The 50,462-nt window shown below is 72.0% G+C and carries 45 protein-coding genes and 3 pseudogenes; 19 read left to right on the top strand and 29 right to left on the bottom strand.

The features are described 5' to 3' along the window. Positions 1 to 108: 108 nt before the first annotated feature. Complete coding sequence (locus tag AB0A94_RS34210; RefSeq protein WP_361750278.1) at positions 109 to 1,122, top strand: aldo/keto reductase; 1,014 nt, start codon at positions 109 to 111, stop codon at positions 1,120 to 1,122. A gap of 21 nt (positions 1,123 to 1,143) precedes the next feature. Here the strand turns inward: AB0A94_RS34210 and AB0A94_RS34205 are convergent, their stop codons facing one another. Genes AB0A94_RS34205 through AB0A94_RS34180 form a run of 6 tightly spaced genes read right to left on the bottom strand, consistent with a single transcriptional unit; the run spans position 1,144 to position 4,844 of the window. Next, positions 1,144 to 2,232, bottom strand: a complete 1,089-nt coding sequence (locus tag AB0A94_RS34205; protein WP_361750276.1) for a HoxN/HupN/NixA family nickel/cobalt transporter — start codon at positions 2,230 to 2,232, stop codon at positions 1,144 to 1,146. Then, positions 2,219 to 2,644 carry a hypothetical protein gene (locus AB0A94_RS34200; RefSeq protein ID WP_361750274.1) on the bottom strand — a complete coding sequence of 142 codons (426 nt, stop codon included), beginning with the start codon at positions 2,642 to 2,644 and terminating at the stop codon, positions 2,219 to 2,221. Before AB0A94_RS34200 ends, AB0A94_RS34205 begins: the two co-directional genes overlap by 14 nt. 4 nt (positions 2,645 to 2,648) lie before the next feature. Further along, complete coding sequence (locus AB0A94_RS34195; RefSeq protein WP_361750273.1) at positions 2,649 to 3,524, bottom strand: aquaporin; 876 nt, start codon at positions 3,522 to 3,524, stop codon at positions 2,649 to 2,651. Further along, positions 3,521 to 4,195 (bottom strand): nitrile hydratase subunit alpha, encoded by a 675-nt coding sequence (gene nthA, locus AB0A94_RS34190; RefSeq protein ID WP_361750271.1) that lies wholly within the window; start codon positions 4,193 to 4,195, stop codon positions 3,521 to 3,523. Before nthA ends, AB0A94_RS34195 begins: the two co-directional genes overlap by 4 nt. A gap of 5 nt (positions 4,196 to 4,200) precedes the next feature. Beyond that, complete coding sequence (locus AB0A94_RS34185) at positions 4,201 to 4,512, bottom strand: SH3-like domain-containing protein (protein WP_106411670.1); 312 nt, start codon at positions 4,510 to 4,512, stop codon at positions 4,201 to 4,203. Then, on the bottom strand, positions 4,509 to 4,844 hold the full coding sequence (locus tag AB0A94_RS34180) for a nitrile hydratase (RefSeq protein WP_361750269.1): 336 nt from the start codon (positions 4,842 to 4,844) through the stop codon (positions 4,509 to 4,511). Before AB0A94_RS34180 ends, AB0A94_RS34185 begins: the two co-directional genes overlap by 4 nt. A 290-nt stretch (positions 4,845 to 5,134) precedes the next feature. On the opposite strand from AB0A94_RS34180, the gene AB0A94_RS34175 reads away from it, so the two are divergent. Beyond that, on the top strand, positions 5,135 to 5,455 hold the full coding sequence (locus tag AB0A94_RS34175; RefSeq protein ID WP_361750267.1) for a hypothetical protein: 321 nt from the start codon (positions 5,135 to 5,137) through the stop codon (positions 5,453 to 5,455). Positions 5,456 to 5,504: 49 nt separating this feature from the next. Continuing rightward, complete coding sequence (locus AB0A94_RS34170) at positions 5,505 to 6,524, top strand: alcohol dehydrogenase catalytic domain-containing protein (RefSeq protein ID WP_361750265.1); 1,020 nt, start codon at positions 5,505 to 5,507, stop codon at positions 6,522 to 6,524. A gap of 79 nt (positions 6,525 to 6,603) precedes the next feature. Here the strand turns inward: AB0A94_RS34170 and AB0A94_RS34165 are convergent, their stop codons facing one another. The 4 genes from AB0A94_RS34165 to AB0A94_RS34150 all read right to left on the bottom strand — a co-directional run bounded on the left by AB0A94_RS34165 (position 6,604) and on the right by AB0A94_RS34150 (position 10,235). Then, positions 6,604 to 7,797 carry an L-dopachrome tautomerase-related protein gene (locus AB0A94_RS34165; protein ID WP_361750264.1) on the bottom strand — a complete coding sequence of 398 codons (1,194 nt, stop codon included), beginning with the start codon at positions 7,795 to 7,797 and terminating at the stop codon, positions 6,604 to 6,606. Positions 7,798 to 8,021: 224 nt separating this feature from the next. After that, positions 8,022 to 8,333, bottom strand: coding sequence for a putative quinol monooxygenase (locus AB0A94_RS34160; RefSeq protein WP_361750262.1), 312 nt, complete (start codon positions 8,331 to 8,333; stop codon positions 8,022 to 8,024). Positions 8,334 to 8,381: 48 nt separating this feature from the next. Continuing rightward, the gene (locus tag AB0A94_RS34155; RefSeq protein ID WP_361750260.1) at positions 8,382 to 9,131 is read right to left on the bottom strand and encodes an SDR family oxidoreductase; all 750 of its coding nucleotides are present in this window, start codon (positions 9,129 to 9,131) and stop codon (positions 8,382 to 8,384) included. 165 nt (positions 9,132 to 9,296) lie between these two features. Beyond that, a complete protein-coding gene (locus AB0A94_RS34150; RefSeq protein ID WP_361750258.1) occupies positions 9,297 to 10,235 on the bottom strand; it encodes an NAD(P)-dependent oxidoreductase in 939 nt (312 codons plus the stop codon). Positions 10,236 to 10,515: 280 nt separating this feature from the next. Between AB0A94_RS34150 and AB0A94_RS34145 the strand changes: the two genes are divergently transcribed. Continuing rightward, positions 10,516 to 11,352, top strand: a complete 837-nt coding sequence (locus tag AB0A94_RS34145) for an alpha/beta hydrolase (RefSeq protein ID WP_361750256.1) — start codon at positions 10,516 to 10,518, stop codon at positions 11,350 to 11,352. A gap of 109 nt (positions 11,353 to 11,461) precedes the next feature. Here AB0A94_RS34145 and AB0A94_RS34140 read toward each other — a convergent pair whose 3' ends face one another. Further along, positions 11,462 to 13,351 (bottom strand): Na+/H+ antiporter NhaA, encoded by a 1,890-nt coding sequence (locus AB0A94_RS34140; protein WP_361750254.1) that lies wholly within the window; start codon positions 13,349 to 13,351, stop codon positions 11,462 to 11,464. Between the two features lie 446 nt (positions 13,352 to 13,797). On the opposite strand from AB0A94_RS34140, the gene AB0A94_RS34135 reads away from it, so the two are divergent. Beyond that, the gene (locus AB0A94_RS34135; RefSeq protein ID WP_361750253.1) at positions 13,798 to 14,277 is read left to right on the top strand and encodes an SsgA family sporulation/cell division regulator; all 480 of its coding nucleotides are present in this window, start codon (positions 13,798 to 13,800) and stop codon (positions 14,275 to 14,277) included. Here AB0A94_RS34135 and AB0A94_RS34130 read toward each other — a convergent pair. After that, positions 14,274 to 14,645: a hypothetical protein gene (locus tag AB0A94_RS34130; RefSeq protein ID WP_361750251.1), complete on the bottom strand. Its 372-nt coding sequence runs from the start codon at positions 14,643 to 14,645 to the stop codon at positions 14,274 to 14,276. The genes AB0A94_RS34135 and AB0A94_RS34130 overlap by 4 nt on opposite strands. Before the next feature lie 268 nt (positions 14,646 to 14,913). On the opposite strand from AB0A94_RS34130, the gene AB0A94_RS34125 reads away from it, so the two are divergent. The 3 genes from AB0A94_RS34125 (at position 14,914) to AB0A94_RS34115 (ending at position 17,652) form a co-directional block, all read left to right on the top strand. Further along, positions 14,914 to 15,192, top strand: coding sequence for a hypothetical protein (locus AB0A94_RS34125; RefSeq protein ID WP_106411681.1), 279 nt, complete (start codon positions 14,914 to 14,916; stop codon positions 15,190 to 15,192). Between the two features lie 75 nt (positions 15,193 to 15,267). After that, on the top strand, positions 15,268 to 15,879 hold the full coding sequence (locus AB0A94_RS34120; RefSeq protein ID WP_361750249.1) for a cysteine hydrolase: 612 nt from the start codon (positions 15,268 to 15,270) through the stop codon (positions 15,877 to 15,879). Positions 15,880 to 15,966: 87 nt separating this feature from the next. Then, positions 15,967 to 17,652 carry an FAD-dependent oxidoreductase gene (locus AB0A94_RS34115; protein ID WP_361750247.1) on the top strand — a complete coding sequence of 562 codons (1,686 nt, stop codon included), beginning with the start codon at positions 15,967 to 15,969 and terminating at the stop codon, positions 17,650 to 17,652. A 4-nt stretch (positions 17,653 to 17,656) separates the two neighbouring features. On the opposite strand, the gene AB0A94_RS34110 is transcribed toward AB0A94_RS34115, so the two are convergent. Beyond that, positions 17,657 to 17,833: a hypothetical protein gene (locus AB0A94_RS34110; RefSeq protein WP_198602410.1), complete on the bottom strand. Its 177-nt coding sequence runs from the start codon at positions 17,831 to 17,833 to the stop codon at positions 17,657 to 17,659. A 211-nt stretch (positions 17,834 to 18,044) separates the two neighbouring features. On the opposite strand from AB0A94_RS34110, the gene AB0A94_RS34105 reads away from it, so the two are divergent. Together AB0A94_RS34105 and AB0A94_RS34100 are read left to right on the top strand one after the other, a co-directional pair. Next, a complete protein-coding gene (locus tag AB0A94_RS34105; RefSeq protein WP_361750245.1) occupies positions 18,045 to 18,809 on the top strand; it encodes an MBL fold metallo-hydrolase in 765 nt (254 codons plus the stop codon). Between the two features lie 165 nt (positions 18,810 to 18,974). After that, a complete protein-coding gene (locus AB0A94_RS34100; protein ID WP_361750243.1) occupies positions 18,975 to 19,811 on the top strand; it encodes an alpha/beta hydrolase in 837 nt (278 codons plus the stop codon). A gap of 33 nt (positions 19,812 to 19,844) precedes the next feature. Here AB0A94_RS34100 and AB0A94_RS34095 read toward each other — a convergent pair whose 3' ends face one another. Next, entirely contained in the window at positions 19,845 to 20,201 is a 357-nt protein-coding gene (locus AB0A94_RS34095; protein WP_361750241.1) for a helix-turn-helix domain-containing protein, read from the bottom strand. A 159-nt stretch (positions 20,202 to 20,360) separates the two neighbouring features. Between AB0A94_RS34095 and AB0A94_RS34090 the strand changes: the two genes are divergently transcribed. Both AB0A94_RS34090 and AB0A94_RS34085 read left to right on the top strand, forming a co-directional pair. Beyond that, positions 20,361 to 21,392 (top strand): zinc-binding alcohol dehydrogenase family protein, encoded by a 1,032-nt coding sequence (locus AB0A94_RS34090; RefSeq protein WP_361750239.1) that lies wholly within the window; start codon positions 20,361 to 20,363, stop codon positions 21,390 to 21,392. 214 nt (positions 21,393 to 21,606) lie between these two features. Continuing rightward, positions 21,607 to 22,458 carry an MBL fold metallo-hydrolase gene (locus tag AB0A94_RS34085; RefSeq protein WP_106411686.1) on the top strand — a complete coding sequence of 284 codons (852 nt, stop codon included), beginning with the start codon at positions 21,607 to 21,609 and terminating at the stop codon, positions 22,456 to 22,458. A gap of 15 nt (positions 22,459 to 22,473) precedes the next feature. Here the strand turns inward: AB0A94_RS34085 and AB0A94_RS34080 are convergent, their stop codons facing one another. Next, entirely contained in the window at positions 22,474 to 25,263 is a 2,790-nt protein-coding gene (locus AB0A94_RS34080; protein ID WP_361750237.1) for an AAA family ATPase, read from the bottom strand. Positions 25,264 to 25,705: 442 nt separating this feature from the next. Here AB0A94_RS34080 and AB0A94_RS34075 point away from each other — a divergent pair, with 442 nt between their 5' ends. Beyond that, a complete protein-coding gene (locus tag AB0A94_RS34075; protein ID WP_361750236.1) occupies positions 25,706 to 28,576 on the top strand; it encodes a BTAD domain-containing putative transcriptional regulator in 2,871 nt (956 codons plus the stop codon). 69 nt (positions 28,577 to 28,645) lie between these two features. Here the strand turns inward: AB0A94_RS34075 and AB0A94_RS34070 are convergent, their stop codons facing one another. Further along, the gene (locus AB0A94_RS34070; protein WP_361750234.1) at positions 28,646 to 30,061 is read right to left on the bottom strand and encodes a sugar porter family MFS transporter; all 1,416 of its coding nucleotides are present in this window, start codon (positions 30,059 to 30,061) and stop codon (positions 28,646 to 28,648) included. A 297-nt stretch (positions 30,062 to 30,358) separates the two neighbouring features. On the opposite strand from AB0A94_RS34070, the gene AB0A94_RS34065 reads away from it, so the two are divergent. After that, positions 30,359 to 30,823, top strand: coding sequence for an SsgA family sporulation/cell division regulator (locus tag AB0A94_RS34065; protein ID WP_361750232.1), 465 nt, complete (start codon positions 30,359 to 30,361; stop codon positions 30,821 to 30,823). Between the two features lie 190 nt (positions 30,824 to 31,013). After that, on the top strand, positions 31,014 to 32,345 hold the full coding sequence (locus AB0A94_RS34060; RefSeq protein WP_361750230.1) for a GNAT family N-acetyltransferase: 1,332 nt from the start codon (positions 31,014 to 31,016) through the stop codon (positions 32,343 to 32,345). An 18-nt stretch (positions 32,346 to 32,363) separates the two neighbouring features. Here AB0A94_RS34060 and AB0A94_RS34055 read toward each other — a convergent pair whose 3' ends face one another. Then, a complete protein-coding gene (locus tag AB0A94_RS34055; RefSeq protein WP_361750228.1) occupies positions 32,364 to 35,123 on the bottom strand; it encodes an AAA family ATPase in 2,760 nt (919 codons plus the stop codon). Between the two features lie 211 nt (positions 35,124 to 35,334). Further along, the gene (locus AB0A94_RS34050) at positions 35,335 to 35,910 is read right to left on the bottom strand and encodes a TetR/AcrR family transcriptional regulator (protein WP_361750226.1); all 576 of its coding nucleotides are present in this window, start codon (positions 35,908 to 35,910) and stop codon (positions 35,335 to 35,337) included. Positions 35,911 to 36,391: 481 nt separating this feature from the next. Between AB0A94_RS34050 and AB0A94_RS34045 the strand changes: the two genes are divergently transcribed. From AB0A94_RS34045 to AB0A94_RS34035, 3 genes are all read left to right on the top strand, one after another. Then, positions 36,392 to 37,033, top strand: a complete 642-nt coding sequence (locus tag AB0A94_RS34045) for a transporter (RefSeq protein WP_361750224.1) — start codon at positions 36,392 to 36,394, stop codon at positions 37,031 to 37,033. Positions 37,034 to 37,337: 304 nt separating this feature from the next. Then, the gene (locus AB0A94_RS34040) at positions 37,338 to 37,889 is read left to right on the top strand and encodes a hypothetical protein (protein WP_361750222.1); all 552 of its coding nucleotides are present in this window, start codon (positions 37,338 to 37,340) and stop codon (positions 37,887 to 37,889) included. 739 nt (positions 37,890 to 38,628) lie between these two features. Continuing rightward, complete coding sequence (locus tag AB0A94_RS34035) at positions 38,629 to 38,886, top strand: helix-turn-helix domain-containing protein (RefSeq protein ID WP_106411694.1); 258 nt, start codon at positions 38,629 to 38,631, stop codon at positions 38,884 to 38,886. Between the two features lie 77 nt (positions 38,887 to 38,963). Here AB0A94_RS34035 and AB0A94_RS34030 read toward each other — a convergent pair whose 3' ends face one another. From AB0A94_RS34030 to AB0A94_RS34010, 5 genes and pseudogenes are all read right to left on the bottom strand, one after another. Further along, entirely contained in the window at positions 38,964 to 40,061 is a 1,098-nt protein-coding gene (locus AB0A94_RS34030; protein WP_361750220.1) for an IS110 family transposase, read from the bottom strand. A 710-nt stretch (positions 40,062 to 40,771) separates the two neighbouring features. Continuing rightward, positions 40,772 to 41,414: pseudogene (locus tag AB0A94_RS34025) on the bottom strand (SDR family NAD(P)-dependent oxidoreductase). 123 nt (positions 41,415 to 41,537) lie between these two features. Beyond that, positions 41,538 to 41,861 (bottom strand): putative quinol monooxygenase, encoded by a 324-nt coding sequence (locus AB0A94_RS34020; RefSeq protein WP_043382939.1) that lies wholly within the window; start codon positions 41,859 to 41,861, stop codon positions 41,538 to 41,540. Positions 41,862 to 41,916: 55 nt separating this feature from the next. Further along, positions 41,917 to 42,741 carry an alpha/beta hydrolase gene (locus AB0A94_RS34015; protein ID WP_136319584.1) on the bottom strand — a complete coding sequence of 275 codons (825 nt, stop codon included), beginning with the start codon at positions 42,739 to 42,741 and terminating at the stop codon, positions 41,917 to 41,919. 160 nt (positions 42,742 to 42,901) lie between these two features. Further along, positions 42,902 to 45,652, bottom strand: a complete 2,751-nt coding sequence (locus AB0A94_RS34010) for an AAA family ATPase (RefSeq protein WP_361750218.1) — start codon at positions 45,650 to 45,652, stop codon at positions 42,902 to 42,904. Between the two features lie 116 nt (positions 45,653 to 45,768). Between AB0A94_RS34010 and AB0A94_RS34005 the strand changes: the two are divergent. Next, positions 45,769 to 46,096: pseudogene (locus AB0A94_RS34005) on the top strand (helicase); the annotation flags it as partial. 156 nt (positions 46,097 to 46,252) lie between these two features. Here the strand turns inward: AB0A94_RS34005 and AB0A94_RS34000 are convergent. The 6 genes and pseudogenes from AB0A94_RS34000 to AB0A94_RS33975 all read right to left on the bottom strand — a co-directional run. After that, the gene (locus AB0A94_RS34000) at positions 46,253 to 47,494 is read right to left on the bottom strand and encodes a low temperature requirement protein A (RefSeq protein WP_361750216.1); all 1,242 of its coding nucleotides are present in this window, start codon (positions 47,492 to 47,494) and stop codon (positions 46,253 to 46,255) included. Beyond that, positions 47,491 to 47,784: a hypothetical protein gene (locus AB0A94_RS33995; RefSeq protein WP_361750214.1), complete on the bottom strand. Its 294-nt coding sequence runs from the start codon at positions 47,782 to 47,784 to the stop codon at positions 47,491 to 47,493. Before AB0A94_RS33995 ends, AB0A94_RS34000 begins: the two co-directional genes overlap by 4 nt. Positions 47,785 to 47,846: 62 nt before the next feature. Further along, on the bottom strand, positions 47,847 to 48,185 hold the full coding sequence (locus tag AB0A94_RS33990) for a hypothetical protein (protein ID WP_361750213.1): 339 nt from the start codon (positions 48,183 to 48,185) through the stop codon (positions 47,847 to 47,849). Positions 48,186 to 48,254: 69 nt separating this feature from the next. Beyond that, positions 48,255 to 49,712, bottom strand: coding sequence for an aldehyde dehydrogenase family protein (locus AB0A94_RS33985; protein WP_361750211.1), 1,458 nt, complete (start codon positions 49,710 to 49,712; stop codon positions 48,255 to 48,257). Between the two features lie 122 nt (positions 49,713 to 49,834). After that, positions 49,835 to 50,287, bottom strand: coding sequence for a hypothetical protein (locus AB0A94_RS33980; RefSeq protein ID WP_361750209.1), 453 nt, complete (start codon positions 50,285 to 50,287; stop codon positions 49,835 to 49,837). Then, positions 50,284 to 50,462, bottom strand: a pseudogene (locus AB0A94_RS33975) (IS5/IS1182 family transposase); the annotation flags it as partial. The pseudogene AB0A94_RS33975 and the gene AB0A94_RS33980, both read right to left, overlap by 4 nt.

Below are 50,462 nucleotides of genomic sequence, written 5' to 3'. Positions count from 1 at the left end.
GCTTTATGTCGTGGGTGAATCCATCGAGGACCCCCGCACCAGCCCGGGCGCGATGCCCGTGCCCGATCGGGCACGCCCTGCTCCACAGCGGCAGACGGGAGCAACACCGTGCACACCTCACACGTCACCCTCGGCGCCGGCGGCCTGCGCGTCGGCCCTATCGGCCTCGGCTGCATGGGCATGTCCCAGTTCTACGGCCCCGCCGACCGCGCGGAATCGATCGCCACCGTGCGACTCGCCCTCGACCTGGGCGTGAACCTCCTCGACACCGCCGACGTCTACGGTGCCGTCGGGGCGGCGGCGGACACCAACGGGTTCGGTCACAACGAGACACTGCTCGGCGAGGCGGTCCGGGGCCGCCGGGACCGGGCCGTGATCGCCACCAAGTTCGGCGCCCGGCCCTCGGACGACGGCCGGGTGGTCTACGACGGCACCCCCGCCTACGTCCGGTCGGCCTGCGAGGCCAGCCTGCGCCGGCTCGGCACCGACCACATCGACCTGTACTACTGCCACCGGCTCGACCCGGCCGTCCCGGTCGAGGAGACCGTCGGCGCCATGGCCGAACTGGTCGCGGAGGGAAAGGTCACGGCGCTCGGGCTGAGCAACGCCGGCCCCGACGAGCTGCGCCGGGCGGCCCGTACCGCACCCATCTCCGCCCCGCAGAGCGAGTACTCCCTGTGGGAGAGGGGGGTGGAGGACGAGATCCTGCCGCTCTGCCGGAAACTGGGCATCGCACTGGTGCCGTACAGCCCGCTCGGCAGGGCCGCGCTGACCGGCCGGGTCGGTCCCGGCACCCGCCTGGACGGTGACGACTTCCGCAGCACCCTGCCGAAGTTCTCGCCCGGCAACCTGCCGCACAACCTGCGGCTGGTTGACGGACTGAAGCGGTTCGCCCGGGAGCGGGGGGTCACCCCCGGCCAGGTCGCCCTGGCCTGGCTGCTGGCCCAGCCGCACGCCGTCGTACCGGTCCCGGGCACGAAACGGGCGGAGTTCCTGCGGGAGAACGCCGCGGCGGCGGACCTCACCCTGGATGGTGACGAGGTCGCCGCGCTCGGCGCGCTGTTCGCGCCGGGGCGCGTGCGCGGCGGCCAGTACGGCGAACTGCCCGTGTCCGGGCGGTAGGTCCACTCGGCGGGCGCCGGCTCACGCCTCCGGGTCCGGCGACGGGGCCAGCGCCCGTCCACCGACGGCCTTCCAGTGCAGGAAGGAACTGAGCCAGGCCGTGAGGAAGAGGGCGCCGATCAGGTAGCCGACGGTGTTGAGGTCGATGCCGACCAGCCAGGGCAGGGCCCGGCCGAGGGCGGGGATGCCGTCGCCCAGCAGCGTCACCAGGTTCACGGCGGCGACCAGGAGGGCCGCGGCGGCTGAGAGGCCGGTGGTGGTGAGGTTGTAGTGGATGCGGCGCAGCGGGTGGACGAACGCCCACCGGTACGCGGCCGACATGAACGCGCCGTCGAGGGTGTCGAAGAGCGTCATCCCGCAGGTGAACAGGAGCGGGAGGAGCATCAGCGCCCACCAGGGGACGCCGGAGGCGGCACCCGCGCCGGACATGACCAGCAGGGACACTTCGGTGGCCGTGTCGAAGCCCAGGCCGAAGAGCAGGCCGAGCGGAAAGAGGTGCCAGGGACGCGTGGTCGACGCGGTCAGCCGGCGCAGCAGGCGCGAGAGCAGTCCCCGGTCGTCCAGTACCTCGTCCAGGCGCGCCTCGTCGTGCTCGCCCCGGCGCGTGGACCGGTACAGGGCCGCTATGCGGCGCAGGGCCAGCAGGTTGAGGACGCCCAGCAGCAACAGAAAGGCCGTGGACACGGACGTGCCGAGCACGCCCAGGACCTGGTGGGCGGCGGAGGAGTCGTCGGTCAGCCGGGAGGCCATGCGGGCCCCCAGGGCGGTCAGCAGGCTGAGCAGCACGACCACCGAGGAGTGGCCCAGGGCGAACCAGAAGCCGAGGTGGGCCGAGGGCCGCCCCTCGGCCAGGAACCGGCGGGTGGTGTTGTCGATGGCCGCGATGTGGTCGGCGTCGAAGGCGTGCCGGACGCCGAGCATGTACGCCGTCAGGCCGAGGCCGGTGCCGAAGACCTGGGTGCCGACGGAGAAGCGGTGCCCGGACACGGCGCCGGCCAGCGCGGCGAAGGCGGCGACGGTGACGGCGACGATCGCGGAGACCAGCAGGATTGTGCTCCGGTGGGTCGTGGGCGTCCGGGCGGACCGGGTGGCCGTCTCAGTCCGTGGCACGGGACCCCCAGGGCTGGACCTGGACCGAGTAGGAGGCGCCCAGCCGCCTGGCCCGGAAGCCCAGGGCCCGCATGATGTCCAGCAGCGCACACGTCATGAGGTCCTCGACGTGGGTGACGCGCGGGTCCAGCGGAGTGTACGCCGCCTCGTGCGGGGCCCAGCTGACGAGGAGTGACCCCGGCCCGTAGTGCTCGGGGCAGGAGCGGATCTCCACTCCTCCGGTCAGGGCGCCTCCGGCCGGGGTGTCGGCCTGGATGCCGAAGCCCGCGCGCAGCAGGGCGTGGACGAGGTCGGGTGCCAGTTCCACGTCGTGGAGGTCGAGGGTGGTGACGATGTGGCGCGCCTGCCGGCGCAGGGTTTCGTCGGTGTGGTCGGGGACGGCAGTCGCGGGGCCGTTAAGGGTGTGGGGCATGGGATCACCGGGAGGAAGTGGGAACGCGGTGCCGCGAGCGCGGCGGGCGCAGGTGGTAGCGGTGGATGTCGTGGGCGCAGCAAACCCGGTGGGTCCAGGCCCGGGGGGCGCCCAGGAGGGCCGGTACGAAGGCGGTCACTGCGGCTCCGGCCAGGGGCGCCAGCATGTAGGCCCAGAACAGGTGGTAGTCGCCCGAGACGACGTGCGGGCCGAAGTTGCGCACCGGGTTGAAGCTGGCCCCGGTCCGGGAGCCGGTGGACGTGATCAGCGCCGCGACGACGGCGCCGAGCACCCAGGGTGTGGAGCGCGGCCGGGGCCGGCTGGTCATGGCGGCCAGGACCCACAGCAGGACGGCGGTGCTGAGGAGTTCACCGAGGACCACCGCGACGGGGCCGTCCCAGCCGGTGCCGGGCTGGATCAGCCCGTAGTGCACCTCGGTGACCCGCTCTCCCCAGAGCGTCCGGGCGAGCAGCACCCCGAGGACGGAACCGGTCAGCTGGAAGACGCCGTAGGCGATCAGGTCGGCGACGCCGAGAGCGCCGCGCAGGGCCATGAAGAGGCTGGTCGCCGGGTTGAGGTGGGCGCCGGACTCCTTGCCGGGCGGGGTGAGGGCGAACACCGCCACCGCGCCGCCCACCGAGACACCGACGACGGCCAGGCGCGGCAGGAGCGGCCACGAGGAGAGGTAGGCGCCGTCGGCCCGCATGGTGAGGGAGACCGCGGTGAGCGCCGCCAGCACGAGCCAGGCCGAGCCCAGCGCCTCCGCGAGGTACGAGGACAGCGGCCGGCCCCGGACCACCCACCGCGCGGCGGGCGCGGCGGGCGGGCCGTGGGTGTCCGCCGCCGTGGGGCCGTCCGGCCGCCGGCGGAACCCGGTCACGGCAGCCTGGGCGTGGTGACGCCGATCATCGTGTCCCGGGTGACGAGGGCGGCGAGTTCCTCCTCGCTCAGGCCCTCGGTCCCGGCGGGGCGCATCGGCAGGACCAGGTAGCGCATGTTGGCGTTGCTGTCGTGGACGCGGATGGTCACGTCCTGGGGCACGTCCGTGCCGAACTCCCGCAGCAACGCACGCGGTTCGCGGACGGCGCGGGCCCGGTAGGGGCGGCTCTTGTACCAGTCCGGGGGCAGACCGAGCACGGGACGCGGGTAGCACGAGCAGAGGGTGCACACCACGAGGTTGTGCACCTCGGGTGTCTGCTCCAGCACGATCAGCTTGGTGCCGTCGTAGTTGTCGATGCCGAACTCCTCGATCGCGGACGTGCCGTCGGCGAGCAGGCGTTCCTTGAAGTCCGGGTCGGTCCAGGCGCGGGCGACCAGGGCGGAGCCGAGGGCGGGCCGGTGCGCGTCGAGCGTCTCGACCATGGCGCGTACCTCGTCCGCGGTGATCAGGCCCTTGTCGACGAGGAGTTCGCGGATGGCCTGGTGCAGGACGTCGAAGTAGTCGGGTTCCTCGGCGGCCGTCTCGATGGGGGCGTGCGGGTCCGGGGTGCCCGGGCCGCCGTGTGTGTGGTCACCGTGGTCGATGGTGCCGGTCTCGTGGGCGCTCGTCATCGACGTCATCGTCCTTCCGTGCCGGAGCGGTCGTCGACCTGCTCCAGCCAGTGCTCGTAGATCTCCAGTTCCAGGACGTCGTCCGCCGGCCCGTCGTAGTCGGGCCAGAGCGCCGACTGCTCGATGCGGACCCGGTACAGGCGGACCTCGCCGCCCTCGTTGACGCCGTACGCCTCCCGCTCGGGGTTGAGGAAGCGGGGCAGGACGCGCTCGATCCGGCCCTCCTTGCCGCGGACGTAGACCGGGGTGCGGACATGGCCCGGAGCGTTGCGGTCGGCGATGCGGACCCTCTGGTCCGGCACGAAGCGGGTGCTCATGCGGCGGCCTCCGTGAGCCGGTCCCGGATCTCGTTCATCTTGGCGCCCAGTTCCTCCGAGGTGATGACGCCCTTCTCGATCAGCACCTTGGACGCGGAGACGGCCCACCGCTCGTAGTAGGTGAGTTCGCCGATGATCTCGGCCCCGAGGTCCTCCACCCCCCGGCGCTTCTCCTCGGTGTTGACGAGCTTGTGCGCGGCGAGGACGTTGAGCAGCGCGTGGCAGCTCTTCTCGAAGGGCGTCATCTCGTGGTCGGACGGGACGACCGGTCCGGCCGGCAGCCCGCCCAGATCGTGCGCGGGGCGCACGATCATGTCGCGTTTGGTGGCCACTGCTCCTCCTTGACTGGGTGACTTCTGTCGTGTTTGCCGGGAATAGCTTGCGGGCGGCCGGTGTTGCCGGGCATCCGTCAAACGACTACCGGCCCGGGTGAGACATGTGTGAGTGGGAAAGGTGTGCCGTTGCACCGTCCCCGGAACGCCCGCCGCCGCCTGCCCGGTGGTGTCCGGCCGGGGGCGCGGACACCGGCCTTCGAGGCCGTACGTCGGATGACGGATGGTCCCGTCACCGGGCCGCGTGATTCTGGCGGGGACCCACACGGGTCCGTACGGAAAGGCATGTCATGACACAGGATCAGGTGGCCGACCGGCACATCTTCGTCGATCTGGGACGGCTCACCCTGGAGATGCGGTTCCAGGCCGGCGGGCGGATGACCTTCACCGTCGTCGAGGGCGGGGATCTGGTACCGAACGGCCACACGGAGACCGTGGGCATCACCTCCGCGGAGATCCGTCCCGAGGTGTTCCTGACCTCGTGGAAGGAGGAGTCCGGGGCCACCATCACACACCTGGAGGACTTCGAACGCGGCCGGGTCCACTCGCGCATCACCCTGCCGGACGGCACCCCGCTCGCCCTGACCGGGACCATCGAGGTCCTGGGCTGAAGGCCGTACCGCAGCTTCCCCCCTCAGCAACCAACAGGAGGTTCCTGTCTTGTCATCTGTCCGCTCGGTCCTGGTGGACCAGCCGGCCGGTGCCCTGCGCACCGGCCGGCGCGGCGTCCCCGACCCCGGCCCCTTCGACGTACGTGTCACCGTCGAGGCGTGCGGGGTGTGCCACACCGATTCGCTGATGGTCGAGGGGCTGGTGCCCGGCCTGGTCCACCCGGTGACCCCGGGACACGAGATCGCCGGCCGGATCGACGCCGTCGGCGCTCACGCGACCGGCTGGCAGGTCGGTGACCGGGTCGTCGTCGGCTGGTTCGGCGGCCACTGCGGCCACTGCGTGCCCTGCCGCCGGGGCGACTTCATCCACTGCACCGAACTCAAGGTCCCCGGCTGGTCCTACCCGGGTGGCTACGGCGAAGCCCTGAACGTCCCCGCCAACGCCCTGGCCCGGATCCCGGACGGGATCAGCGCGGTGGACGCGGCTCCCCTGGCCTGCGCGGGGGTGACCACCTTCAACGCCCTGCGCCGCTCGGGCGCGGGGCCGGGCGACCTGGTGGCGATCCTCGGACTGGGCGGACTGGGGCACCTGGGCGTCCAGTTCGCGGTCCGGATGGGGTTCGAGACGGTCGTCATCGCGCGGGGCGCGGAGAAGCGGGCGCTCGCCGAGGAGCTGGGCGCGCACCACTACATCGACTCCACGGCTCAGGAGATGGGTCCCGCCCTGCAGGCGCTCGGCGGAGCGCGCGCGGTGCTCGCCACGGCGGGCAACTCGGAGACGATGTCGGCGGCCGTCGACGGTCTGGGGCCGGACGGTGAACTGGTCGTCCTGGGCGTCGACCCGGAACCCATGCGGATCGGCCCGTTGCAGCTGATCGACCTGTCGAAGAGGATCTCCGGCCTGCCCAGCGGCACCGCGGCCGACATCGAGGACACCCTGCGGTTCGCCGCGCTGACCGGGGTCCGGCCCCATGTCGAGGAGATGCCGCTGGAACGGGCGGCCGAGGCGTACGCGCGCATGATGGACAACCGGGCCCGCTTCCGTATGGTGCTCACCACCGGCGCCTGAGTGCGGGACACACGCGACCGGTGGCCGTACCGGGCACCTGGAGGTGCCCGGTACGGCCACCGGTCGTCGTGCCGCCGGGTCAGCGGCGGGCGGGTCCGCTGCCGATGGGGAAGCGGTACAGCGCGTACGGCTTCACCCGCAGGTCGACGCCGCCGTTGTAGGCGGCCTGGCGGTTGAGCTGGTTGGCGACGACGTAGAGGTGCCGGTCATGGCCGACGGACAGGGTGTCGGGCCACACCAGGCGCTCGTCACGGATCAGGGTGCGGTAGGTGCCGTCGAGTTCACGGCGGACGATGGCGTTGTTCTCCAGGTCTCCGCCGTAGACGCGGCCGGCCCGGTCGGTCTCCAGGCCGTCGGACATGCCCTTGGCGCCCAGATCGCGGACCGGGACGGCGGACGCGCCGCTGTCCGACCGCGCGCGGATCAGGTCCCTGGTGCGCACCGCGTACAGGCGGCGGCTGGAGAGCGGGCAGTAGTACAGCCACTCACCGTCGGGGCTGAGCGCGATGCCGTCCGCGCCGATGTTGACGGGCGTGGCCGGTGTGGTGGCGTCCGGGCTGTTCGTCAACGGGCGGCCCTCGACCACGGGGACGAACCCGGGCGCCGGCCGGGTGGAAGGCGCGTCGTCCAGGCAGCGCCAGGAGGTGCCGCTCGCCAGGTGGACGACGATCAGGCCGTTCGGGCCGTCCGGGGTGGCGTCGGTGAGGTAGGCGTAGCCGCGGCTCAGATCGAAGCGGACGTCGTTGATGAAGCTGCGCGGCCCGGCGACGGAGCGGGGCAGCGGGATGGTGCGGACCACCCGGTCGGTGGCGAGGTCGATGGCGACCAGCTTCGGTCCACCGTAGGGTGCGTCGGCCCACTCGATGCGGCCGGTGTCCACGACCCACAGCCGTTCGGCGGCGTCGACGACCACGCTCTGCACGCCGAGGAAATGCTTCTCGGGGCGCGAGGTGTCCGGTCGGTTGACGGCCCGGTCGGGGTAGGCGACGGCCTTGCCGTCCCGGATCTCGGCCACGGAGAACGGGACGTCGTCGCCCCAGCGCGGGAAGTTGACGAAGATCCGGCCCGAGCGGGACACCGTGACCCCGGTGGGCATCGCGCCGTCGAAGGTCGCGACCGTCTCCAGCCGGGGCTGGTGGTGGCCGCCGCCCGTGCCGGGGCGGGCCGCGGCCGGCGCGGCGCCGGCCGCCAGTGCCCCTCCGACCACGAGGGACAGGCCGAGGACCGCCCTGCGGCCCGGGCCGGTGTGCGAGGTGGGGGAGGGTATGGACATGGGTGACTCCAGTGTTTCTCGTCGCCCTCGTGACCGCGGAGGTCGTGAGGTGCCGGTCGGTACCGGTCCAGTGGACCGCGGGCGGCCCCGGCACGCTTCCGTCGAATGACTGAGCGCCAGGGCCCGTTGACCGCCGGGAGCCCGCGGTCCCCGAACGGAACGGTCCAGGCCCTGTCGTCGAACTCCCGCCTGCCGGGCGGACGACGGGAGTTCGACGACAGGACCTAGAGCTCGATCTCGGCCAGCCGCTCGATCTCGATGCCGTTCACCGTCAGGGGCGCCGCCCGTTCGGCGAAGGCCCGCAGGTGGGCGCTGGCGGAATGGGCCCGCAGGTGCTCCTCGCTCTGCCACACCTCGTGCATGACGAGCAGACCGGGGTCGTCCAGCCCCTCGTGCGGCACGTAGGTGAGGCAGCCGTCCTCCTGGCGGGTGGCGGACACCAGGGCGGGCAGCGCGTCCCACAGCTCCTGTTCCTTGCCGGGGCGTGCCTTCATGCGGGCGACGAGGACGATGGGTCCGGTGTGACGGTCGGTCATGCGCTTCTCCTCAGTGGGGTGGTCCGTCGGAATGGGTCGGCCGGTGGGTCAGGCCAGGCGTCCGCCGCCGTCCACGTGCAGGACGGTGCCGGTGACATACGGGTTGTCGATGGCGAACAGCACCGCGGCGACGAGGTCGTCGGGGGTGCCGACCCGGCGGGCCGGGTTGCTCGCGGCCACCGACTCCAGGAACGCCCGCTTGTCCGCGCCGAGCTTGTCCCAGGCGCCGCTGTCGACGATACCCGGGGACACGGCGTTGACCCGGAGTGGCGCGATCTCCACGGCGAGGGCCTGGACCAGGAAGGCGAGGGCGCCGTTGGTGGTGGCCATCACGGTCCGCCCGGGGGCGGGGCGCCAGGCCGCCACGCCGGAGAAGAAGGTGAGGGAGCCGCCTTCCCGGGCCTGTCCGGCCAGGTGCTTGGCGAGGAACAGGGGGCCGATCACCTTGGCCGCGAAGGCCCGCTGGACGTCCTCGGGGACGAGTTCGGACAGCGGCCCGTTGGCCGGTACGGCCGCCGTGGACACGAAGTGGTCGAAGGCGCCGGCCTCCTCTGCCAGGTGCGCTATCGACGCCTCGTCGGTGATGTCGAAGCGAACGGTACGGGCCGTGCCCGGCAGTTCGGCGGCCGTCTTCTCCAGCTTGGCGAGGTCCGGGCCCGCGAGGACCAGGTCGGCTCCCTCGGCGGAGGCGGTCCGGGCGAGGCGGCGTCCGATGGCCGAGCCGGCTCCGACGACGACGAGACGCTGGCCGGCGCGCTTGAGGGGGGCGCCGACGGGGGTGGTGGACGTGCTGCTCACGGTTTCTCCTTCGACGGGACCGGCACCGGGCCGGTGTGCGGGGCGGTATCAACTCTCGCCGTGGTGCGGCGATGAGGCCAATGCTTGTTCTTGCAGATATCCATAAGGTGCGCACATGGCATGGATACGTGTGAGCCGGACGGCAGGTGCGGCCTGGTGCGGCGGTCAGCCGACGGCGACGGTGTTCAGCAGGGGCGCCCCGTCCGCGTAGCGCCGCAGCTGCCTCACCAGGAAGGCCGCGGAGTCTTCCGCGAAGGCGTCGGTGAACGCGCCGACGTGCGGGGTGATCAGCGCCTCCGGCTGCCGCCACAGCGGGTGCGCGCCGGGCAGTGGCTCGGGTGCCACCACGTCCAGCGCCGCCCGCAGCCGCCCGGAGGACACCTCACGGGTCAGGGCGTCGGTGTCGACCAGTTCGCCCCTGCCGACGTTCACCAGGATCGCGCCGTCCTTGAGCGAGGCCAGCCGGTGCGCGCCGAACATGCCGCGGGTCTCCTCGGTCAGCGGCGCGCACAGCACCACGGCGTCCGCCGCGGGCAGCAGGGACGGCAGTTCCCGTGCGGCGTGCACGGCGGGTGCGTCGCCGCCGGGCCGGGCGGAGCGGGCGACCCGGACGAGGTCGCAGCCGAAGGGTTCCAGCAGCCGCGCGACGGCGGTCCCGACGGCTCCGGCCCCCACGACGACCACGCGCTTGCCGCGCAGCGTCAAACGGCCGGCCGGGGCCCAGGCGCCCGTCCGTTGCCCGTGCACGAAGCGGGGAATCCGGCCCGCCGAGGCCAGCAGCAGGGTCACCGCCAGCTCCGCGGTCGCCTCGGCGTGCACACCGCGCCCGGTGCACAACAGGGCATCCGGCGGCAGCAAGCCCAGGTGCGGGGCCAGGTAGTCGTGGCCGGAGCTGAGGACCTGCAGCACCTCCAGACACCTGGCGCGGGAGACCATCGCGACCAGCGTCTCGTAGCCGCCCGCCCCGGGGAAACCGGTGAGGAATCGGACCTCCTCGGGCGGCGTGGGACAGGTGTCCGTGCCGTCCCAGTAATGGCAGTCGAGTCCGTCGGGCAGCGCCGGCAGGTCCTTCGGCTCGTACGGGATCCACACCACCGGCCTCATGGGAAGACTCCTCGACAGGTCGTCGCACCCGGCTCCTGGGCATCGGCTGCGTCGGGCTCCGTTCCCCGGAGCCCGAGATACATGTTCTACAGGGACCGCCAAAGTGAAACACATGTGTCCGACCGGGTGTGTACCTGGCTCCACCGGCCCTGACCCCTTGTGAGTCACGCCGCCCCGGCCCGTAAGTCGTTAGACGGATTCCCGCGCCGCCGAGCGCCGTGAAGCTGGACCCGTACTCGGCGCCGCGCCCGCGGCCCGACCACCGTGGAGGGAAAGAACCATGCCGTTCATCACCGTCGGCCAGGAGAACACCACCGACATCGAGCTGTACTACGAGGACCACGGCACCGGCCGTCCGGTCGTCCTGATCCACGGCTACCCGCTGGACGGACACTCCTGGGAGAAGCAGACCGCCGCGCTGCTGGACGCCGGTTACCGGGTCATCACCTACGACCGCCGCGGTTTCGGCCGCTCCTCGCAGCCCACCACCGGCTACGACTACGACACCTTCGCCGCCGACCTCAACACCGTCCTGGAGACCCTCGATCTCCAGGGCGTCACCCTCGTCGGCTTCTCGATGGGCACCGGCGAGGTCGGCCGCTACCTCGGCACCTACGGCTCCGCCCGCGTCGCCAAGGCGGCCTTCCTCGCCTCCCTGGAGCCCTTCCTGCTGAAGACCGACGACAACCCCGACGGCGCCGCCGGCCAGGCGTTCTTCCAGGACATCTCCGACACGGTCAAGAACGACCGCTACGCCTACTACACCGCCTTCTACCGGGACTTCTACAACCTGGACGACAACCTCGGCACCCGGATCGGCGAGGAGGCCGTCCGCAACAGCTGGAACACGGCCGCCGCCGGTGGCTCTTACGCCGCCTCCGCCGCGCCCCTGACCTGGCCGACCGACTTCCGTGCCGACATCCCCAAGATCGACGTGCCGGCCCTGATCCTGCACGGCACCGCCGACAACATCCTGCCCATCGACTCGACCGCCCGCCCCTTCCACAAGGCCCTCCCGCACGCCGACTACGTCGAGATCGACGGTGCCCCGCACGGCCTGCTGTGGACCCACGCCGCCGAGGTCAACGAGGCACTCCTCGCCTTCCTCGCCAAATGATCCGGCGCCGGCGGCCTTCCCCGGGAGGGGAACGCCGTCGGACGCGCGTCGCGAGAGCCCCCCGGGACACCTGCCCGGAGGGCTCTCGCGGTGTGCGCCCACGCCCGTGTCACACGGCGTCCAGGGCTGCACGGGCGCGGGCGGCGCGCACGGCGGCCGACAGCGCGGCGATGTCGTAGGCACCGTCGTGCCTGCGTCCGTCGACGAAGAAGGTGGGGGTGCCGGCCACGCCGCTCAGATCGGCGGAGTCCACGTCCTCAGCGACCCGCGCCGCACCCGTTCCCGCCCGTACGTCGGCCATGAACCGCTCCACGTCGAGCCCCGCCTCGACGGCGTATCCCCGCAGATCCCGCCCGCTCAACGCGCCCTGGTGCGCCATCAGCAGATCATGCATCTCCCAGTACCGGCCCTGCGCCGCCGCGGCCTCGGCCGCCTCCGCCGCCGCCTGCGCGTGGGGGTGGACGTCCGTGAGCGGCAGGTGCCGCCACACGTAGCGCACGTCGCCGGAGTCCCCCAGCAGCTCGCGCACGACGGGCTCGGCCAGCCCGCAGTAGGGGCACTCGTAGTCGCCGTACTCCACCACCGTCACGGGCGCGTCCCGCGGGCCCCGTACGTGGTCGCGGGTGTCGTCGACCGGTACCGCGAGGTCGACGATGGCCTCGGCGCGGCCGATGACACTGCGCAGCCGCAGGCCGTGCGGGAGTCTCGCCAGGACCGCGTTGACCACCCAGCTCAGGGCGACGGAGCACAGGACGGCGGTCAGGGTGCCGATCTTGGCCTGCTGGAGGGCCGCGCCGTCGAAGGCGAGGGTCGCGATCAGCAGGGAGACGGTGAAACCGACTCCGGCGACGGTACCGCCGACGGCGAGTGCGCCGACGCCGACGGGCAGCTTCACGCGGCCCCGCCCGATGGTGGTGACCAGCAGTGACGCCCCCATGATGCCGACGGGTTTGCCCACCACGTAGGCCAGCACGATGCCCAGGGTGACCGGTGAGGTGAAGGCGTCGGCGAGCTGGCCGGCGGTGATCGGGATGCCGGCGTTGGCCAGGGCGAAGAGCGGGACGATCACGTAGCTCGCCCAGGGGTGGAACATGCGCTGCAGACGGTCGTCGGGGGACAGCGCGGAGACCGGCCCGAGGCGGACGGAGCGTTCCAGTTCGGCGGTGGGCTGCTCACGGAAGAGCCGGAACAGTCCGCTGGCCCGCTCAAGTGCGGGACGCCCGGCGGGACGCGCGTACGTCAGCAGCCCCATGGCCAGGCCGAGGACCACGGGGTCCACTCCCGAGAAGAACAGGGCGGGCCAGGCGACGGCCGCCGGCAGCGCGTACGCGACCCCGCGCCGCACGCCGAGGGACCGCAGCAGCAGGACGACACCGAAGGCGCCGACGGCGACGGCCAGGGCGGGCAGGCCGACGTCGTCGCTGTAGGCGACCGCGATGACGACCAGGGCGACGAAGTCGTCCACCACGGTCACCGTCAGCACCAGGACCCGCAGCGCGGCCGGCATCCGGCGCCCCACCAGGGCCGGCGCACCGAGCGCGAAGGCGGTGTCGGTGGACATGGCGGCACCCCAGCCGCCCGCCGTCCCTTGGCCCGCGTTGACGGCCAGGTAAAGGAGTACGGGTACGAGCATGCCGGAGACACCCGCGGCCAGCGGCAACGTCAGCCGGCTGCGTTCGCGCAGTTCCCCCATGTCGAACTCACGGCGTGCCTCCAGCCCGACGAGGAAGAAGAAGACCGTCATCAGGCCGCTGTTCACCCACTCCCGCAGCGACAGGACGACGCCGTGGCCGCCGGCCGTCACGGACAGGTCCGTCCGCCAGAACGACTCGTACCCGCCCGGTGCCGCGTTCGCCCAGGCCAGAGCGGCGACCACCGCAACGGACAGGACGGCGGCGCTGCCGGTCTCGGTGCGCAGGAAGTCGCGGAGCGGGAACCGGGAGGAGTCGCTGCACTGCGTCCGCCCGGTGAGGGAGGACGGATCGATGGGCGTGCTCATACGGTTCTCCGGCGGCCGGACGCCTGCCTGCGGAGGCTATTCACGTGTTCCCCTGACATCGGGTTGCGCGCGCGAGGGGCACGGCTCGGGCTGGGCCCCTGTCGCGCCGGTGCGGATCGGATCTCGCCGTCCGGGTGCCGGCCCGCGGGCCGCCGCGGTGGGCGGGCCGGGGCCCGGGAGCCGGACCGGCAGTCGTCTCCGTAGCCGCCACGGCGGGCGGGGCGGGACGACGGGCCGGGGCGTCACGGACGCCGCCGATGGCCAAGGTTAGCCCCTTGCCCGCCGGCCCGGCCCGGCCCCCGCGTGCGTCATGAGACCGGTGTTCGCACCGATTCATCCGCAGTCGTTCTACCGATGCGCGGCCGGATGGGGATTGCCCAGGATGAGGGACGTGAACACGCGCACCTGACCGAAAAGCGCGCACCCGACGGGAGAGAGAGCACCCGATGAGCGACATAAGTGCCTTCGCCGGCCCCGGGACCCGGGACGGCCGTGTTCCCCCGGTCCTCGTCACGACGGTCCGGCGGCTGTTCGTCCCCACGGGTCCCGACACGTTGCGCTGCCGCCTGCGCTACACCCTGGACGATCCCTACGCCGTCGCCCTGGACCTCTTCGTGGACCCGGTGACCGACCTGCGCGTGACCTGGGTCGTGTCCCGGGAACTGCTGGACCGGGGAACGCGGGGCGCCAGCGGGGTCGGCGACTTCCGGGTCCGGCCGGTCGGCGACCGGTACGGGACGGCCGGTGCCCTCCGCCTCACCCTCCTGCGTCCCGAGGGCCGGGTGTGCCTGGAGACCGGGCTGAGCGGTGTACGGCGGTGGCTGGACGCCACGTACGCCCTGGTACCGGCCGGCCACGAGAGCCGGCTGCTCGACTGGGACGCCCTGGAAGTCGCCCTGCTGGGGCGCGGCGGACGGTCGGCCTAGTTGTTGTGGACTACTCGGTAACTGACCACGGGCAGCGGGAACTCCGCGCTGTGCAGGCTGCCGACGATGAAGTACGAGTCGCCGCTCTGTCCCGGCAAGCCGGTGCGGCAGCCCGGGTTGTAGTAGGCGTACAAGTCGGAGTCCGACACGTCCACGGCGGACAGGGCGGGCGCGGAGAGGTTGTGGCACGAGGTGTCGTCGAGGTCCACGACGGTCTGCGTGCCCGTCAGGCCGGAGCCCGTGTAGAGGGAGATGCCCCAAGGGAAGGCGGCCGCCGAGGCCGGCTGGCCGGTCGCGGTGAGACCGGCCAGGGTGGCCGCGCCGAGGACGGCTTTCGCGAGGACGTGGCGGGTACGGCTTCGCGTCATGGGGCCACCTTGCTGTCGGGCTGCCGGGGGAGAAGGAGGCCTGGGCGTTCCGTGGACGTGTGCCCAGGCCATGTCCATGGTCGCCAACTCACACGTGTGTGCATAGAGGGGATTGAGACATGTGCCCGTGCCGAGGGGCATAGGTCCGGTCCGGAACGCCGGTCGATCGACCGAAGCGCGGTGATTCGCCCCCGGGTTCACTCGGTCCCTGATCACCGACGCGTCCGCCCCTGGTACGGGGCGGTCGACAACCAGACGGGAGCCTTCCGTGCCCGCCCCCTCCGCCTTCTCCGCGCTGCCGCCCGACGGCCCCGGCCGCCGTGCCGTCCCGCGCCGCTTCTCCACCGCCCGTCAGCAGCTCGCCGCCATGGGCGGCATCACCCTGCTCACGGTCCTCGCGGCCACGGCCAACGCCACGGCCCCGGCCGCCTCGACTGCTCCCCCGGCACCGCACCGGGCCCGCTTCCAGGTGTCGCGTGGTGCGGAGACATACGGCGTGGGACCGGCCGGCAGTCAAACAACCGATGCCGCTCCCGCCGCCCGCTGACACGCTGGCGGCGGCAGGCCCCCAGGTCCGCCCGTCCGCACCGCCGCGGTGCGGCAGAACGAAAGGAACAGCCACATGACCAGTACATCCGCCCCGACCGGTCTCGTCCTGATCGACACCGTCAATGAGGTCTTCGCCGAAGGAGGCAAGGGCTACCCGGGCTTCAAGGCGGAGTTCGAGCGGATCGGCACCCTGGACAACCTCAGGCGGCTGCTGGCCGGCTTCCGGGACAAGGGCTACCCCGCCTTCTTCTCGCCGATGTCCTACACCGAAGAGGAGTACGACAACTGGAAGCACCGCTCCGGCATCCACCACATGATGTTCGACAACCGCATGTTCGAGGCGGGCAGCTGGGGCGCCGAGTTCCACCCCGACCTCCGGCCCGGCCCCGGTGACGTGACGATCGCCCCGCACAAGAACCTCGACGTCTTCGCCACCACCGACCTCGACATCCAGCTCAAGCGCCGCGGCATCGAGCACATCGCCGTGGCGGGCATGATCGGGACGATGTGTGTGGAGTCCACCGCCCGCAGTGCCATGGAGCGGGGCTACCGGGTGACCCTCGTCAAGGACGCCACCGCGCCCGACGGCGGCGCCGACTCCTACGAGCAGATGGTGAACCGTTACGCGCTCATCGCCCACGACGTGCTCACCACCGAGGAACTGCTGTCCCGCGCCGACTTCTGAGGCACGGACGCGTCCGTCCCCCTGACCGGCCCCACCTCCCCGACAGCACGAGCAAGACGCGCGACGCGCGTCGAAGGGATCACCTCCATGGCGACCTCCTTTCCCGAGATCGGCGACCGACCCGAGGACCTCGTCGGCCTGGCCTCGGTCCGGCTGACCGAGGAGCAGCTCGCCCGGGCGGTCCGGTACGCGGAGCCGGAGGAGGTCGCCGACGGACAGGTGCTGTTCGACGTCGGGGACGACTGCGGTGACCTCCTCCTGTGCGGCAGCGCCCGGCTGGAGGCGGTGCGGCCGTCCCCGGCGCCGGGCCGGGACGAGGTCCTGCTGCGGTACGGCCCCGGCCAGTTCGTCGGTGAGCTCGGGCTGCTCACCGGTCAGCGCCGACACCTTCGGGTACGGGTGCGCAGGCCGGGCACCGTGCACCGGGTGGCCGCCGGGTCGTTCCGGCTGCTGATGGCGCGGGAGACCGAGCTGTCGGACCTGTTTCTGCGCTCCTTCCTGGCCCGGCGGCGGCTGCTGCGTCAGGCGACCGCCCAGACGCTGCGGATGGTGGGCGACCCGGATTCGGCCGAGGGCCTGCGGCTGCGCACCTTCCTGGCCCGCCAAGGCGTCGCCCACTCCTGGGTGCCGGACGGCTCGGCGGAGGGGACGGCCCTGCTCGGGGCCGCCGGACTGACCGCGGCCGACCTGCCGGTCGCCTCGATCGGGGCCGAGGTGCTGACAGGCATCACCCCCGGCGCGCTCAGCGAGCGCCTGAACCTCTCCTTCCGCGACACCGGCGGCGGTACGGCCGACCTGACCGTGGTGGGCGCGGGACCCGCCGGGCTGGCGGCCGCCGTGCACGGGGCCTCCGAGGGGCTGGAGACGGTGCTGCTCGACGCGGTCGCCACCGGCGGCCAGGCCGCCACCAGCGCGCGCATCGAGAACTACCTCGGCTTCCCGTTCGGGCTGAGCGGCGCGGACCTCACCACGCGCGCCGCCGTGCAGGCCCTGAAGTTCGGCGCCAGGATCGCCAGTCCGTGCACGGTCGTCGCGCTGGAGCCGGGCACCCGGGAGCATGTGGTCACCCTTTCCGACGGGGCACTGATCCGGACCCGGGCCGTGGTCCTCGCCACCGGCGCCGCCTACCGCGCCCTGCCCGTCGACCGGTGGAGCGAGCTGACCGGGCGCGGCATCCACTACTCGGCCACGGACATGGAGGCGCAGACGGTGGCCGGAGCCCCGGTCGCCGTCGTCGGCGGGGCGAACTCGGCGGGACAGGCGGCGCTGCACCTCGCGCGCCACGCGCGGACGGTCACCCTGGTGGTGCGCGGTGCCGACCTGGGGTCCCGTATGTCCGCCTACCTGGTGGACCGCATCCTCGGAGACCCGCGCATCACGGTCCTGACAGGCACCGAGGTGTCGGCGCTGCACGGTGCCGAGCGGCTGGAGGCGGTGACGCTGGCCCGGCACGGCGGCCCGGTGCGCCGGATCTCCTGCGCCGGCCTGTTCTGCTTCATCGGCGCGGAGCCGGCCACCGACTGGCTGACGGGGGTGGCGCTGGACGACAACGGGTTCGTCCGCACCGACCTCGCGCTGTCGAACACGGACCTGGGGCCCCGCTGGCGGGACGCGGGGCGTGCGCCGCTGCCCTACGAGACGAGCGTGCCGGGTGTGTTCGCCGCGGGTGACGTGCGGACCACGTCGCTGAAGCGGGTGGCCGCCGCCGCCGGCGACGGTGCGAGCGCCGTCCGGTCGGTGCACCAGTACCTGGCCCTGTCCGCCCGGGTCTGACCGGTCACCGGCGCTCCGCCCCGGAGCGCCTGCGTGCCTCGCGCAGCAGGTTGTTGTGCGCGCGGCGCAGGAACTTCGCGGCCTGGCACTCCCGCGCGCCGGCCCGGCACTGACGGTAGTCGCGCAGATGCGACGCGTACGCGTCGGCCGCCTGGTCGAGGCGGTCCCCGGAGGAAGACATGGTGCTCCCGGTGAGAGTCGTACTGCCATGGGTGGGCAGCGAGATACGTGTTTCACTTTGGTCGTGTCACCGGAAGCACGGCAAGCTCCCAACCTTTGATACATGTGCTGATACATATGCGCCCTGCACACACGTGTCGGTTTTCCGGTCGGCGGGCCCGCCGACCGTGGTTGCGCGGTGTGCGTGCGGTGCGCCGACAGGAGGAGGGCACATGCCCGACGTCCCGCTCAGTGAGAGCATCGTCCGCGTCGACGACCGGGTGTTCCTGGTTTCGGGGAGCAACACCAACTGGGTGATCGTCAAGGAGGGCGACGCGGCCCTTCTCATCGACACCGGTTACCCCGGTGACCACGACCGGGTCGTCGCCTCGCTCGGCGCCGTGGGCGTCCGGCCGGGCGGTCTCACAGCGATCCTCGTCACCCACGCGCACAACGACCACATCGGCGCGGCCGAGCGGCTGCGCACCGCGCACGGCGTTCCCGTCCTCATGCACGAGCGTGAAGTGCCTCACGCGCGGCGCGAGTTCCTGCAGCAGGTGTCGGTCGGCGCGGTGCTCGCCAACGCCTGGCGCCCCGGCGTGGTGCCGTGGGCGGTGCACGCCATCCGCTCGGGGGGTACGGCACACGTGCCGGTGGCCGAACCCCGGGCGTTCGGCACGACGGGCGCCCTCGACCTGCCCGGCGCGCCGGTGCCCGTGCACGCACCGGGGCACACCGGCGGCCACTGCGCGTACCACCTCCCCTCGCTGGGCATCGTGGTCAGCGGGGACGCGCTGGTCACGGCCCATCCGACGTCCCGGAAGACCGGTCCGCAACCGCTGCCCGGCATGTTCCACGCCGATGTGCCCACCGCCCTCGACGCCCTGTCGGCGCTGGAGTCACTGGACGCCGGCGCCGTCCTGCCCGGCCACGGGCCCCTGCACCGCGGTTCCGTCCGCGACGCGGTCGCACGGGCCCGTGAACAGGCCGGGCGGTAGGGACGTCCCCTCCTCAAGGCGCCGCCCACTAAGTGTCCACAAGGCGGCTCCATGCTGGTGGTACGGCCGGCGGGAGGGCGTTCTCCGCCCCGGCCCGGCCGTCCGCCGGCGCACCTGACCGCCCGGCCCCACGGCCGGGCACCATCCGAACCGACAGGAGATTCCATGTCCGCCTACCTGGCCGATCAGGCCGAGACCCAGTACGTGACGGGGCCGCGCGGCGAACGCTTCGCCTACCGCCGCTTCGGACGGGCCGGCACCCGGCCGCTGGTCATGCACATGCGTCTGCGCGGGACGATCGACCACTGGGACCCGGCGCTGCTGGACCTGCTCGCGGCCGAGCGGGAGGTCGTCGTCTTCGACAACCGCGGCACCAACTTCTCCACCGGTGAGCCGCCGTCCACCGTGGAGGGCCTGGTCGACGGCTCCCTGGCCTTCATCGGCGCCCTGGGGCTGGAGGACATCGACGTCCTGGGCTGGTCGATGGGTGGCATCGTCGCCCAGGGCGTGGCCCTGACCGCGCCCGGTCTGGTGAACCGGCTCGTGGTGGCCGGCAGTTCGCCCGGCGGCGTGCCCGACCTGCCGACGCCGCCGGAGCGCGTCGCGCAGATCACCGGCAAGGGAGCCAACGACGACGAGGACTTCCTCTACCTGTTCTACCCGGACACGGAGAAGGCGCGGGCGGCCGGACTGGCCTCCCTGCGCCGCCTGGACCGGCGGCTGAGGGAGTCGAAGGCCGTGGTGGGTCCCGAGACGTTCCGCGGCCAGATCGCGGCCATCGGCGGTTTCCGCGGGTACTGGGACCGGCAGGCCGAGCTCACCCTCCCGGTGCTGGCCGCCAACGGCGCCCACGACGTGATGATCCACGCCTACGCCACGTACGCGATGTCCCACCGGCTGCCGGACGCCAAGGTCGTCCTCTACAGCGACGCCGGGCACGGATTCCTCTTCCAGCACCCGGAGGACTTCGCCCGCGAGGTCAACGAGTTCCTGGGCCGCTGACCGGCAGCCGGGTACCCGCGCCGCGGGCAGCCGTCAGGCGATCTCGTCCATATGCTCCTCCACCCAGCCGCGCAGCTGCCCCAGGGGCTGCGCCACGCTGCGCCCGAGCGCGGTCAGTTCGTACTCGACGTGCAGGGGCACCGCGGGGTAGACGGTCCGCTCCACGAAGCCCCGGTCCTCCAGGCGGCGCAGCGTGGCGGTGAGCACCTTGGGGCTCACCCCTTCGAGTCGCTTCTGCAGGGCGCCGAAGCGCTGCGGCCCCTCCTCCATGGCGCCGATGGCCAGCGCCGACCACTTGTTGGCCAGGAGATCGAGGACCTCTCGGCACGGGCACTGGGCGGCGTACACGTCGTGATGGTCGTGCCGCTGGGACTCGCAGAGTGTCACCATGGGGTCTCCCTTTCCTGAATTACCTCTCCCACCAGCTTACTTCCCCTGGGGAAGTAATATCCCTTGCAGGTTACTACCTCCTCAGAGCTACGTTACGGGCACAGCGGAAGTCCGCTGTGACATCACCAGTCCGCTGTGACATCACCAGGAGGAACAGTCATGAGCCAGCTCCCCGAGACCATGCCGGCCGTCGCCTACCGCAAGAGCCTGCCGGTGGACGACGCGGAGAGTCTCCTCGACACGACCCTGCCGGTGCCGCAGCCAGGGCCGCGCGACCTGCTCGTGCGGGTCGAGGCCGTCGCGGTCAACCCGGTCGACTACAAGATCCGGCAGAGCAACGACCCGGGCGGCGAGCCCAAGGTCCTCGGCTGGGACGCGGCGGGCACGGTCGTCGCCGTCGGCGCCGACGTCGAGTCCTTCCAGGTCGGCGACGAGGTGTTCTACGCGGGCGCCCTCGACCGGCCCGGTGCCAACTCCCTGTTCCACACGGTGGACGAGCGCATCGTCGGTCACAAGCCCGCCTCGCTCTCCTTCGCGGAGGCCGCCGCCCTGCCGCTGACCTCGCTGACCGCCTGGGAGGGCCTGTTCGAACACCTCGGGCTGTACGCCGACGCCCTGAAGCAGTCGGGCACCCTGCTGGTCACCGCCGCCGCGGGCGGTGTCGGCGCCATGGTCTCCCAGCTGGCCCGCGCCCTGACCAGCCTGACGGTGATCGGCACGGCGTCCCGTCCCGAGACCGTCGAGTTCGCCCGGCGGATGGGCGCCGCGCACATCGTCGACCACCGCCGGCCCCTCGCCCCGCAGGTGCGCGAAGTGGCCCCGAACGGCGTGGACTTCGTCTTCGGCACCACCGGTACGGAGCAGAACCTGGCCGCCTACGCCGACATCGTCAGGCCCTTCGGCCGGATCGTGGCCATCGACGACTTCGGCCCGGTCGAGATCGGCCTGCTGAAGTCGAAGAGCATCTCCTTCCACTGGGAGTTCATGTTCACCCGCTCGCTGCACCGGACCGCCGACCAGGCCGAGCAGGGCCGCATCCTGAACCAGATCGCCCGGCTGGTGGACGCCGGCATCCTCACCACCACGGCCACCACCGACCTCGGGAAGATCACGGCGGAGAACCTGCGGGAGGCGCACCGCGTCCTGGAGTCCGGCAAGGCCATCGGCAAGATCACGATGACCGGCTTCTGACCGTCCCCCGGCCGCCCTGGGCACCACAAAGGCGAGGACTCCACAGTCCTTCCACTTCCGGTGCCTAGGGTGGCCGAGGCTGCGCACCCGCGCCGTATCCCCTCGACCACCGCCCCGTGTGCGGCCGTCGGGGACGACCCGGTCACCGCACCGTCCGCCGTCGGCGGACCGGCACGCGCGGCCTCGCCGCCCGCCGACGAACGGAGCCAACACCATGCTGACGATCGACGTCTTCACCAGTGACTACAAGCCCATCGCCGCCACGGCACCGGGCTGGGACAGCGGCGTGGGCGCGACCTGGCCGGCCAGTACGGCGACGCTCGTCCACGGCCGACGGGAGGCCGTGCTCGTCGACGCGCTCATCACCGTCGCCGAGGCACACCGCCTCACCGACTTCGTCCGCGCCACCGGCAAGGTCCTCACGACCGTCTACGTCACCCACGGCCACGCCGACCACTTCCTCGGCCTGCCGGTCGTGCTGGACGCCTTCCCGGAGGCCGTCGCGGTGGCGCTGCCCGAGGTCGTGCCGCACGCCGAGGAGCAGCTCACCGGGCCGGTCCTGGCGTACTGGGAGTCGCTGTTCCCCGGGGCTCTGCCGGCCGGGCCCGTGGCGCCCCGGGCGCTGACGGGGGACGTCATCGAGCTGGAAGGGCACGAGCTGAGGCCGGTACGGGTCGGGCAGAGCGACACCGATCCGTCGACCGTGCTGCACGTCCCGGACCTCGACGCCGTGGTGGGCGGCGACGTCGCCTACAACGGCATCCACATGTGGCTGGCGCAGACCGACAGCCGGGCGCGCGAGCGCTGGCTCGGGGCCCTGGACACTCTGGAGGCGCTCCGGCCGGCCCGGCTGGTCGCCGGCCACCAGCCCCCCGGCGCCGACGACCGGGACGCCGCCGCCGTCATCGCCTCCTCCCGCCGCTACCTGACCGACTTCGAGGCGGCGGTGGAGGCCGGCGCCGGTGCCCGCGACGTGGTCCGGGCGATGAACCGGGCGCACGGGGACCGCGGCAACCCGTACACCCTGTACGTCTCCGCGGCCGCCCAGTTCCCGTCGCGGGACTGACCTCCCGCGGCGTCCTCAGGGCGTCCCCGTGTCACCGAGCGCGTCGCGCAGCTGCGCCCGGTTGGTGATGCCCAGTTTCGGATACGTCTGGTACAGGTGGAAGCCGATGGTGCGGGCGGAGAGCAGCAGCCGCTCCCCTATCTGCCGGTTGGTCAGGCCGGTGGCCGCCAGCCTGGCGATCTGCAACTGCTGGGGCGTGAGCCGATCGATCCCCCGCGAGGCACCGTCGCCCCCGCGGACGGTGACACCGCAGGCCCGCAGTTCGGCGGAGGCCCGCTCCTCCCACGGTCGCGCGTTCAGCTGTTCGAAGACGGTGAGTGCCCGGGACAGCTCCGTGCGGGCCTCTCCCGTACGCCGTCTGCGCCGCAGCCACTGCCCGTACTCCAGCTGGACGACCGCCCGCTCGAAGGGCCACTGCTCCGCGGCGGGGTCGCCGAGCGCGGCCTCGAACAGCTCCGCCGCCCGCTCGTCGTCGGCGAGGACGGCCTCGGCACGGCGGGTGAGCAGCAGCAGCCGCGGGGACATCCGGCCGTCCAGCCGCCGCCGCGCCGCGGCCAGCACCTCCGCCGCGTCCCGCCGCTTGCCGACCCGCACGGCCGCCGCGGCGAGATCGCCGAGCGCGTAGTAGGACGCGTGGTAGTGCACGGGGCTCGGTTCGGGTCCCACCGTGAACAGTCCGCGCAGCAGTTCGTACTCCAGTGGGTGGTTGCCCTCCGCGCCGGCCACGAGCGCGCGGACCCAGCGTGAGCGGACCCAGAGGGCGCGGCCCTGGGCCGGGTCCACCCCGGCCACGGCCCGGTCGATCATCTCCCTGGCCTCGTCGGCCCGGCCGCGCAGCGCCAGCAGGGCCGAGGTGACGTACATCGCGGCGCGGCCCGCCATGTCGAGGCCGTTCTCGGCGGCGACCCGCCGGGCGTCCTCGGCGCAGGACCAGGCAGCCTCCCAGGCGCCGGCCTCGAACTGGGCCAGTGCCAGCGCCTGCCCGAGGGTGGCGTTGGACCCGGCCGTGGTCACGGCGTTGAGCCGTTCCATCGCCTCGCCGAGCAGCCGGACCGCGACGGTGGTGTCGTCCAGGATCCACGCGCCGGCGCCCAGCACGGTCAGTTGCTCGGCGTCCCGCTCGGACCGCGCCAGACAGTCCCGGAGGAACGCGAGCAGCCCCTCGCGGTCCCCGTGGGGGTCGCAGCAGGCGCGGGTCCAGAGCTGGTCGTGGTCGTTGCCCACGTCGACGGGGATGCGCGCCAGGAGCCGGAGCATGCGCTGCCGGTAGGTCTCGTCGCCGGTGTTGTAGGCGATGATGGCGGCGTGCCCGAGGGCGACCAGCGCCGCGTCCGGCGCCCGGTCCACCGTCTCGTCCGCCAGTGGCAGCAGGTGGGACAGCGCGGCCTTCTGCCGGGTGGTGGCGGCGAGCGCCCAGCCAGTCCACAGGGTGGCCGCCCGGAGCATCGCCTGGTCGTCGGTGGCCGCCGCGACCCCGCCCGCCAGTTTCTCCACCCACAGGGGCTCACCCGCGTTCATCGCCAGGTCGCAGGCGTCCAGCAGCCGCCGGGCCCGTGCCTGACCGTCCGGGCTCAGTTCCGCGGCCCGCTCCAGGGCCGCGGCGGCCACCCGGTAACCGCCGCGTCGCCGTGCGCGCCCCGCCGTCCGCACCAGCGCCGCCGCGATGTCCTCGTCGGGGACCAGGGTGGCGGCGGCCCGGTGCCAGGCCTGCCGGTCGGGATCGTCGCTCAGCAGGTCGGCGAGTGCCAGGTGCGCCTGCCGGCGTTCCCCGAAGGAGGCCGAACCGTAGACGGCCGACCGCACCAGCGGGTGCCGGAAGACGACCCGACCGCTCTCCACCCGCACCAGGCCGGCCTGCTCCGCCACCGACCACGCGTCCGGCCCTCCGGAGGCGGAGGCGGCCAGGAGGGCGGCCGGCATGTCCGGGGCGTCCGCGGCGGCCGCGTACAGCAGGAACCGGCGGGTCTGCGGCGGCAGCCCTGCCAGCCGCTCGGCGAACACGCTCTCCAGGCGTTCGGTGAGCGGGAGGGCGCCGGCCGGTCCGCCGGGCCGGGGTGACGGGGACCCGGCGCCGGCGCGGGCCAGTTCCACCAGCGCCAGCGGATTGCCGTCGGCCTGCCGCAGGACGCGCTCGCGCAGCGGGCCGCGCGGGGCGTGGGGCTGGGCGTCGAGCACCCGCTCGGCCGCCCGGTCATCCAGTGGCCGTAGCGGCAGGCGCGCGAGGTCCGTCCCGAACTGCCGGGGCACGGTGTCGCCCCGTACGCCCATCAGCAGGGTCACCGGCTCACCGGTCACCCGGCGCGCGACGAAGGCCAGCGCGTCCAGGGAACAGGCATCGGTCCACTGCGCGTCGTCGGTGACGAGGAGTACCGGCCGCCGGGCGGCGGCATCGGACAGCAGGGTGAGCGCGGCGAGGTTGATCAGGAGTCGCTCGGGACGGTCGTCGGCCGCCGGCGGCGCGTTCTCGGCGCGTCCGAAGGCGCCCAGCAGCGCACGGCGCTGGGCGTCCGGCAGGCCGGCCGCCTCCGGCAGCAGGGGGGCCAGCATCTGGTGCAGCGCGGCGAAGGCGAGTTCCCGCTCGCCTTCGTGCCCGGTGCACCGCAGTACGCGTCTGCCGTGCGCCGCGGCCTCCTGGGCCGCCGCGTCGAGGAGGGTGCTCTTGCCGGTCCCGGCCTCCCCGAGGAGGACCAGGGACGGGGGCCCTTCCCGCCGGGGAGTGAGGACGAAGTCGCGCAGACGGGACAGTTCGGCGTCGCGGCCGAAGATCTCCGTCGTCGGCGGGGCCTGCTCGCCGCCGGTCACCATGGCTCCTCCCAGCCGCGTCCCGAAGGACTCGAAGATCGTTAAGGGCGCGACACTATCAACTGGTTTCCTGCGGTTCGCCATCGCTCGGCACCCTTCGACGCATACGCGAGGAACGCCCCCCCGCACCTCGGGCGGCCGGGAGCGCGGGGCCGGGACACGGCCGGAGAACCGGTGGGCCTCCCGGGCGGGCGGCAGACCAGTCAGGTTACTTATACGGCCGCTGTCCGACCGACCTATGTTCACACCTGAGGCCGGGGGAAGCCGTGCGCCCGCCGGGCGCGGACGACGGGATCCGCGGCAGTGGCGGACCATTTGACACGAATCAAACTGACCGGCCATATTCGCATCATCACGCTCGCGTTCACAGCACTGCCCGGCACGGCCGTCTCCGCCCGGTCGAACAGCGACTGTGCACCAGCCGACGTCCGAGGGGAGACCATCGTTGCCCAGGCCCCATCCCGTGACGGGCGATCCGCGTGTCCGCTTCTCGGTCCTCGGCCCGGTTCGGGTCTGGCGCGGCGACGACGAACTGCCGGTCCGCCCGAAGCAGCAACGGCTCGTCCTGGCGGCGCTGCTCGCGCGCGGGGGCCGGCCGGTCCCCCTGGCCGAGTTCATCGAGCTGCTGTGGGAGGGCCGGCCGCCGGCCAGTGCCGCGAACGCGGTGCACCGGTACATCGGTGCCCTGCGCCGGCTGCTGGAACCGGATCTCCCCGCCAGGTCGGCGGGGCGGTGGCTCACCCGGCAGGCCGGCGGCTACCGCCTCCGGGTCGACGCGGACAGCCTCGACCTGCTGCGGTTCAGGGACCTTGCCGACCGGGCCCGCAGGGCAGGCAGGGCCGGCGAACCGGCCGCGGCCGCGGACCTCTACGTCACCGCCCTCGGGCTGTGGCAGGACCGCTGCGCCGCGGGTCTCGAACCCGTCGGCCGGAGCCATCCCATGTTCGTGATGCTGGAGCACGAATACGTGTCCGTGGTCTGCGAGGCGGCCGAGACGGCCGTCCGCTGCGGGCGCGCGTCGGCCGTCCTGACCCCGCTGCGCCAAGCCGTGGAGCGCCATCCGCTGGACGAGGCCCTGGTCGCGCACCTGCTGCTCGCCCTCGCCGACGACGGAAAGCAGGCCGAGGCCGTCTCCCTCTACCAGGACGTCCGCCACCGCCTGGCGGAGGAGCTGGGGGTCGACCCCGGCCGCGAACTGTCTGCGGCGTACGAACACCTCCTGCGGGGGCGGGCGGCCACGGAGGCCGGGGCGGGCGGTCACGACGACGGCACGGGCCGGGACGACCGGCCGGCACAACGGCCCGCCGCCGCTCCCCTGACTCCCTCGCAGCTCCCGGCCGACCTGGCCTGCTTCACCGGCCGCCGGGAGGCGGTGCGGCAGGCGGTCGCGATGGCGGGGGAACGCGGCGGTGCCCTGCGCGTCATCGCCATCGATGGCATCCCCGGCGTCGGCAAGACCGCTCTGGCCGTGCACGTGGCGCACCGCGCCGTACCCGACTTCCCCGACGGACAGCTCTACGTCGACCTGCGGGGCTTCACCCCCAACGGTGATCCGGCCGACCCCCATGAGGTCCTCGCCGGGTTCCTGGGCGCCTTCGACGTCCCCCGGCAGCGGATGCCGGACACCCTGGACGCACGCGCCGCGCTGTACCGCAGCGTCCTGGCCGGTCGCCGGGTGCTGGTGGTCCTGGACAACGCCTGGAGCGCCGAGCAGATCGCACCACTGCTGCCCGGCACGCCGGAGTGCATGGTCATCGTGACCAGCCGGGCCCGGCTGACCGGGCTGGCCGCCTCGCACGGCGCCCGGCTGACGACGCTGGAGGCGCTCTCCGCCGACGAGGCCGCGGCGGCCTTCGTCGAGCGAGTCAAGGGGGTCAGGACGGACGTGGACGACGCCTCGGTGCGGCGGATCGTCGACCGCTGCGGCAGGCTTCCCCTGGCCGTGGCCATCGTCGCCGCCCGCGCCGCCTCGTACCCGGAGCACCCGCTGCCGCAGATCGCGGCGGACCTGGCGCGCGCGGGCCGGAGCCTGGAGGGCTTCAGCGACGACCACCTCGACAACGACGTGCGCGCCGTCTTCTCGTGGTCCTACCGCACGCTGTCCGAACCGGCCGCCCGCCTCTTCCGGTTCCTGCCGCTGCACCCGGGCGACGACGCGAGCGTGAGCGCCCTGGCGAGCCTCGCGGGCACCACTCTGCCGGACGCCGCCGCGGCCGTCGGCGAGCTGGTACGCGCTCGGCTGCTGACGGTGCTACGACGCGACCGGTACCGGTTCCACGACCTGATCCTCGCCTACGCGAGCGAGCTGGGCGGATCCGACGGCGCGGCGCGCACGGCCGCGCTGTCCCGGCTGCACGACCACTACCGGCAGACGGTGAGCGCGGCCAACCGGCTGCTGCGGTCCAGGGTGTACGAGCCCGAGCCGCCCCCGCCGCCGGACGGCGTCCAGGTCGAGTCCCTGTCCGACGAGGCCGCCGCCATGGCCTGGTTCGGCGCCGAGCGACCGGTCCTCAACACCCTCGTGCAGGAGATGGCGGCACGCGGTGACGCCCGTGCCGCGTGGGAGACGGCCGTGTCGATGCAGCTCTTCCAGCAGCGGCTCGGCCTGTGGCAGGAATGGGCGGCCGGCATGGGCGGCGCGCTGATGGCGTCCCGGCGGGCCGGGGACACCGAGGGGATCGCACGGACATGCCGGGGACTGGCGGGCGCCCTGCTCTTCCGGGGTGACACCGACGCCGCGCTGCCTCTCCTGCACGAGGCGGAACGCGAGTTCGCGAACCTCGGCATGACCCTGGAACTCGTGCACACCCTCCGCAACATCGGCTCCGTGTACATAGCCCGGGGCAGCTCCGCGGAGGCCCTGGCTCACCTGGACCGGGCCCTGCGCCTGCTGCGTGTCCATCGCCATCCGTACCTGGAGGCGACCACCCTGGTGTGGGCGGGTGAGGCACACCTGGAGCTGGGGAACGCGGCCCGGGCCCTGGAGCTGGCCGAGGAATCGCTCGGCATCTCCCGGCGCTTACGCCTGGTCGACGGCGAGGGACCCGCCCTGGGCGTGGTGAGCAAGGTGCACCGGCGGCGCGGGGACCTCGGGGCGGCGATCGCGGCCTGCCTGCGCGCCATCGCACTCGCCCGCCGCCAGGGCCATGTGAGCGGAGCGGCGGAGGACCTGCTGCTCCTCGGGGACCTGCACCTGGAAGCCGGCGCCCCGGATGCGGCACGCCGCGCGTGGCACGAGGTGCTGGAGCTGACGGACGATCCGGACTCGCCGGTCGCCGCCACGGCCCGGGCACGGCTGGCCCGGACACCCCGCTGACAGCGACCGGGACCCCACCGCGGGCCCGGTCCCCACGGGTGGGCGGAGCACGGACCGGCCGGGGCCGCCTCAGCCGCCGCCCAGCCTGGTGCCCTTGGTCTCGGTGACCGCGAAGGCCACGAAGAAGGCCGAGAGCAGGGCGAAGGCAGCGTAGATCACGTACCCGGCCGACAGGTTCCACTCGGAGAGCGCCGGGAACGACTCGCTCACCGCCCAGTTGGCGATCCAGTTGAAGGCCGTGGCCACCGAGATCGCCGCCGCGCGGATGCGCAGCGGGAACATCTCACCCACCATGACCCACAGCACCACGCCCCAGGACGCCGCGAAGAAGAACACGAAGGTGTGCGCGGCGACGAGCGCGACGCCCGCCTGGAGGTCCGGAAGGCCGATGTCGTCACCGCTGCCGGTGGTGCCGGAGAAGGCCCAGGCCGCGAGCGCCAGGGAGACGGCCATGCCCAGGGAGCCGGCCAGGGCCAGCGGCCGGCGGCCCACCCGGTCGATGAGCAGCATGGCGACGACCGTGCCCACGATGTTGATGATGGACGTGGACAGGCTGATCAGCAGCGACCCGGACTGGTCGATGCCGACGGACTGCCACAGCACGGACGAGTAGTAGAAGATCACGTTGATGCCGACCAGTTGCTGGAAGACCGCGAGGCCGATGCCGGCCCACACCACCGGCAGCAGCCCGGCGCGTCCGCCGAACAGGTCACGGACACGGGGCTTGTGGGTGTCGCGGAGCGAGCGGGCGATCTCGGCCAGCCGGGCGTCCGCGTCGGTGTCCGGGCCCTCGATGTCCCGCACCGCCCGTCCGGCCTCCGCGAGCCGGCCCCGGGCCACGAGGTGGTGCGGGGATTCGGGGATGCGGGTGGACAGTACGAAGTACAGGACCGCGGGGACGAAGGCCGCGAGCAGCATCCACTGCCAGGCGTCGAGGGGGCCGAGCGCGCCCTCGCTGCGCCCGCCGGCGCTCTGGGCGATGGCCCAGTTGACGAGCTGGGAGGCTGTGATGCCGAGGACGATGGCGGCCTGCTGGAAGGAGGCGAGCCGGCCCCGGTACTCCGGTGGCGCGACCTCCGCGATGTAGGTGGGCCCGATCAGGGAGGCCAGGCCGATGGCGATGCCTCCCACGAAGCGCCAGGCGCCCAGGTCCCAGGCGGAGAACGGCAGGGCGGAGCCGACGGCGGACACGGCGAAGAGGACGGCGGCCACCCGCATGACGCGGAGCCGTCCGACGCGCTCGGCCAGCCGGCCCGCGACGGCCGCGCCCAGTGCCGAGCCGAGGAGGGCCACGGCGACGATGGTGCCGGTCCGTCCCGCGCCCACGCCGAAGTGGTGCTGGATGCCGGTGACCGCGCCGTTGATGACGGCACTGTCGTAACCGAACAGGAAGCCGCCGAGGGCGGCCACGGCGGCGATGAACGTGACGCGGCCCAGTCGCGCGGCGGGCGGTGCCGCGACCGGCGGCGGAGGAGAGGAGACCATGGGTGACGAGCCTTTCGCTCAGGAGGTGGGGAGCCGGCGTCGGCGGTGGGACGCGGACGGCGTCCGGCCTCCCAGCCTGGGCGACCCGTGGTTCACCGTGATCCGTCACATGACTGCGAAGGGGCCACCGCGTCCCGCCGGGACACACACCCCGGTATGCACCGCCCCCCCGGGGGGGGGGGCGACGCTTCACACGTGTGCCGACAGCCCGGACGGGCAGTCTTTCAACCGATGCGCCCCCGGCCTGCGCACCGGAGGATGACGTCCGTCATCAGCACACCGAAGGGCGGAGACCGCATGGGCACGCAGGAGTCGGGGAACGAGCGCGGAAGGACCGCCGGCGGTTTCCGCCCCGTCCACCGCATTCGGGTACGCCGCCTGTTCACGGAGAGCGGGCCGGCCTGGCAGACCTGTTCCCTGCGCTACGACCCGGACGCCCCGTACTCCGTGCTGGTCGCCCTGCACCAGCTGTGGCGGGCCCCGGTCCGGTGGGAACTGTCCCGGGACCTGCTGGCGCAGGCCGCCCACGGTCCCAGAGGGGCGGGGACCTACCGGATCTGGCCGTCGCGGCGCTCCTTCGCGTCCTCGCGGCCCAGGCTGTACTTCAGTTTCCAGACGCCGGCGGAGCTCGTCACTTTCGAGGCGGACCGGGCCGAGGTCCTGAACTGGCTGGACGGAACGTTCGCACGGGTGCCCAGGGGCACGGAGTCGGACCGGCTGGACTGGGACACGCTGGAGGGGAAGCTGCTGGGCCGGCCGTGAGCGAGGCGGCCTTGCAGAATCACACGTGTGATCCTCTCGAGACATGCCACATATCATCGGGGTGTTAGTCGTATGACAGATGGCTAGTGCGCATCGGTCGCCTAAGGTGCGATCGTCCGGAGACACCACCGACACCGGTGCCCCCGGTCACGCGATCACTCGGCTATGTCAACAACGCGGTGATGGGCAGATGAACACGAACTTGGCGCACCCCTGGGGGCCGGCGCACTCACGACCTGGTGACGCGTCGCCGCTGACACTCGCCTCGACGGGCGATGACACCGACGCCGCGGAGGATGCCGCGGCGTTCCTCTCCACGGTGGAGGGCGTGCGGCTGGTGGCTTGGGCGGACCGGGACGACGCACGTGTCGCCGTCGTGTTCGCCGACGCGGCCGGAGACCGGGCCCTGCGCCTGGTCGGCGAGGCCGCCGGCGCCCCGGGCCGACCGGTCCTGCTGGTGGTGGGCTCCATCGACGAGGACACGCTCTGGCGAACGGTCTCCCTCGGCGTCACCGGAGTGCTGCTGCGGGACCGGCTCCACCCCGCCCAACTGGTGCAGGCCGTGTGGAGCGCGCTGCGCGGCGAGCCGCCGATGTCCCCCTCTCTCGTGTTCACGCTGCTGGATCGCATGCGGGCGGTCCAGGCACAGTGCGCGCGGGCCGCCGGGCTGTCCCCCCGTGAGGTGAGCGTGCTGCGCATGCTGGCGGAGGGCATGACCACGTCGGAGGTAGCCCAGCGGTTCAACTACTTGGAACGGACCATCAAAAGCGTGCTGCACGACGTCATCACGCGACTCGGCCTGCGCAACCGCACGCAGGCCGTGGCGTACGCGATCCGCAGCGGTGTGGTCTGGCATAGGGGGCCGCTCACCGGCGCGCACCGCCTTGCGCAGCGGCGGGGGGCTGGTCCCGTCCCCCGCCCCCGAGCAACTGGAGCACGACGTGTCCCCCTCCGCCCCCGTGACCTGTCAGGTACCGTCCGGCCGGGCCTTCACCTTCTCGCCCCCCGCGGTTCCGTCACCACCCGCCCGGCCGTGATCAGCGACCACGAGGCCGTCGGTGCCATGCACACGCGCTCCAGTCTGGAGTCCCGCTACAACCGTTACCAGAGCGCCCGTGGTGGCCCCAGCCGACGTGAGTGGTCCGCCCTCGTCCGCCCCGGCACCGGGGAGAGCTACGTCTCCCGGCCGGACACCGAGCCGCTGCGGGTCGTCTCCGTCTGCCACCTGCTGCACACGCCCACCGAGGGCGTCGGCGAACTCGGCATCCTCGTGGAGGACGCCTGGCAGGACCTCGGTCTGGGGACGGCCCTGGTACGACACGTGCTGGACCGGTCCCGGTGCCTGGGCCTGCACACGGTGCTGGTGATGACCGACTGGTCCAACCACCGCATGCGGGCCATCTGCCGCACACTCGGCTCCCGCACCCTGCGCGTCGACGGGAGCGTCCTCGAACTGGCCCTGCCGGCGGCCCCGTCGACGGCGGGGCCGTACACGCGCGGACGCGGTCGCCGGGCTCGGTGAGCCGCCGCGCCCACCGGGTCACCGGCTGCGCTGCGGTGTCCCCCACGGCGTGCCGCAGGACTCGTCGTAGGCGTCCAGAGCGTCCCGGAGCGCGGCGCGCGAGGTGACGCCGAGCTTGGGGAAGACCCGGTAGAGATGAGCGCCGGCGGTGCGGGGCGAGATGTTGAGCTGGCGGCCGATCTCCTTGTTCGACAGCCCGCTGGCGGCGAGTTCGGCGATACGGCGTTCCTGCGCGCTCATCGCGACGCCGTTCCCCGAGTCGGGCATCCCGACGCCCACACCGGCGGCCCGCAGTTCGTTGCGGGCCCGCTGGGCCCACAACGGTGCCTTCAGCCGCTGCTCGAACAGTTCCATGGCGGTGCTCAGGTGGACCCGGGCAGCCGTGTACTCCCGGCGACGGCGCAGCCATTCGCCGTACAGCAGGCGCAGACGGGCGTAGTCGTACGTCCACAGGTCGGCGTCCGGCAGTGCCAGCGCGGCCTCGTAGAGGGGGCCCGCCTCGTCGTCGGGGGCGGCGACGGCGGTGGCCAGGGCGAGGATGACCGCCAAGTGGGGGGAGACGGTGTCCAGCCGGGCCCGCTGTCCCGCCGCCACGTGTGCCCGGGCCTCGGCAGTGCGGCCGGTCCGCATCGCGGACTCGACGAGGTCCACGAACACCCGCTGGTAGTGGGGGAAGTGGGAGGGCAGTTCGCCCGGCGGGGTGACGGCGATCGCCTGCTGATACGCCTCCTCGAAGTCGCCCCGGCCGATCGCGGCGCGGGCCCGCGTCTCCGGTACGGCCGCCAGCAGGAGCTGCATGCGCCGGGGCTGTGCCCAGGCGATGATGGTGTCACAGTGCTTGCGCAGCGCCTGTTCGTCGCCGCGCCCGGAGGCGACCATGGCCAGGGCGTAGGTGAGGATGACGTGGATGAGCTGGTAGTCGTGTTCCGTGGCGTCCGCGATGCCCCGGGAGGCGATGGCCTCGGTCTTGTCCCATTCGCCCCGCATGAACGCTTCGTGGGTCCGTGCCACCGGCCCGAAGCGCAGGCTGTCGTACCGGGCGGGCCCGATGCGCTCCCGCCACTGGGCGTCGTAGAAGGTGAAGCAGTCGATGTACATCGCCGTGTAGATGAGCCAGTTGACGCGCCACAGGGAGGTGGTGGGCGACAGGGTGTCGGCCACTCGTTCCAGTCGTTCGCGGACGCCGTGCGCGGTGCGCGCGGGGTCGGCCACGGCGTCGAAGCACATGCGGGCGGCCTCGGACATCCTGTCGCGCACCTCGTACACCCCGGGCCACAACTCCGCGCGCCCGCCCCAGACAGCGGCGTTGAGCAGGACGTAGAAGGCGTCGTCCGACGCCTCCGGGTCCTCGGCGGACTCGCTCGTGGAGGCCGTCCGCATGAAGGGCAGCAGGATGCGGAAGACCGCGTCCACGTCACCCTCGCGGTGGAACTGCACGTACGCCGCGGCCGTGGCGGCCCGGAACGACTCCGTGCTGTGCGCGGTGGCCAGTTCGTGCGCCGTCTCCAGCAGGCCGCCGATGCCGGCCGCGAACGCGGCCTCGTCCACGCGGCGGGACCGTTCCGCGGGGTCCTGGCTCAGTTCGGCCGCCCGGCGGAAGGCCGCGGCGGCCTCCGCCGCACCGCCGCGGGCCAGGGCCCGCTGGGCGGCCCGGGTCAGCTCCACGGCGACGGCCTCGTCCGGTGCGTCGGCGGCGTGCGCCAGGTGCCACGCCCGGCGCTCCGGGTCGGTCTTGTGCACCTCGGCCAGGGCCCGGTGCGCCGCCCGGCGCCGTCCTCCCGGCGACATGTGGACGACGCAGGAACGCGCCAGGGGGTGCCGGAAGGTGATCTGCTCGGCGAGGTGGTCGAGGCGGACCAGCCCGGCACGCACGCAGGTCTCCAGCATGTCGTCGTCCCACTTCTCACCGGCCTGGGTCGACGCGGCGAAGATGTCCCGCAGGTTGCCCCGGCGCTCTCCCGCGAGGGCGGTCAAGAGCAGTGCGAAACGTGCCTGGGGGGTAAGCGCGCTGATACGGTCGGCGAAGACGCTCTCCAGCCTGCTGCTGAGCGGCAGGGTCACCGGGAGGGACTCCTCGCCGTGCCGCTGCGCCTCGGTGAGCTGGGTCGGCAGTTCCACCAGGGCCAGCGGGTTGCCTTCCGCCTCGTCCAGCAGGCGTCGGCGGGTCGACTCCGCGAGGCCGGGGTGGTTGCTGTCCAGCAGCGTCAGGGCGTCCGCCGCCGGCAGCGGGCCAACGGGCAGGACACGCAGGCCCGTCGCGTCGAAGGCTCCGCCCGATCCGCTGCGGCCGGCCATGACGAAGGCCGCCCGGCAGCCGGTGAGCCTGCGGGTGATGAACGTCAGGACCTCGGCGCTGGAGCGGTCGATCCAGTGCACGTCGTCGACCACCACCGACAGGGGCCGGCGCCGGGCGGCAACCTGGATCAGCGCCAGGGCGGCCGCCGAGATGGCGAAACGTCCCGGCGCCGCCCCCTCCCGGACGGAAAGCACCTGCTCCAGCACGCCGCTCTGGAAGTCCGACAGTTCTGTCACGTGCTCGAACAGGGGGTGGAGCAGTTGGTGCAGAGACGAGAACGCCAGTTCCTGCTCGCTCTCGACGCCGACCACGTGCAACAGGCGCAGCCCGCGCTCTTTCGCCCTGTCCGCCACGGCTTCCAGCAAGGCGCTCTTGCCGACTCCGGGGTCGCCCTGGAGCAGTAGGGCCGCCCCCTCGTTCTCCGTGTCCGCCAGCACCGCTTCCAGCGCGCTGAGTTCGGACGCACGGCCTACCAAAGACACCGTTCCTCCCGCGCCGGCGGGCGTCTTCCCCGCCGACACGCCATTGTGGGAGGGCTCGGGATCACGGCGCATCTGTCAGTCGACTGGCGACTCCCACCGGTCCGGACGGTGGGGGGCACCTCGCGGTCACACGTACCCGCACGTTCCCAGGTTCAGCCGGAGTACGACCAGAAGCCGCCGAACGGTGCCCGATGGGGCAGTCGGCGGGGACTCAGCGTGTGAGGACGCCGAGAGCCAGGTCCAGTGACCGCATGGAGGCGTCGGCGTCCCCGGTGGCCTTGCCCCGCAGGGCACCGCCCTCGAAGGCGTCGATGAGGAAGGCCGCCAGGTCGCGGGCGGGCTCCGAGGAGGTGATCTCCCCTGCCTCGCGCCCTTGCTCGATGATGTCAGCCAAGGCGTCGGTCCATTCGCTGAGGCTGCCGCGAACGGCCGAGCCGACCTCGTCGCCCGCCGTCGGCGTCTCACTAGCCATGGTGACCAACAGGCAGCCGAACTCCACACCGGTACCCTTGGTCCGGGCCGCCTGCCCGGCGAAGTGGGCCCGCAGCCGCTCCACCGCCGGGCGGCCGTCAGCCGCCTCCAGCATGGTGAAATCCGTACCGTCGCTGTAGCGGCGGACGATCTCAGCGGCCAGCTCCTGCTTGCTCTTGAAGTGGTTGTAAAACGACCCCTTCGGCACCCCTGCCGCGCTGGTGATGTCCTGCACGCTCGCGCCGTTGAAACCTTGGCGACGGAACACGGTCTCCGCGTGTTCGATCAGCTTTCCTTTGACGCTCACCTGGGGCATCTATCCAATATGGCCGGTCTGCTTGGCCTCGTCAAGACTCCCGTCGCCGAGCAGCGGGCGACACCCGCTTGACCACTAATACGACCGGCCATATTGCCTGATCGTCGATCGGCCGAACGCTGTCGCGGCCACCCGGAAAGGACGCGATCATGGCCAGTGACACTTCCGCCCGCCCCAGACTTGCGTTGAACACCCTCGGTGTCGCGCTGGGTCTGGCCGGGCTGACGGGGACGTGAAGCGCGGCAGGCGATCTCCGCGGAGCGCCCGGCGCGGTCGGTGACGTGCTGTGGACGGCAGCGGCCGGGGCATGGCTCCTGATCCTCGCGCGTTACCTCGTGGCCGCCGGTCCCCACGGCGTCGCCGAGGACCTGCGCCACCCGGCCACCGGCCCGTTCGCCGCTCTGGCACCCGTCGTCGGTTCGCTCCTCGGCGCCCGGCTGGCGCAGGAGCAGCCCGCGCTGGGCCCTTCCTGGTTTGGTCCATGCTGGTGCTCAGCGCGGCGTTCGGCGCCTGGTTCGTGGCCACACTGCTCACCGTGCCGCGCGAGGCGAGGGCCTTGCACGGCGCCTATCTGCTGCCGACCGTGGCGGCGTCGTTGATCTCGGCGCAGTCGGTCGTCGCCACCGGCCACCGGAGGGTCGCCACCGCGCTGTTCGCCGCGGGTGTCCTCTTCTGGCTGCTGATCGGCGGGCTGCTGCTGGTGCGGTTCGCCACCGGGCCCGCCGTTCCGGAGCAGTTGCTGCCGACGCTCGCGGTGTTCTCCGCGCCGCCCGCCGTCGCCGGCAACGCCTGGCGGGCGATCGCCGGCCCCGGCCAGGACGAGGTCCTGCCCGCCCTGCTCGGCACCCTGGCGGCCCTCCTGCTGCCGCACCTCTTCCTGCTCCCCAGGTACCTGCGGATGAGGTTCACCCTCGGCTTCTGGGCGTTCACTTTCACCCTCGCCGCCAGCGCGACCTACGGGGTGCGCATGCTGTCCCTGTCGCCGTCGACCTGGCACACCTCCCTGAGCTGGACGGTCGTCGGGACCGCCACCGCGCTGATCGGCGCCGTGGCCGCCCGCTCCCTCGCGTTCCTCCCCCGGCCGCGCCGTCTTGCCCACCCCGGACGCGTCCAGCACACCTGACCGACCCGTGTCACCTACATGTGGGTGCGTCCCCCACGGACCGCTCCCCCTTCGCAACAACCTGAGGCCGCGACCTCCAGCCGGACCACGCGGCCTCCGCGCTACGGCGGCCCGGCCCGCACGGCCGTAGCCCGTCGCGTACCCCTGACATGTGACATGTGCGCCCACAGAAGGGCCCCGGCGGGCCATGATGGTCGTGACAGGTGAGCATGTCCGGAGTGTCACCCGCGTAGACACCTGCCCACGTGTGCTCCCGAGGTGGGTAGCATGCGCACCACCGTCCTCAACGAGGGAGTGAAACGTCGTGACCAGCCAGTCGACAGACACCGTCCGATCGCGGCTGGTGGAGCAAGCCGCGTCGGACCTGGAGGAGAACCGCCGTCAGCAGCGTGAACTGACCGAGCGGATGGCGGTGTTGCAGCAGGAGGAAGCCCTCCTGACGGACATCCTGGACCTCGCCCGGCGTTACGAGGGCATCGCGGACCGGTCCCCGCTCCCCGAGCAACTGCGGGACGGGTCGGTCACCGCGAAGACCAAGCGGACGACCGGAGGCACGGCTTCGCGACGCTCCGGCGGGACCGCCGCTCCGGTGGGTGGGAGGACGAAGACCGGTGCGAAGGGGAAGACGCAGCGGCCCCTCCTCGGCGACCTGCTGCTGGAGCTGCTCGGCCGGCACGACGCCCCCTGCGCAGCCGCGGACCTGCGCGACGAGCTGCTGGAGGCGCACCCGGATCGCAACCCGACGCCACAGGTGGTGCGGAACACCCTGGAGTCGCTGGTCGCCAAGGGCCGCATCCGCCGCCACAAGGAGCAGCGTTCCGTCATGTACACCGTCGTGCCGGAGGCGAAGAGCTGAGGAGCGGGCCACGGCTCCGGCGCATACCACGAACGGGATTCCCCACCCGGCGACCGGACCTCCCGCTCCACACGAGTAGAGGCGCGTCAGTCGAGGGCTCGATACGCCCAGAGGCCCAGTAGTCGACGGCGCCCTCGCCGGACACCCGGCCGAGGGAGCCGCCGGGGTCATTCGCTGTCGTCGGTGGTGCCAGGGCGGTCGCCGCGGTGACGGCTGCCGAGCGGCATCCCCCGCATCCGTGGTCAGCACCTGACCCATCCATGTCGCCTCGACCTGCTCGGGCTACCGCACGGCCGGTTCCGCCTCGACCAACGTGCTGCGCAGCGCCGTGACGAGGCGGCCACGGCTCACGTCCCCAGGGTCGCGCCCGATGTCGCCCCCCGAGAGACCACACGCCCGCGCACGCTGCATGCGTGGGCGGCCTACATTTCCGCACGAGTCTAATAACTGCGGGCCTGAAGCAGACTCGATACCGACGGCTGCGGACGACACTTCAGTGCCGCCACGATACGGCGATCTCTCCACATCGCCTTCTCCACCAGCAGGCAGGGGCGATGCTCCGCTAAAGCGCGGGGCGGCCTGGACTAACGGCCGTTGGGTCCAGGCCGCGGAAACATAGCAGCGAACCGCCGGTTAGCCAAACCGGCGGCTCCGCGGACAGTTGGGGGCTACCGCGCCTACCTGCGTCTGCGCACTGCATACCCGACGCAAGCAACATCCACCAAAACGAAGGAAATTAATGCACATAAGGGAAAGCGAGCCTGTGAGCGCCCGATACAGTCCCGCGCATATTCCTGCCACTTGGAACGGAACGGGGAGCGTGGAGGACGCCGCAAGGGCGTTTGGGTTTTCGCGAGCGAAGGGGTACGACCTGATCCGCAGGGGGCGGTTTCCGTGCCGCGTGCTTCGCATCGGACGAAGCTCGCGCGTCGTCACAGCGTCCCTGCTCCGCATGCTCGAAAGCGGAGAACCGGAGTACAACGAAGCCCGCAGCTGATGCCATCGGCGCCCTGAGCCAGTGACGACGAGGTCCCGCCAAACACTCGGCGGGGCCTGGTCGTCTCACTGACGCCCCTATAACGCGGGGGCGCGGGAAACTGGTCTGACCAGGTTGAAGACCTCGCGGGCTGCGTATCGCTTGAGGCATCGGATGATCTCACGACGGGTCTTGCCCTCCTGGGTGCGGCGTTCGAAGTACGCCTGGGTGCGCGGGTCGTGGCGCAGCCGGGTGAAGACGATGCGATGCAGGGCGGCGTTGGCCTGCCGGTCGCCGCCGTAGTTGAGCCGGCGCGTTCTTCGCCGGCCGGAGGAGTACTCGATGGGGCTGACTCCGCAAAGGGCAGCAAAGGACGCCCCGGTGTTCAGTCGCTCGGGATTGTCTCCCATGGTGATCAGGAGAGTGACGGCACTGTCCGGACCGATGCCCACCGGTTCGAGCAGCTGTGGGGCGTGGTGTTCGACGAGCCGGGTCAGGCGTTGGTTGAGTTCATTGATCTGCGCGGTGAGCTGTCCGATGCGCTCGGCGAGCATGCGTAACGTCATGTGGGTGGCCTGGGTCACCGCGTCCTCGTCTCCCCCACCGTCATGCGAGTCGAGGCGCGCGCAGGTGCGGAACAGCTCGGCGTTGCCGAGGCTCGACATGCGTTCCCGCAGGGCGGAGTCGGCGATGACCAGGACGGCCTTGAGCTGGTTGATCGCCTGGGTGCGGGCCTTGACCGCGGAGTCCTTGGCGAGCTTGTAGATCCGGGCGCTGTGCACGGGTCCGTCGCCGGACTTGGCCCGGGCCTGGGCGCGACCGCTGAGCACGGCCCGTGCTGCGGCCTGAGCGTCGAGCGGATCCGACTTGCCGAGCAGCCGGCGGGCCGTGCGGTCGGACCGGTTCACTTCGAACACCTCGACGTGTTGAGCCAGCAGGTACCGGGAGAGGCCCGCTCCGAAGGTACCGGTGCCCTCCACGCCGGCCCGGCGCACCGTCCCCCGCTTGCGGGCCCAGACGAGCAACTTTCGGTAGCCGGCCGCCGTCGCCGGAAAGGACTCGGTGCCCAGGATCTTCCCGAGCGGGGAGACCACGGCGGCGACATGCACCTCGCCGTGCGTGTCCACGCCCAGGACCACCTCGCGCCGATTGGGCGGATCCATGCTGGAGGAGGTGCTGCGTTCTCTGGTCGTCATGATGGTTCGCCTCCCACGTGCTGACGTGCTGGGTGGATGGCACCGGCCCGCTCGGTCGGTCTGAACCGTGATGGCGCCTGGAACTCGGCAAGGCCCCTATAGGGACACGCCCTGTGGCTCGGTACCAGCAGAAACCATCCCGCAACGACAGTCGACAGGCCTGTGACTGGACACTTCGGTCAAAGATCTCAAGAGTCAGACCCCCGTACGGGACGGCATCGCGCAACCGTCCCATCGTCCCCGGTGCATCAGCACGTCCCGACCACAGCCGGATGGCTTCGCCCGAACCAGTGCCCAACCTGGCTGGAGCAGGCTGAGAATGAGCCGAATCCCCGCCCACTCGTGACCGGCAATGACGGACAGCCGTCTGGCCCGCCGCACGGTCGTCCCTTCATCGACCATCGCACGAACGGCTTCGAGTCCTCTTTCTGGTACACGGCTGTGCACAAGTCATATAGCGGGCACCGACGGCCCGCGATGCGGCGAACTCGGTGCGCTGGTGGCGTTCCCGCTCCCGGTGGGCCTGGGCTATCTACTGCAGGACGATCCCGGCATCAGCGGGCCAGTCCTATTTGAAAGAAGCGGACTTAACGTCTAATCAGGGGCTTGGCGACTGAGTCCTGATTCCCTCGGTAAGGGCCCGTCGGCCCTTACCGGTGCGCCGGGTGGGTGTGGTTGCCAGGACTGTCGCGGGGTCGGACCTGCCGCCGTCACCAGGGGAGTGTGCCGGCGCGATCGGTCACCGTGCCGGTGGGCGTGTCGGGCCCCAGGGTGGCGATACGCACCGCCGCCTCCGCGCCCTCCTCGACGCTCTGCCCGATGTGGCCGGTGAACTCGGTCGCGGTCTGGCCGGGGTCCACCGCGTTGAATCGGACGTCGGGGATCGTCCTGGCGTACTGCATGGTCAGCATGGTGACCGCGCTCTTCGACGAGCCGTAGGCGGCGAGCGGATACTGCGACTCGACCCGCTCCGGGTCGTGGGTCAGCGTGAACGACCCGAGACCACTGGTGACGTTGACGACGGACGGGGCAGCCGCCTTCCGCAGCAGGGGCAGGAACGCGTGCGTGACGCGCACCAGACCGAAGACGTTGGTTTCGTAGACGTGGCGGATCTGGTCGGCCGTCATGTCCTCGGGGGCCGTCACTTCACCGAGGATGCCGGCGTTGTTGACGAGAACGTCCAGGTGGCCGGCCCGCGCGCGCAGCGTCTCGACCGCCGAGCCGGCCGGCGGCCTTGCGTCCGTTCCCGGCGTCCCGGGCTCCGATCCAGACCGTCTGGCCCGCCTGGACGAGTCGGCGCGCGATCTCGTGGCCGAGGCCCCTGTTGCCGCCGGTGATCAATGTGGTGGTCACGTCGTGTCTCTCCTGTGCGTGTCGTCGGAGCGGGTGCTCCCGGAAAGCGGTCACCGGGAGCACCCGCGGGATCGGTTCGCGGCGGTGCGGCCCGCCGGCGTCGATGCCGGCGGGCGTCCGGCGCTAGTGGGCGGGACGGAACGGGCGCAGCAGGCGGATGCCGTCCTCGATGGATCCGTCGATCAGCTCGAGCATCTGCGGGACGAGTTCCCGCATCCGGGGCGCGGCGAGGTGTGCGTCGAGGTGGGCGCGTGTCTCCCAGCGTTCGTAGATGACGAACTCGCCGGGTCGGCCCTCGACTTCGTGGGCCTCGTAGTCGATGTTGCCGAGGTCGTTGCGCGAGGGGGTGACGGCGGCGGTGATGAACGCCTTGAGGTCGTCCTCCCTGCCCGCCTTCGCCTTCGCGTCCCAGACGACGGTCACGTAGCCGGTGGGTGTTGCGGTCATGGTCATTTCTTTTCTGTTCCGGGCTGACGGGCTGTGTGTCGGTACCGGGCCGGTGTCAGCTCTCGATGAAGTCGAGGAGGTCGGCGTTGACGGTGTCGGCGTTCACGGTGCACATGCCGTGCGACAGTCCCGGGTAGACCTTCAGGCGCGCGTTCTTGACCAACGTGATCGCCATCTCGGCGGAGTTGGCGATCGGGACGATCTGGTCGTCGTCGCCGTGCATGATGAGCGTGGGCACGTCGATCGCCCGGAGGTCGTCGGTGAAGTCGGTCTCCGAGAACGCCTTGATCCCCTCGTAGTGCGCCTGCGCGCTGCCGGTCATTCCCTGACGCCACCAGTTCTGGATGACGCCCTGGGAGACGTCCGCGCCCGGGCGGTTGAACCCGTAGAACGGCCCGGAGGCGAGGTCGAGGTAGAACTGGGAGCGGTTGGTGGCCACGGCCTCGCGGAAGCCGTCGAAGACCTCGACCGGCAGCCCTCCCGGGTTCGATTCGGTCTGGACCATGAGCGGCGGGACCGCTCCGATGAGGACGGCCTTGGCGACCCGCCCGGCACCGTGCCTGGCGACGTACCGGGCGACCTCGCCGCCACCGGTGGAGTGGCCGACGTGGACGACGTCGCGCAGGCCGAGGTGCGCCACCACGGCGGCGGCGTCCGCCGCGTAGTGGTCCATGTCGTGCCCGTGGCCGACCTGGGCGGAGCGCCCGTGCCCGCGGCGGTCGTGGGCGATGACGCGGTAGCCGTGCTGGACGAGGAACAGCAGTTGGGCGTCCCAGTCGTCCGAGCTCAGCGGCCAGCCGTGGTGGAACATGACCGGCCGACCCGAGCCCCAGTCCTTGTAGAAGATTTCGGTTCCGTCGCTGGCGGTGACGAACGGCATGGTCTGCTCCTCGTGGTCTCGCCCGGGTACCGGGCGGATTCGATGTCTCCACGAGAATGGCTCGGCCACCGTACCGACAGCCTCCGTCAGCTGACTGACATCCGGCCGACGGCTCGCTTACGTCAGTACCGGGGCAGTGCTGAGACCCGACCGGTAGCTCTCACAGCCCGGTGGCCGGAAGTTCGGGAGGCAGCGCCTCCAGAGCGTCGCGGAGCCCGGCCCGCGACGTGATCCCCAGCTTCGGGAACACACGGTAGAGATGCGACGACACGGTCCGCGGCGAAAGGAACAGATGCGACGCGATCTGCGGGTTCGACAGCCCCGTCGCCGCCAGCCTGGCGACCTCCAGCTCCTGCGGGGTGAGGGCCTCACCGGCCTTGCCCCGGCCGGTCCGCGTCATGCCGGTGGCGCGGAGCTCCGCCGCGGCCCGGGCCTCCCACGAACGGGCCCCGAGTTCCTCGAAGCGGTCGCGGGCGGCGGCCAACTGCACCCGGGCGTCACGGTTGAGTCCTTGCCGGCGCAGCGCTTCGCCGTACACCAGACGAGCATGGCCGACCTCGAAGGGCCACTGCTCGACGCCCGGCAGTGCGAGTGCCTCCTCGAAGCACCGGACCATGTCCTCGGCAGCCGATGTCATCGCCGTGACCGTGGCCGAGCTCAGCGCGAGCCGCGACGAGAGGTGGCCGACACCGGCGTCGCGCAGCGCGTCCGCGTGCCGTCGCGCCTCCTCGTGCCGCCCGGTGCGCACGGCGGCCTCGACGAGGTCCGGCGCGGACCACACGGCCTCGGGGTTGAACGGCGGCAGCACACCCGGGGCGCAGATCGCTGTGGCGTGCCGGAAGGCCGTCTCGAAGTCGGCGGCGCCAAGGGCCGCCCGGGCCGCCGCTTGGTGGGCGCAGTTCTCCAGCCGCCGCAGTCTTCTGGGCCCCGACCACCCCCAGACGGCCTCGCAGTGGCGGCGGCACGCGTCGAGGTCGCCGCGCTGGGCCGCGGCCATCGCGGCGATGTAGTGCCCCACCTGGGCGAACAAGTGGTATCCCATCTCCTCGGACAGGGCGATGAGCTCGTCCGCGGCGTCGGCCGACGGCTGCCACCGGCCGGTGTACAGGTCGTCCAGGGCGACGAACATCAGGGCCGGCATGCTCGACCCCACCGCGCCGCCGTCGCGTATGACCCGGGACACGGCCTCGCGACAGCCCGGAAGCCGGTCGAGGTAGGAGGCGGTCAGGGCGGTGCGGATGACCACGTCGGCGTCACTCTGGTCCCTCAGCCGCGCGATCTCCTCGTCCAGGCGGCGCAGCATGCCGTCGGTGAGGGAGCCGAGGTTGTGGTGGACGCGCCCCAGGGACGCCGCGGCGGCGGGCGACGCCGCGGGAAGCTGGGCGAGTACCTTGGACAGAGGCTGCCAGTGCTCGGGCCGACCCGAGTACTGGCTGGCGAGCGTGAGGGTGAACAGCGCGGTCTCCAGCTCGCCGGACGGCGGACCGGGCGACATCGGCGCCTGCTCGATCGCCTCCATCAGCAGCGCGTGGGCGGTGTCGGCGTCCCCTTCCGTGACGAGCACGAGGAAGCCGGCCGTCGCGGCCGCCGAGAGCGACCGGGCCGCCGGATCGCCCTCGACCTCACGCATGATCTCGTGGCTGACCTCCAGATGACCCGCGACCCAGGCGGCGACGTAGGCGGCCTGCGACAGGCGGCGTCTGCGGACCATCCGGTCGGGGCTCAGCTCGGCCGCGCGCCGCAGCCTCGCGATCGCGCCGTCGGCGTCACCGCGTCGCAGGCTGCTCCGGGCCGCCGACTCCACGACGGCGGCGACCGCCTCGTCGGGCGCCGTCGTGGCTCTCGCGAGGTGATCACCGCGCCGCTCGGGCTGGTCGGCCAGCGCGTCGGCCAGCCGGCGGTGGGCGCTGCGCCGCTGCTCGCCGGTGGAACCGTCGACCACCGCGGCCCTGACCAGTGGGTGCCTGAAGCGCACCACGCGGCCGTTCTCCGCGACCATGACCAGGTGGTCGCGCTCCGCGGGAGCGAGCCCGTCGAGCCCGCCCGGCCCGCCGGCCGCCTCGAGAATGCCGATGTCGCCGGAGCCCTCGAGAGCCGCGAGCAGCAGTACCTCGCGCGTTCTGTGCGGCAGCCGCCCGACGCGGGCGCTGTATAGAGCGCGCACGTCCCGTCCCTGGCCGCTCGCCCACCCCGCCCCTTGGCCGTGTTGGCCGCCGGACGCCCCGGCGAACTCGAGCAGAGCCAGGGGGTTTCCCTGCGCCTCGTGCGCCACGGTCGAAAGGACCCGACGGGGGAGGTGGGCGAAGCGCCGGGACAGCAGTCGCAGGGCGTCCGAGTCACCCAGCGGCGCGATCTCGAGCTCCGGCAGACCGGTGGACCGGAAGGATTCGTCGGACTCCGTTCGCCCTGCTCCGAGCAGCCCGATGCGGCGACCGCCCAGTCTTCTGGCGACGAAACCCACCGCAGCCCGGCTCGCCTGGTCGACGGCATGAAGGTCATCGACCACGAGGAGCAACGGCCGCTCCTTCGCGGCCTCGTCGAACAGGGACAGTGCCGCGTTCAGGACGGCGATCTGGCTCGGCGCGGGACCGGCGCCGAGACCGAGGGCGACCTCGAGGGCCTCCCGCGTGGAACGCGGCAGACGACCGAGCTCGTCCGGCAGCGAGCCGACGAGCTGATGGAGCCCCGCGAAGCTGATGTCCGTCTCGTACTCGTCGCCGCTCCCGCGGACGACCCGCATTCCCTTCGCCACCGCCAGCTCGGCGGTCGCGTCCAGGAGCGCCGTCTTCCCCACCCCCGGATCACCGGTGAGCAGCAGGACGGCTCCGTCCATCCCGGCCATGTCCAGGAACGCCGCAAGCTCTGCGAGCTCGCCCTCCCGGCCGACCAGCCCAGTCGGGCCGACACCCATGCCTGTCCTTGACTTCGCCCACATCCGCCGTGTCCCTCGCTCTGCCTCGCGAGACGGTCGAACCACCAGCCACGCACTTGACCAGCGATTATCGCACCCACCGGCAAACGGAGTGTGAAGCCATCTGCTTCGCCGACACCCGCAGCTCCCAGACGAAGATCATGCAGAACACCCGTCGGGCGCTGCGGCCCCACCGCAACGACAGCACGAAGGTCACGCGGGTCATCGTGCCGGTCTCTCCCCCGGCCTGGCAAAGACCCGGCCGGCATGGTCGCCTCCGCCGGCTATCGCCCCTTCGTCGCCGTCCTCCGAGGCCTGCGCAGTCGTGATGAATGACTCGTCGAGCAGCTCGCCTCCCGCGCCCGCACCGGCGGACAGCGCAAGATCCACGTCCGACGCGACGAAGACGGACGGATCATCGGTGCCGACACCGGCGGCGAGGACGTCGTCCAGGGCCAGCGGGTTCGCGGTGCCGAGCGGGTGCGTCCCCGTAGCCGGTGTGAACAACGTGTCACCGTCGTTGAGCAGGTGCACCGGGCGCACGGCACGGGCGCCGTCGTACGCCGTGCCGGCCAGGTTCCCACGGCGGCGAGGGTTCCCTCACAGAACTGGCACCGCGACGCTTTCCTCGCCCCTCCCACGCTCCGGGCTCGTCCCGAGCGCCGTCAGCGTCACCCCGGCTGCCACCGCCAGCGCCGCCACCAGCCCCGCCGCGAGCACCGCCCAGTGACCCAGGAACGTACAGACGACCACCAGCAGCGCCGTGGCCGGCAACACCGACTGCTGGGCGATCCCCACCTTGTAGAAGCGCGAGTGCAGCGCCCACACCGTGAGCAGGAACAGCGCTGTCGGCAGCGTCACCGCCGCCGACGCCGACAGCGCCGAAAGGTGCGCCTTGCCCACCGCCTGCTCCACCGCCACCTCCAGGCCGGCCCCGATCGCGGCACCCGAGACGAAGATCAGGTAATGGCCGTAGCCCCAGAGGAAGGACTGCCGGTTGGACCGGAGGTGCCCGTGGATGGGGACCGCGAAGTACACCCACCAGGCGGCGAAGATGATCAGCAGTCCGCCGGCGGCGATGGGCAGCAACTCACCCAGGGCCTCGTGCTCGTCGATCCCCGACTTCACGGCGACGGTGGCCGCCGCGATGGTCTCGCCGAGCACGATGAGCGTGAGCAGCCCGTACCGTTCGGCGATGTGGCGGGGGTGCCACGGCGTGGGGTGGACCCGCTCCGCATACAGCGGTACGGCCATCTCCAGCAGCGCCATCACCAGGAAGACCCACGGGCGGCCGGCCTCCGGCAGGGCCAGTAGCCCCAGCCAGCCGATCTGGCACAGCCCGATGGCGTACCGCAGCGCCATCGTCCGCTCGGGGCCCTGGCTCGACCGCGCCACGCGCAGCCACTGCGCCGTCATGGCGAGCCGCATGATCACATAGCCCAGGATGACGACCAGGTACGCGTGTTCCTCGAACGCCTGGGAGACGCCTGCCGTCAGGACGAGCACGCCGGCTATCTGGATCAGCGTGACGATCCGGTACAGCACGTCGTCGTTGTCGTAAGCCGAGGCGAACCACGTGAAGTTCATCCACGCCCACCAGATGGCGAAGAAGATCATCAAGTAGTTGAGGATCCCCTCGCCCGTGTGTCCCTCGACCATGGCGTGCACCAACTGGGCGCCTGCCTGCGCTATGGCCACGATGAAGCACAGGTCGAAGAAGAGCTCCAGTGAGGAGACGCCGCGGTGGGTCTCGTCGCGGCCTCGCGCCGTGAGCCTGCGCAGTGGTCTGTGGTGTGCGGGCGCCGCGGAGCACACCGGCGGCGGAGCCGGGCTGCTTGTCATCTGGTGAGCCAAGCTCCGAAATGCCGCTGCAGTCGGGGATTGATCTGCCAGACCATCGCTGCTGCCGCCGCCGGGACGAGTACGGCGAGTCGCACCGGCAGGGACAGATCCTCCAGAACAGGGTTCGTGGCCAGGCCCAGCAGGACGATGGTGGGGTAGATACCGCACACGGTGAGGAGCCACAGTTTCCAACGCCGGACGGCGGCCGGAACGGTGGGGCCGAGCCGGGGCTCGGCGTTCGCGGACGCGTCCCGGCTCTGCTCCCAGAGCGTGTGCCGGATGTCTGTCACTGCCGGTGGGCTTGGCAGTCCAGGATCGTCGGCACCGTAGGCATGGGAAACAATTCTCTCGTTCATGGACCACTCCAAATCGAAATGCTGCGTGTCGTTGTGATTCCACCGGTTCCTGCTCGACCGAGGCGATGTTGGCGCTGCGTGATGGGCTGCCCGCGCAACAGCGGCAGCAGTTGCCGGGTGAGCAGCACAGGGCTCAGATGGTTTCGCTGGGTCTCGGCCAGAGCGGACAGGTCGGCGATGTATTGCTCGGCCCCGAAACGCTGCGCGATCGGCACCGGTCGCTGCGGGGCACGACCGTGCAGAAGTAACTGGTGCACGGCTTCCGCAAGCTCCTCAGCCAGAGCGAGACCAAGACCGTTCGTCGCTCCGGTGATCAGAATCGACGCCTGGTGCAACCTTCCCGTGCAGGGGTCAAGGCCGACGGCCCGGCGCCCAGGTGGGCGCCGGGCCAGGTCATGATCTGATCAGTGAGCGGACTGGGCGTGGTCCTGCTCCACGTACACCTTGAGGGCCTGGAACTCCTCGATCGCTCGCGGGCCGCACAGATAGCCGTAACCGCTTCCCTTGACGCCGCCCTCCTCGAAGTCCTCGCTGATGGCTCCCCAGGTGTTGATCCATACGGTGCCGGTGCGGATGCGCCGGGCGATCCGGCGGGCCTTCATCGAGTCCGAGCTGAACACCGAGGCGGCCAGACCGTAGATGGTGGCGTTCGCCTTGGCCACGGCGTCGTCCTCGTCGTCGAAGACCTCGAACGTCTGGACCGGACCGAAGACCTCCTCCTGCACGATCCGGACGTCGGTGCGGTCCACCTCGATCAGGCTCGGCCGGTAGAACGCACCGGCGGCCAGCGGGCCGTCGGTGACCACACCGCCGCGCAGCAGCACCGTGCCGTACGAGGCGGCTTCCTCGACGATCGCGTCCACCCGCTGGGCGGACGCCCGGTCGATCACCGGACCGAGCTGGGCCTTCTCGTCGTCGCCCGACCCGAGCCGCACCTGCGCGAGCGCGGCGGTGAGCCGAGTGCGCACCTGGTCGGCGATGTCCCGGTGAACCAGTACGCGGGAGCCGGTGCAGCAGAACTGCCCGTTCATCAGCACCAGCGACTGCACCACAGTGGGGATCACCATGTCCAGATCGGCGTCGGGAAAGACCACCATCGGCGCCTTGCCGCCCAGTTCCAGACCGAGCCGCTTGAGCGTGGTGGAGGCCGCAGCCGCGATACGGCGCCCGACCGGCGTACTGCCGGTGTAGTTGATCACGTCGACCTTGTCCGAGGAGACCAGGAACGGGGCCCCGGTGTTGCCGGACTCGGTGAACACGCTGACCACGCCCGCCGGGATCTCCGGGACCGAGGCCAGGACCTGCGCGAAAAGCTCATTGGTCAGTGCCGTCTGAGCCGGAAGTTTGACCACGACGGTGCAGCCGGCGGCCAGCGCCGGGCCCAGTGCCCGCACGGTCAGCATGATGGGAGAGTTCCAGGGAGAAATGATCCCGGCGACACCGAGCGGCTCGGGCACCGAGTGGGTGTACTGGCCGGGTGCCGTCTCGGCGGCGCGCCCGGCGGTCTGGGTGCGCACAGAGGCCGCCGCGTACCGCAGCCACCCGACCGCACCGCTGACCTCCCACGTGGTCTCACCCAGCAGCTTGCCGTTCTCCCGGGACAACATGGCCGCAACCTCGGGTACCCGGGCCTCGAGGGCGTCGGCCAGCCGGCTGAGTGCGGTCGCCCGGAGCGAGGGAGTGCGCGCCCATTCGGTGGTCGCGAACGCGGCGGCGGCGGCGTCCACGGCGGCCGAAGCCTCTGCCTCGCCACCGTCGTAGAACGAGCCGACGACGGTGCCGTCGGCCGGGTTGATCGATTCCAGAACCGAGCCGGAGCCGGTCCACTGTCCGTTGATCCAGTGCTGCGCGATGGTGTTCATGGTCCGCTCCTCGTGGTCTCGCCCGGGTACCGGGCGGATTCGATGTCTCCACGAGAATGGATCGGCCGCCGTGCCGACAGCCTCCGTCAGCTGACTGACATCCGGCCGACGGCTCGCTTACGTCAGTACCCGGGCAGTGCTGAGACCCGACCGGTGGCTCTCAGTGGACGTTGAGTCCGCTTCTGATAGCGGCCTCGTCCCGGCTGCTCGAGGAATCCTTGGCGGGCGAGTCGTCCCAGGCGGGAGCGGGTGACGTTGATCGAGGGCTCGTCGGTGGGCAGGTCGAGGTGCTCGTGCAGATCGCGGACACGGAACACCTTCTCGGGGTGCTCGTTGAACGTGGTCACGATGCGCTGGTAGACGGTCGCGGTGGCGGTCTCCGCGGGGGCCGTTCCGGCGTCGGGTGGGGTGAGGCCGTCGATGACCTTGCGGGTGGCGGCGAGCTCGGCCAGGCGGGCTTCGGTCTCGGCAAGGTCGGTGGTAAGCCGCTCGATCTGCTCACGCAGGTGGTCAGCGCGAGCTGCGGTCTCATCGTGTTCGGTCTGCAGCAGCCGCAGGAGTTCACAGACGTTCACGCGGCCAGCTCCACGTCGTCCCGCCAGGCAGCGGTGGGGGCGGTGAGGCGGCGGAGCATGCCGGCGGTGGCGGCCCAGTGGACGCGGGAGGCCGCGTTGTCGGGCCGGTGATCGTAGTCCCGGGCGAGGCGCCGCTGCAGCATGAGGGTGCCGTTGACCTGCTCGACCACGCACC

Source organism: Streptomyces sp. NPDC044984, assembly GCF_040646935.1.
Classification (GTDB): Bacteria; Actinomycetota; Actinomycetes; order Streptomycetales; family Streptomycetaceae; genus Streptomyces.
The sequence above is the reverse complement of the archived record's forward strand: the minus strand, read 5'-3'. Positions and strand labels throughout refer to the sequence as shown.

Excerpts from the sequence above, each read along its gene's own strand:
- AB0A94_RS34175 (WP_361750267.1), top strand. The coding sequence starts at position 5,135 with ATGACACAGGATCAGGTGGCCGACCGGCACATCTTCGTCGATCTGGGA.
- AB0A94_RS34060 (WP_361750230.1), top strand. The coding sequence starts at position 31,014 with ATGAACACGAACTTGGCGCACCCCTGGGGGCCGGCGCACTCACGACCT.
- AB0A94_RS34035 (WP_106411694.1), top strand. The coding sequence starts at position 38,629 with ATGCACATAAGGGAAAGCGAGCCTGTGAGCGCCCGATACAGTCCCGCG.
- AB0A94_RS34105 (WP_361750245.1), top strand. The coding sequence starts at position 18,045 with ATGCCCGACGTCCCGCTCAGTGAGAGCATCGTCCGCGTCGACGACCGG.
- AB0A94_RS34080 (WP_361750237.1), bottom strand. The coding sequence starts at position 25,263 with ATGGTGACCGGCGGCGAGCAGGCCCCGCCGACGACGGAGATCTTCGGC.
- AB0A94_RS34050 (WP_361750226.1), bottom strand. The coding sequence starts at position 35,910 with ATGCCCCAGGTGAGCGTCAAAGGAAAGCTGATCGAACACGCGGAGACC.
- AB0A94_RS34000 (WP_361750216.1), bottom strand. The coding sequence starts at position 47,494 with ATGACAAGCAGCCCGGCTCCGCCGCCGGTGTGCTCCGCGGCGCCCGCA.
- AB0A94_RS34115 (WP_361750247.1), top strand. The coding sequence starts at position 15,967 with ATGGCGACCTCCTTTCCCGAGATCGGCGACCGACCCGAGGACCTCGTC.
- AB0A94_RS34120 (WP_361750249.1), top strand. The coding sequence starts at position 15,268 with ATGACCAGTACATCCGCCCCGACCGGTCTCGTCCTGATCGACACCGTC.
- AB0A94_RS34165 (WP_361750264.1), bottom strand. The coding sequence starts at position 7,797 with ATGTCCATACCCTCCCCCACCTCGCACACCGGCCCGGGCCGCAGGGCG.
- AB0A94_RS34200 (WP_361750274.1), bottom strand. The coding sequence starts at position 2,644 with ATGCCCCACACCCTTAACGGCCCCGCGACTGCCGTCCCCGACCACACC.
- AB0A94_RS34160 (WP_361750262.1), bottom strand. The coding sequence starts at position 8,333 with ATGACCGACCGTCACACCGGACCCATCGTCCTCGTCGCCCGCATGAAG.
- nthA (WP_361750271.1), bottom strand. The coding sequence starts at position 4,195 with ATGACGAGCGCCCACGAGACCGGCACCATCGACCACGGTGACCACACA.
- AB0A94_RS33985 (WP_361750211.1), bottom strand. The coding sequence starts at position 49,712 with ATGAACACCATCGCGCAGCACTGGATCAACGGACAGTGGACCGGCTCC.
- AB0A94_RS34140 (WP_361750254.1), bottom strand. The coding sequence starts at position 13,351 with ATGAGCACGCCCATCGATCCGTCCTCCCTCACCGGGCGGACGCAGTGC.
- AB0A94_RS34145 (WP_361750256.1), top strand. The coding sequence starts at position 10,516 with ATGCCGTTCATCACCGTCGGCCAGGAGAACACCACCGACATCGAGCTG.
- AB0A94_RS34090 (WP_361750239.1), top strand. The coding sequence starts at position 20,361 with ATGAGCCAGCTCCCCGAGACCATGCCGGCCGTCGCCTACCGCAAGAGC.
- AB0A94_RS34015 (WP_136319584.1), bottom strand. The coding sequence starts at position 42,741 with ATGCCGTTCGTCACCGCCAGCGACGGAACCGAAATCTTCTACAAGGAC.
- AB0A94_RS34130 (WP_361750251.1), bottom strand. The coding sequence starts at position 14,645 with ATGACGCGAAGCCGTACCCGCCACGTCCTCGCGAAAGCCGTCCTCGGC.
- AB0A94_RS34135 (WP_361750253.1), top strand. The coding sequence starts at position 13,798 with ATGAGCGACATAAGTGCCTTCGCCGGCCCCGGGACCCGGGACGGCCGT.
- AB0A94_RS34020 (WP_043382939.1), bottom strand. The coding sequence starts at position 41,861 with ATGACCGCAACACCCACCGGCTACGTGACCGTCGTCTGGGACGCGAAG.
- AB0A94_RS34100 (WP_361750243.1), top strand. The coding sequence starts at position 18,975 with ATGTCCGCCTACCTGGCCGATCAGGCCGAGACCCAGTACGTGACGGGG.
- AB0A94_RS34070 (WP_361750234.1), bottom strand. The coding sequence starts at position 30,061 with ATGGTCTCCTCTCCTCCGCCGCCGGTCGCGGCACCGCCCGCCGCGCGA.
- AB0A94_RS34030 (WP_361750220.1), bottom strand. The coding sequence starts at position 40,061 with ATGACGACCAGAGAACGCAGCACCTCCTCCAGCATGGATCCGCCCAAT.
- AB0A94_RS34045 (WP_361750224.1), top strand. The coding sequence starts at position 36,392 with ATGCTGGTGCTCAGCGCGGCGTTCGGCGCCTGGTTCGTGGCCACACTG.
- AB0A94_RS34150 (WP_361750258.1), bottom strand. The coding sequence starts at position 10,235 with ATGAGGCCGGTGGTGTGGATCCCGTACGAGCCGAAGGACCTGCCGGCG.
- AB0A94_RS34185 (WP_106411670.1), bottom strand. The coding sequence starts at position 4,512 with ATGAGCACCCGCTTCGTGCCGGACCAGAGGGTCCGCATCGCCGACCGC.
- AB0A94_RS34110 (WP_198602410.1), bottom strand. The coding sequence starts at position 17,833 with ATGTCTTCCTCCGGGGACCGCCTCGACCAGGCGGCCGACGCGTACGCG.
- AB0A94_RS34010 (WP_361750218.1), bottom strand. The coding sequence starts at position 45,652 with ATGGGTGTCGGCCCGACTGGGCTGGTCGGCCGGGAGGGCGAGCTCGCA.
- AB0A94_RS34095 (WP_361750241.1), bottom strand. The coding sequence starts at position 20,201 with ATGGTGACACTCTGCGAGTCCCAGCGGCACGACCATCACGACGTGTAC.
- AB0A94_RS34085 (WP_106411686.1), top strand. The coding sequence starts at position 21,607 with ATGCTGACGATCGACGTCTTCACCAGTGACTACAAGCCCATCGCCGCC.
- AB0A94_RS34065 (WP_361750232.1), top strand. The coding sequence starts at position 30,359 with ATGGGCACGCAGGAGTCGGGGAACGAGCGCGGAAGGACCGCCGGCGGT.